Annotated in this window: 55 protein-coding genes and 3 pseudogenes (2 of these 58 only partly in view); 20 read left to right on the top strand and 38 right to left on the bottom strand. The window is 58.9% G+C overall.

Going from position 1 to position 57266, the window contains the following annotated elements:
* Positions 1 to 533 carry the beginning of a type III secretion system export apparatus subunit SctU gene (gene sctU / locus VSR68_RS10260; protein WP_342939727.1) on the bottom strand. It extends 556 nt beyond the left edge of the window, so only the first 533 of its 1089 coding nucleotides appear in the window; it begins with the start codon at positions 531 to 533; its stop codon lies off the left edge, out of view.
* A 344-nt stretch (positions 534 to 877) separates the two neighbouring features.
* Between sctU and VSR68_RS10265 the strand changes: the two genes are divergently transcribed.
* The 10 genes from VSR68_RS10265 to sctC all read left to right on the top strand — a co-directional run bounded on the left by VSR68_RS10265 (position 878) and on the right by sctC (position 10568).
* Positions 878 to 1471, top strand: a complete 594-nt coding sequence (locus VSR68_RS10265; protein ID WP_342939728.1) for an HrpB1 family type III secretion system apparatus protein — start codon at positions 878 to 880, stop codon at positions 1469 to 1471.
* Positions 1472 to 1485: 14 nt separating this feature from the next.
* Entirely contained in the window at positions 1486 to 1878 is a 393-nt protein-coding gene (locus VSR68_RS10270) for a type III secretion protein (RefSeq protein ID WP_342939729.1), read from the top strand.
* Entirely contained in the window at positions 1878 to 2678 is an 801-nt protein-coding gene (gene sctJ, locus VSR68_RS10275) for a type III secretion system inner membrane ring lipoprotein SctJ (protein WP_428983485.1), read from the top strand. Before VSR68_RS10270 ends, sctJ begins: the two co-directional genes overlap by 1 nt.
* Positions 2675 to 3469 (top strand): type III secretion protein HrpB4, encoded by a 795-nt coding sequence (locus tag VSR68_RS10280; RefSeq protein WP_342939730.1) that lies wholly within the window; start codon positions 2675 to 2677, stop codon positions 3467 to 3469. The genes sctJ and VSR68_RS10280 overlap by 4 nt, the downstream gene beginning before the upstream one ends.
* Positions 3454 to 4239, top strand: coding sequence for a type III secretion system stator protein SctL (gene sctL, locus VSR68_RS10285; RefSeq protein WP_342939731.1), 786 nt, complete (start codon positions 3454 to 3456; stop codon positions 4237 to 4239). Before VSR68_RS10280 ends, sctL begins: the two co-directional genes overlap by 16 nt.
* A gap of 32 nt (positions 4240 to 4271) precedes the next feature.
* Positions 4272 to 5633: a type III secretion system ATPase SctN gene (sctN, locus tag VSR68_RS10290; protein WP_342939862.1), complete on the top strand. Its 1362-nt coding sequence runs from the start codon at positions 4272 to 4274 to the stop codon at positions 5631 to 5633.
* A 10-nt stretch (positions 5634 to 5643) separates the two neighbouring features.
* A complete protein-coding gene (locus VSR68_RS10295; RefSeq protein ID WP_342939732.1) occupies positions 5644 to 6141 on the top strand; it encodes a type III secretion protein in 498 nt (165 codons plus the stop codon).
* Complete coding sequence (gene sctT / locus VSR68_RS10300; protein ID WP_342939733.1) at positions 6138 to 6995, top strand: type III secretion system export apparatus subunit SctT; 858 nt, start codon at positions 6138 to 6140, stop codon at positions 6993 to 6995. The genes VSR68_RS10295 and sctT overlap by 4 nt, the downstream gene beginning before the upstream one ends.
* Before the next feature lie 243 nt (positions 6996 to 7238).
* Positions 7239 to 8696, top strand: a complete 1458-nt coding sequence (locus VSR68_RS10305) for a helix-turn-helix transcriptional regulator (protein WP_342939734.1) — start codon at positions 7239 to 7241, stop codon at positions 8694 to 8696.
* Positions 8697 to 8747: 51 nt separating this feature from the next.
* Complete coding sequence (sctC, locus tag VSR68_RS10310; RefSeq protein WP_342939735.1) at positions 8748 to 10568, top strand: type III secretion system outer membrane ring subunit SctC; 1821 nt, start codon at positions 8748 to 8750, stop codon at positions 10566 to 10568.
* Between the two features lie 177 nt (positions 10569 to 10745).
* Here sctC and VSR68_RS10315 read toward each other — a convergent pair whose 3' ends face one another.
* From VSR68_RS10315 to VSR68_RS10325, 3 genes are all read right to left on the bottom strand, one after another.
* Positions 10746 to 11390: a DUF3455 domain-containing protein gene (locus VSR68_RS10315; protein WP_342939736.1), complete on the bottom strand. Its 645-nt coding sequence runs from the start codon at positions 11388 to 11390 to the stop codon at positions 10746 to 10748.
* 20 nt (positions 11391 to 11410) lie between these two features.
* A complete protein-coding gene (locus VSR68_RS10320) occupies positions 11411 to 11869 on the bottom strand; it encodes an HrpB1 family type III secretion system apparatus protein (RefSeq protein ID WP_342939737.1) in 459 nt (152 codons plus the stop codon).
* A gap of 201 nt (positions 11870 to 12070) precedes the next feature.
* The gene (locus VSR68_RS10325; RefSeq protein ID WP_342939738.1) at positions 12071 to 12211 is read right to left on the bottom strand and encodes a hypothetical protein; all 141 of its coding nucleotides are present in this window, start codon (positions 12209 to 12211) and stop codon (positions 12071 to 12073) included.
* On the opposite strand from VSR68_RS10325, the gene VSR68_RS10330 reads away from it, so the two are divergent.
* Positions 12201 to 12869, top strand: a complete 669-nt coding sequence (locus VSR68_RS10330) for a hypothetical protein (RefSeq protein WP_342939739.1) — start codon at positions 12201 to 12203, stop codon at positions 12867 to 12869. The two genes, VSR68_RS10325 and VSR68_RS10330, sit on opposite strands and share 11 nt — an antisense overlap.
* 121 nt (positions 12870 to 12990) lie before the next feature.
* Here VSR68_RS10330 and VSR68_RS42785 read toward each other — a convergent pair whose 3' ends face one another.
* The gene (locus VSR68_RS42785; RefSeq protein WP_428983486.1) at positions 12991 to 13158 is read right to left on the bottom strand and encodes a hypothetical protein; all 168 of its coding nucleotides are present in this window, start codon (positions 13156 to 13158) and stop codon (positions 12991 to 12993) included.
* A 290-nt stretch (positions 13159 to 13448) separates the two neighbouring features.
* Here VSR68_RS42785 and VSR68_RS10340 point away from each other — a divergent pair, with 290 nt between their 5' ends.
* Entirely contained in the window at positions 13449 to 13910 is a 462-nt protein-coding gene (locus VSR68_RS10340; protein ID WP_342939740.1) for a hypothetical protein, read from the top strand.
* Entirely contained in the window at positions 13907 to 14860 is a 954-nt protein-coding gene (locus tag VSR68_RS10345) for a phage tail tip lysozyme (RefSeq protein WP_342939741.1), read from the top strand. Before VSR68_RS10340 ends, VSR68_RS10345 begins: the two co-directional genes overlap by 4 nt.
* Positions 14861 to 15124: 264 nt before the next feature.
* On the opposite strand, the gene VSR68_RS10350 is transcribed toward VSR68_RS10345, so the two are convergent.
* From VSR68_RS10350 to VSR68_RS10360, 3 genes are all read right to left on the bottom strand, one after another.
* Positions 15125 to 15844 carry a response regulator transcription factor gene (locus VSR68_RS10350; protein WP_342939742.1) on the bottom strand — a complete coding sequence of 240 codons (720 nt, stop codon included), beginning with the start codon at positions 15842 to 15844 and terminating at the stop codon, positions 15125 to 15127.
* A gap of 790 nt (positions 15845 to 16634) precedes the next feature.
* The gene (locus VSR68_RS10355) at positions 16635 to 17747 is read right to left on the bottom strand and encodes a lactonase family protein (RefSeq protein WP_342939743.1); all 1113 of its coding nucleotides are present in this window, start codon (positions 17745 to 17747) and stop codon (positions 16635 to 16637) included.
* Positions 17748 to 18155: 408 nt separating this feature from the next.
* Complete coding sequence (locus VSR68_RS10360; protein WP_342939744.1) at positions 18156 to 18659, bottom strand: response regulator transcription factor; 504 nt, start codon at positions 18657 to 18659, stop codon at positions 18156 to 18158.
* Positions 18660 to 19710: 1051 nt separating this feature from the next.
* Here VSR68_RS10360 and VSR68_RS10365 point away from each other — a divergent pair.
* Entirely contained in the window at positions 19711 to 19971 is a 261-nt protein-coding gene (locus VSR68_RS10365; protein WP_342939745.1) for a hypothetical protein, read from the top strand.
* Positions 19972 to 20085: 114 nt separating this feature from the next.
* On the opposite strand, the gene VSR68_RS10370 is transcribed toward VSR68_RS10365, so the two are convergent.
* The 19 genes and pseudogenes from VSR68_RS10370 to VSR68_RS10460 all read right to left on the bottom strand — a co-directional run bounded on the left by VSR68_RS10370 (position 20086) and on the right by VSR68_RS10460 (position 35196).
* On the bottom strand, positions 20086 to 20625 hold the full coding sequence (locus VSR68_RS10370; RefSeq protein WP_342939863.1) for an acyloxyacyl hydrolase: 540 nt from the start codon (positions 20623 to 20625) through the stop codon (positions 20086 to 20088).
* Between the two features lie 484 nt (positions 20626 to 21109).
* Positions 21110 to 21568 (bottom strand): RidA family protein, encoded by a 459-nt coding sequence (locus VSR68_RS10375; protein WP_342939746.1) that lies wholly within the window; start codon positions 21566 to 21568, stop codon positions 21110 to 21112.
* Positions 21569 to 21789: 221 nt separating this feature from the next.
* Positions 21790 to 22329: a carboxymuconolactone decarboxylase family protein gene (locus VSR68_RS10380; RefSeq protein ID WP_342939747.1), complete on the bottom strand. Its 540-nt coding sequence runs from the start codon at positions 22327 to 22329 to the stop codon at positions 21790 to 21792.
* A 181-nt stretch (positions 22330 to 22510) separates the two neighbouring features.
* Complete coding sequence (locus VSR68_RS10385; RefSeq protein WP_342939748.1) at positions 22511 to 22960, bottom strand: GNAT family N-acetyltransferase; 450 nt, start codon at positions 22958 to 22960, stop codon at positions 22511 to 22513.
* Positions 22961 to 23169: 209 nt separating this feature from the next.
* Positions 23170 to 23865, bottom strand: coding sequence for a glutathione S-transferase N-terminal domain-containing protein (locus tag VSR68_RS10390; protein WP_342939749.1), 696 nt, complete (start codon positions 23863 to 23865; stop codon positions 23170 to 23172).
* A gap of 148 nt (positions 23866 to 24013) precedes the next feature.
* Positions 24014 to 24559 (bottom strand): carboxymuconolactone decarboxylase family protein, encoded by a 546-nt coding sequence (locus tag VSR68_RS10395; protein WP_342939750.1) that lies wholly within the window; start codon positions 24557 to 24559, stop codon positions 24014 to 24016.
* Between the two features lie 36 nt (positions 24560 to 24595).
* Positions 24596 to 25213 (bottom strand): nitroreductase family protein, encoded by a 618-nt coding sequence (locus tag VSR68_RS10400; protein WP_342939751.1) that lies wholly within the window; start codon positions 25211 to 25213, stop codon positions 24596 to 24598.
* 445 nt (positions 25214 to 25658) lie between these two features.
* Positions 25659 to 26615 carry an AraC family transcriptional regulator gene (locus VSR68_RS10405; RefSeq protein ID WP_342939752.1) on the bottom strand — a complete coding sequence of 319 codons (957 nt, stop codon included), beginning with the start codon at positions 26613 to 26615 and terminating at the stop codon, positions 25659 to 25661.
* A 196-nt stretch (positions 26616 to 26811) separates the two neighbouring features.
* On the bottom strand, positions 26812 to 27942 hold the full coding sequence (locus VSR68_RS10410) for an NAD(P)-dependent alcohol dehydrogenase (protein ID WP_342939753.1): 1131 nt from the start codon (positions 27940 to 27942) through the stop codon (positions 26812 to 26814).
* A gap of 70 nt (positions 27943 to 28012) precedes the next feature.
* Positions 28013 to 28246: pseudogene (locus tag VSR68_RS10415) on the bottom strand (aldehyde dehydrogenase family protein); the annotation flags it as partial.
* Between the two features lie 25 nt (positions 28247 to 28271).
* Positions 28272 to 28499 carry an aldehyde dehydrogenase family protein gene (locus tag VSR68_RS10420; protein ID WP_342939755.1) on the bottom strand — a complete coding sequence of 76 codons (228 nt, stop codon included), beginning with the start codon at positions 28497 to 28499 and terminating at the stop codon, positions 28272 to 28274.
* Positions 28500 to 28624: 125 nt separating this feature from the next.
* Entirely contained in the window at positions 28625 to 29041 is a 417-nt protein-coding gene (locus VSR68_RS10425) for a cupin domain-containing protein (protein WP_342939756.1), read from the bottom strand.
* Between the two features lie 1049 nt (positions 29042 to 30090).
* Positions 30091 to 30597 carry a carboxymuconolactone decarboxylase family protein gene (locus tag VSR68_RS10430; RefSeq protein WP_342939864.1) on the bottom strand — a complete coding sequence of 169 codons (507 nt, stop codon included), beginning with the start codon at positions 30595 to 30597 and terminating at the stop codon, positions 30091 to 30093.
* A 3-nt stretch (positions 30598 to 30600) separates the two neighbouring features.
* Positions 30601 to 31017: a cupin domain-containing protein gene (locus VSR68_RS10435; RefSeq protein ID WP_342939757.1), complete on the bottom strand. Its 417-nt coding sequence runs from the start codon at positions 31015 to 31017 to the stop codon at positions 30601 to 30603.
* A gap of 333 nt (positions 31018 to 31350) precedes the next feature.
* Positions 31351 to 32062 (bottom strand): annotated as a pseudogene (locus VSR68_RS10440) (SDR family NAD(P)-dependent oxidoreductase).
* Positions 32063 to 32167: 105 nt separating this feature from the next.
* Positions 32168 to 32920, bottom strand: coding sequence for an SDR family oxidoreductase (locus tag VSR68_RS10445; RefSeq protein WP_342939865.1), 753 nt, complete (start codon positions 32918 to 32920; stop codon positions 32168 to 32170).
* Between the two features lie 350 nt (positions 32921 to 33270).
* Positions 33271 to 33816: a carboxymuconolactone decarboxylase family protein gene (locus VSR68_RS10450; RefSeq protein WP_342939758.1), complete on the bottom strand. Its 546-nt coding sequence runs from the start codon at positions 33814 to 33816 to the stop codon at positions 33271 to 33273.
* A 36-nt stretch (positions 33817 to 33852) separates the two neighbouring features.
* On the bottom strand, positions 33853 to 34470 hold the full coding sequence (locus VSR68_RS10455) for a nitroreductase family protein (RefSeq protein ID WP_342939759.1): 618 nt from the start codon (positions 34468 to 34470) through the stop codon (positions 33853 to 33855).
* Positions 34471 to 34755: 285 nt separating this feature from the next.
* Positions 34756 to 35196: an ACT domain-containing protein gene (locus VSR68_RS10460; protein WP_342939760.1), complete on the bottom strand. Its 441-nt coding sequence runs from the start codon at positions 35194 to 35196 to the stop codon at positions 34756 to 34758.
* Between the two features lie 503 nt (positions 35197 to 35699).
* On the opposite strand from VSR68_RS10460, the gene VSR68_RS10465 reads away from it, so the two are divergent.
* Complete coding sequence (locus tag VSR68_RS10465; protein WP_342939761.1) at positions 35700 to 37655, top strand: FAD-dependent oxidoreductase; 1956 nt, start codon at positions 35700 to 35702, stop codon at positions 37653 to 37655.
* A gap of 399 nt (positions 37656 to 38054) precedes the next feature.
* Here the strand turns inward: VSR68_RS10465 and VSR68_RS10470 are convergent, their stop codons facing one another.
* Together VSR68_RS10470 and VSR68_RS10475 are read right to left on the bottom strand one after the other, a co-directional pair.
* Entirely contained in the window at positions 38055 to 38561 is a 507-nt protein-coding gene (locus tag VSR68_RS10470; RefSeq protein WP_342939762.1) for a YkgB family protein, read from the bottom strand.
* A 467-nt stretch (positions 38562 to 39028) separates the two neighbouring features.
* Positions 39029 to 39433 (bottom strand): carboxymuconolactone decarboxylase family protein, encoded by a 405-nt coding sequence (locus VSR68_RS10475; RefSeq protein WP_342939763.1) that lies wholly within the window; start codon positions 39431 to 39433, stop codon positions 39029 to 39031.
* Positions 39434 to 39902: 469 nt separating this feature from the next.
* Between VSR68_RS10475 and VSR68_RS10480 the strand changes: the two genes are divergently transcribed.
* On the top strand, positions 39903 to 45038 hold the full coding sequence (locus tag VSR68_RS10480) for a trifunctional serine/threonine-protein kinase/ATP-binding protein/sensor histidine kinase (protein ID WP_342939764.1): 5136 nt from the start codon (positions 39903 to 39905) through the stop codon (positions 45036 to 45038).
* Here the strand turns inward: VSR68_RS10480 and VSR68_RS10485 are convergent.
* Together VSR68_RS10485 and VSR68_RS10490 are read right to left on the bottom strand one after the other, a co-directional pair.
* Positions 45014 to 45385 carry a response regulator transcription factor gene (locus VSR68_RS10485; protein WP_342939765.1) on the bottom strand — a complete coding sequence of 124 codons (372 nt, stop codon included), beginning with the start codon at positions 45383 to 45385 and terminating at the stop codon, positions 45014 to 45016. The genes VSR68_RS10480 and VSR68_RS10485 overlap by 25 nt on opposite strands.
* A gap of 142 nt (positions 45386 to 45527) precedes the next feature.
* Positions 45528 to 46220 carry a response regulator transcription factor gene (locus VSR68_RS10490; protein ID WP_342939766.1) on the bottom strand — a complete coding sequence of 231 codons (693 nt, stop codon included), beginning with the start codon at positions 46218 to 46220 and terminating at the stop codon, positions 45528 to 45530.
* A 314-nt stretch (positions 46221 to 46534) separates the two neighbouring features.
* Here VSR68_RS10490 and VSR68_RS10495 point away from each other — a divergent pair, with 314 nt between their 5' ends.
* Complete coding sequence (locus tag VSR68_RS10495; protein WP_342939767.1) at positions 46535 to 47113, top strand: TetR/AcrR family transcriptional regulator; 579 nt, start codon at positions 46535 to 46537, stop codon at positions 47111 to 47113.
* A gap of 344 nt (positions 47114 to 47457) precedes the next feature.
* On the opposite strand, the gene VSR68_RS10500 is transcribed toward VSR68_RS10495, so the two are convergent.
* From VSR68_RS10500 to VSR68_RS10510, 4 genes are all read right to left on the bottom strand, one after another.
* A complete protein-coding gene (locus tag VSR68_RS10500) occupies positions 47458 to 48015 on the bottom strand; it encodes a hypothetical protein (protein WP_342939768.1) in 558 nt (185 codons plus the stop codon).
* Positions 48016 to 48209: 194 nt separating this feature from the next.
* The gene (locus tag VSR68_RS42790) at positions 48210 to 48632 is read right to left on the bottom strand and encodes a DUF3331 domain-containing protein (protein ID WP_428983487.1); all 423 of its coding nucleotides are present in this window, start codon (positions 48630 to 48632) and stop codon (positions 48210 to 48212) included.
* Positions 48633 to 49019: 387 nt separating this feature from the next.
* Complete coding sequence (locus tag VSR68_RS10505; protein ID WP_342939769.1) at positions 49020 to 49568, bottom strand: carboxymuconolactone decarboxylase family protein; 549 nt, start codon at positions 49566 to 49568, stop codon at positions 49020 to 49022.
* A gap of 240 nt (positions 49569 to 49808) precedes the next feature.
* Positions 49809 to 50762: a LysR family transcriptional regulator gene (locus VSR68_RS10510; protein ID WP_342939770.1), complete on the bottom strand. Its 954-nt coding sequence runs from the start codon at positions 50760 to 50762 to the stop codon at positions 49809 to 49811.
* Between the two features lie 654 nt (positions 50763 to 51416).
* Here VSR68_RS10510 and VSR68_RS10515 point away from each other — a divergent pair.
* Positions 51417 to 52013, top strand: coding sequence for a carboxymuconolactone decarboxylase family protein (locus VSR68_RS10515; protein WP_342939771.1), 597 nt, complete (start codon positions 51417 to 51419; stop codon positions 52011 to 52013).
* A gap of 37 nt (positions 52014 to 52050) precedes the next feature.
* On the opposite strand, the gene VSR68_RS42795 is transcribed toward VSR68_RS10515, so the two are convergent.
* The 3 genes from VSR68_RS42795 to VSR68_RS10525 form a co-directional block, all read right to left on the bottom strand.
* Positions 52051 to 52560, bottom strand: coding sequence for a cytochrome P460 family protein (locus tag VSR68_RS42795; RefSeq protein ID WP_428983488.1), 510 nt, complete (start codon positions 52558 to 52560; stop codon positions 52051 to 52053).
* A gap of 329 nt (positions 52561 to 52889) precedes the next feature.
* Positions 52890 to 53525 (bottom strand): response regulator transcription factor, encoded by a 636-nt coding sequence (locus VSR68_RS10520; protein ID WP_342939772.1) that lies wholly within the window; start codon positions 53523 to 53525, stop codon positions 52890 to 52892.
* A 65-nt stretch (positions 53526 to 53590) separates the two neighbouring features.
* A complete protein-coding gene (locus tag VSR68_RS10525; RefSeq protein WP_342939773.1) occupies positions 53591 to 55270 on the bottom strand; it encodes an ATP-binding protein in 1680 nt (559 codons plus the stop codon).
* 1164 nt (positions 55271 to 56434) lie between these two features.
* Between VSR68_RS10525 and VSR68_RS10530 the strand changes: the two genes are divergently transcribed.
* Positions 56435 to 56731 carry a carboxymuconolactone decarboxylase family protein gene (locus tag VSR68_RS10530; RefSeq protein WP_342939866.1) on the top strand — a complete coding sequence of 99 codons (297 nt, stop codon included), beginning with the start codon at positions 56435 to 56437 and terminating at the stop codon, positions 56729 to 56731.
* A gap of 326 nt (positions 56732 to 57057) precedes the next feature.
* Positions 57058 to 57266: pseudogene (locus tag VSR68_RS10535) on the top strand (carboxymuconolactone decarboxylase family protein); its annotated part runs 158 nt beyond the window's last position; the annotation flags it as partial.

The raw sequence follows: 57266 nt of genomic DNA on the forward strand, positions 1-57266 counted from the left end.
GACAGATCCGGCAGCGACTGGAATATCGAACCCGTGACGAGCGGCAGCAGACCCGTGATCGTCTTCCACATCACGATCGCGAGCACGATGCCTTTGATGGTCATCTTCGCGAGTTCGAGCAGCGACTTGAGCGAGAAGATGCGCTTGACGCCCGCCATCGGGCTGACGTTCTCGAACTTGAGGCCGACCGCCTTCATCGAAATCACGATGCCCGTCTGTCCCGCCAGCGCGACGACGGACGCGAGAATCGCCGCGCCGGTCATGGGCAGGATGGCGCCCGTCGTGCGCGAGCCGATCTGGCTGACGGCCAGCATCAGTGTCGTCATATCGTGCGGACCGGCGACGAACATCAAAGCAATCGAAATGCACGAGCGCAACGCATCGACGATCTTGTCGCCCGTCGCGATCAGCATGCCGACGCCGACGGCCAGCAACGCGCCGTCGACGAGGTCCGTGCTCTTCGCGACCTCGCCTTCCTCGCGCGCCTTGCGCAGGCGTTTCTCGGTTGGCTGTTCGGTTTTATCGTCGCTCATCGGGCGCTCCTCGTGCGGCACGTCGCGTCAGGCGTGATGCGGGCGCGCGATGCTGGAATGCGGTGCGCTTCACGCGAACCGTGCTGCCGGAGTGTAGGGCGCCCGCTTTTGCGTTCTATTGCGCGAAGCGAAGCCCCGCGCACGCGGGCGAAGCGGGTGGATCGCTGGCGCGGATCGCTGGCGTGGATCGCGCCGCGTTCGCGTTGTAGTTCGCGTTGCATTCACACACCGAGGTTCGCTTTCGCGCGACTCGCTTCGGCTGCGGCGCGGGAAGCGTGCTATCCCCTTGCTACCTTGCTGACGATGACGCTCCGCGTCCCGTTTTCATCAAGAGGGTCCACGCCATGCTCGCGAAACCGTCACAACCTGCTTGCGCCCCGGCCGCGCAGAACTATTTGCAATGCGGCGATGCCACCTTGAATGCGCTGATCGAGATTGCGTCGGCGGGTCTATTCCGGCACTTTCCGAAAGCCTCCGCCGATACGGCCGACATCGAACTGGTGCTCGACGCGCTGCGCGCGTTCCGTCCGAAGGTGGCCGAGATCGACACGCTGGCGGGCGTGCTGCATATCGTCAATGGCCGTTGGGAAGAGGCGTCGCGCACGTTGCGCGACGTGATCGACTCTGTGCCGTCGTTCGCGTATGCGAAGGCGATGTATGCATACTGCCTTGCGTCGCAGAACGACGCCGGCTGGCGTCAATGGGCCGATCAGGCGCTCGAAGGCGAAGCGGGGCCGGAGACGCGCGCGCTGGTCCGCGCGCTCGGCGTGCGTGCCGATCTCGAAGCCGCACGCGCAAATCATCGCGGCGGCGAGTTCGTGATGCCCGAGTCGTATCGCGATTTCGCGCAAGAGCAGGAAAGCGCGCAGTCGAAGACGACACGTCCGCTGTCGGGTGATGCGCCGGCGTTCGCGTCGCACGCGTTTCTGCGCGCCTGATTCGAGGAGCCATCATGTCGATCTCAACCGTTGCCGAAACGGCCATGCACGCCGCCACCGAAGCCGCGCAACCCGAGCAGTTGCCGCAAATGCCGCCGCCCGAATCCGTCAGCCGTTTCGAAGATCTGATGCAGCAACCGTTGGTCGCGCCAGGCGGCGACGCCGCGCAGCACGCGGACAATCATCTCGTCGACGCGATCCGCAAGCAGGACGGCCAGATGGAAGCGGCGCTCGAACAGGTCGCGGCGCTGAACGCGAACTCTGCATCGCTTTCGCCGACGAACCAGATTGCAGCGGCTGCGCAGGTGTCGCTGAACCTGTCGCTCGCACAGTTCGACTTCCAGACCAAGATGGCCGTCGTGTCGGCGTCGAAGTCGTCGGCTGAAACGCTGATGAAGAACCAGTGATGAACACGAGAACCCGGCTTTCTGCCGCAAGACGCGCCGTGATGGGCGGCCTGTTCGTCGCGTGCGTGCTGCTGGCGGGCTGCAAGAAAGAGCTTTACACAGGCCTCGCCGAAGAGGACGTCAACGAAATGACGGTCGCGTTGCTGGAGCGCGGTCTGTCTGCTGAAAAGACCTCGCCCGACGGCGGCAAGACCTATACGTTGCAGGTCGAGGACGGCGACATGGTGCGCGCGATGCAGGTGCTGCGCGAAAAAGGCCTGCCGCACAGCAAGTTCGACGATCTCGGCAGCCTGTTCAAGAAGGACGGTCTCGTGTCGACGCCGACGGAAGAGCGCGTGCGCTTCATCTACGGGTTGTCGCAGGAACTGTCGGGTACGCTGTCGCATATCGACGGTGTGCTGGTGGCGCGCGTGCAGATCGTGATTCCGAACAACGATCCGCTCGCGCAGACGATCAAGCCGTCGTCCGCGGCCGTGTTCATCAAATACCGGCCCGGCCTCGAACTCGATGCGCTCGTGCCGCAGATCAAGAATCTCGTCGTGCATAGCGTCGAAGGGCTTTCATACGATCAGGTCAGCGTGACGGGCGTGCCGGCGGATCAGGTCGATTTCGACAGCCGCCTGCCGTCGCATGCACCCGTCTGGCCGTTCGTGCTGAGCGGGCTGTTCGCGCTGATCGTTGCGGCGGGCGCAGCGGGCTATGTGTTTCGGGCGCGCCTCGGCGGGCTGATCGCGCCGGTGAAGGCGAGCTTCCGTGCGCTCGCGCAACGTCTGCCGGGACGCAGGCAGAAGTCCACATGACTGCGGCGCTTGCAAAGCCCGTCGATGTCGCGCTCGCGCAGGGAACGATGCGCGCGGTCGCTGCAATGCCACGTAAAAGGCCCGCAAGCGAGAGGCCCGCAAGCGAGCCGCCGCTCGCATTCGCCGACGCCGTGCAGATACTGCTCGGCTGGCAACGCAATGCGCGCAGCGCGTTGCAGTGGTTGCATCGTGACTGGCTTGCGCTTGCATTGGGCATCGACGGGACGCTGCGCGCGCAAGTGTGCTTTGAGGAAGCGTTAGCCGAATTGCACATGCGTTGCGACGAAACGTGCGCGCTCGCCGTGTTGCGCGTGCTGCTGCCCGCGCCGCCGACGCTCGATCTTTTCCGCATCGTGCCCGCGTCTCGGCTCGACGCGCTGCCGATCGCAACGGGCTTGCAGACACTGCGAATGCTCGCGCTGCTGGCGCGGCGCGCAGAAGTGCGGCGACTCGTCGATCGCACGACGCGTAGGCGGCTGGCGGAATGGATCGGCTGTTCGCTCGATGATCTGCTCGGCAAGGCTGCGCCGGAAGCGCCGTCGCTCGCGGATGCGAAGCGCGAGCGCGCCGGCACGCGTGCGCTCGGCTCGCTCGATGCGGAGGAACTCGCGCTGGAAGGCCTTGCGTTGCTGCCGCGTGCCGGCGCGCAGCGGATGCTGTTGCGTTTTGCGTTGCCACGCGCGGATGCAATCACCGCATCGCCTTCGGAAGACGAATGCGAAGACGCACTCGCGTTGCTGCGCGAACGTCTTGGACCTCTTATGCCGGAGTACGCATGGTTATCTGGCTGAGCCGGCCGCGCGACGCGCACGCGACTCGCGACTCGACACAAGGCAAGGACGAACCGCGCGTCGGCCTCGTCGGCGACATTGTGCCGCGCGAAACCTTCGGCATGCTCGCGACCATCGACGATGCTTACGGCCGCGTCGAGGCTGAGCGCCAGGCGATTCTCGCCGCCGCGCAGATCGAGCGCGAGCAGACTCTGCAAGCGGCGAGAGAAGAGGCTGCGGCGCTCGTCGCTTCTGCGGCGCGAGAACGGGAGGACGCGGCGCAGCGGGGCTATGCCGAAGGCGTCGCGCGTGGCGAGGCGCAATGGATCGAGCGCATTGCGGCAATGAGCGCCGATGCGCAGCGTCTTCAGCAAAGCATGCGCAGCCGGATGGCCGAACTCGTGATGCTCGCCGTCGAGCAACTGGTGCGCGCCGAAAGTGCGCAAGCCCTGTTCGCGCGCGCGACGGACACGATCGACCGCATCGTCGAAGGCTCGGCGAACTTGCGCGTGAGCGTCCATCCCGCGGATCTCGACGCGGCGCGCGCCGCGTTCGGCGAATTCGAGGCGCGTCTGCGCGTGCTGGGACGGCCCGTGCCGCTAGCCGTCGCGGCGGACCCGCGTCTGGAGCCGGGCGCATGCGTGTGCGAATCGGATCTCGGCATCGTCGACGCGAGCCTGTCGACGCAGCTCGATTCGATGCGCGCGGCCATCGTCCGCGCGCTGAATACGTTGCTGAAAACACAGACACCGGTCGAAGCCAGCCGGGCCGAGTCAGCCGAGACAACCTGATGGACACGACCGCTTCGAATGCACTGCAAGACATGCCGCTGACCGATGTGTTCGGTCAGCACGAACACGGCCTGCGCGAACTCGGCGGCGCGATCGAACGCGAAATCCGTTCGCTGTTGCCCGTGCGCCAGACGGGCAAGATCGCCGAAGTGGTCGGCACGCTGATCAAGGTCGCCGGCATCGACCTGAAGCTCGGTGAACTGTGCGAGCTGCGCACGCCGCAAGGCAAGCTGTTGCAGCATGGCGAAGTGATCGGCTTCACGCGCGAGCATGCCGTCGTGTCACCGTTCGCGCAGTTGTCGGAAGTGTCGCGCGCGACGCACGTGATCGGCTTGCAGCGGCCGTTGTCCGTGCCCGTCGGCGACGGGCTGCTCGGCCGTGTGATCGATGCGCTCGGCCGGCCGATGGACGGCCACGGCCCGATCGAAGCCGAAGACAGTCGGCCGATTTTCGCTGACCCGCCGAACCCGATGACACGCCGCATGATCGAGCATCCGATGGTCACGGGCGTGCGCGTGATCGACGCGATGACAACGCTCGCCGAAGGACAGCGTATGGGCATTTTCGCGCCGGCGGGTGTCGGCAAAAGTACCTTGCTCGGCATGCTCGCGCGCGGCGCGCAATGCGATATCAACGTGATTGCGCTGATCGGCGAACGCGGCCGCGAAGTGCGCGAATTCGTCGAGCTGATTCTGGGCGAGAAAGGCATGGCGCGTTCCGTGATTGTGTGCGCGACGTCGGACCGCTCGTCGAGCGAACGGGCGAAAGCCGCGTATGTGGCGACGGCGATTGCCGAGCACTTCCGCGACGAAGGCAAGCGCGTGCTGCTGATGATGGATTCGCTGACGCGCTTTGCGCGCGCGGGCCGCGAAATCGGTCTCGCGGCGGGCGAGCCGCCCGCGCGGCGCGGCTTTCCGCCGTCCGTGTTCGCCGAGTTGCCGCGCCTGCTGGAACGCGCGGGCATGGGCGAGCGCGGCTCGATCACGGCGCTCTACACGGTGCTCGCCGAAGACGAGTCAGGCAGCGATCCCATCGCGGAAGAAGTGCGCGGCGTGCTCGACGGCCATTTGATCTTGTCGCGCGAAATTGCCGCGCAAAACCGTTATCCGGCCATCGATGTGCTCGGCAGTCTGTCGCGCGTGATGCCGCAGGTGATGCCGCGCGAATTCATGGCGTCGTCTTCGCGGCTGCGCATGCTGCTCGCGAAGCATCGCGAGGTGGACATGCTGCTGCAGATCGGCGAATACCAGCCGGGCACGAACGCGCTCGCCGACGAAGCGATCGCGAAGATCGACGCGCTGAAGGCGTTCCTCTCGCAACCGACCGATTCATACGCGGACCCCGCCGAAACAGAAGCAGCGCTGCACGAACTCGCGCAAGGGGACGCGCAATGAGCACGCCGCGATGAGTACGCCCGAACGCGAGATCGCCGCGTTGTTGCGCGCCGTGTCGCGCCGTCAGCGCTTCGAACAGGACCTGCGTGCGCGGCTTGCGCAACTCGTCGCGGCACGTTTGCCGCTCGTCGAGCGCGAAGGGCAGGCGCGCGATCATGCGGCGGCGCTCGAAGCGCAGGCGCGATCTTACTGGCAGCGCGCCAGCGCGATGATGACGGGCGCGGAGCCGTTTTCGATCGATACGTTGACGGCGATCCGTCTCTACGCCGACGAAGTGGATCGCGCGCATGCCGCCGCGCTCGATGCGCTGATGGCAACGCAACAGGCCGTCGCCGAACACGATGACACGATCGCGAGCACGCGCCGCGAGATTGCGAAACATCGCGGACGTATTGACGTGTGCAAAGCACGCATCGGCAAATTGCAGCGCGTGCTCGATGGCATCGCCGCCGACGCGGAAGACGAAGACATCGAGGAGACGGCGCTCGCGCGCCTTGCGCGCGCATGACCGATCTGTTGCGACTTTACGGCCCGTGGCTTCTCAAGCACCTTGCCGTGCTCGGCGTCTGCTCGCTGCGGCTCTACGCGATCATGACGCTCTTTCCGCCGACGGCCGAAGGCGTGCTGCAGGGGCGCTTGCGCAACGGCGTCGCACTCGGCTTCACGCTGATCGTCGCGCTTGCGCAGCCGCCATCGTTCGCCGATTCCCTGACCGGATTCACATTGATGATGACCGCGCTGCGCGAAACGCTGATCGGCGTCGTCATGGGCTTTGCGGCGGCGACCGTGTTCTGGGTCGCGGAAGGCGCGGGCATCTATCTCGACAATCTGACGGGCTACAACAACGCGCAGATGAGCAACCCGATGCTCTCGCAGCAATCGACGCCGTCCGCCACCTTGCTCGGCCAGATCGCGACCGTCGCGTTCTGGTCGCTGGGCGGCATGCAGTTTCTGCTGGAGGCGCTATACGAGTCGTATCGCTGGTGGCCCGTCGCGTCGGCGAAACCGATGTCGACGGATTTTCTCGGCGTGTTCGCGATGCATCAGACCGACACGTTGATGCAGACCATCGCGAAGCTCGCCGCGCCGATGCTGCTCGTGCTGCTGCTGATCGACCTCGGTGCGAATCTGGCGTCGAAGGCTGCGCAAAAGCTCGATCTGAGCGCGCTCAGCCAGCCGATCAAGGGTGCGGTGACGGTGCTGATGCTCGCGGTGTTCACGGGACTCTTCGTGCATCAGGTGCAGGATCAGCTCGATCTGCGGCTCTTCACGCAGCAGGTGCGCGCGATTGCGCAGACGAGCGATCGCGACACCGATCTGAAGCCAGGCACAAAGCCTCGATCCGACGATGTGACGCCGTGATGTCAACGGCGCGGGAACGCAAAGGAACTGAGATTTGTTGAGGGTTCTTGTCTGCACGGAACGCAGAATCTCAACTTTACTCAAGCCTCAACGCTTTCATCAGATTATTGAGAATTTCACATTCTCTTTTGGCTACAGTGCATTCCGTCGCCGCGACGCAGGCATCGAAAGCGTCGCGATCGTTTCAATGCGCTCAGGCAGCGTCGCCTCTATCGCTGCGCGAGCCTTACGACGGAACCAGCCATGCTCGTTACCTACTACTTCCCGTTCGTGTCGATGCTCAACGCGGCGTCGGCGCCCTCCAGCGTCGTCGAACTGATCCGCAACGGCAATGTGCAGCCTGCGGCCGCGCACGTGCAGCGCCTCGTCGATCAGCACGACGACGCGACGCCCGCCGCGCTGCTGCAATTGCAGGGCGATCTGCAACTGTCGCTCGGCATGGAGGTGGACGCCGACGATTCGTTCCGCGAAGCGCAAAAGCGCATGCGCGACGACAAGGACGGCATGCGCTTCGCGTCTTGCCGCAACGCCGGCTGGCAGGCGCTGTTCCGCTACCGCTACGGTACCGCGATGTCGTGCTTCATGCAGATCGCCGATCATCCGCAGGCGAGCGTTGCGCTGCGACTCGACGCTCTCTTCGGCGCGTTCGGCGTGCTGTTCTGCGTCGGACGTCTGCGCGATGCGGATGCCGTGCTCGATACGCTCGAAGACCTGCTCGACGAGGCCACGTCGAACGATAACGCTTTGCTCGATTCTGCCGGCTGGCAGCGGCTGCTGAGCACCGTGCGTTTCGATGTCGAAGCGCAGAGCGCGCTGCGCTCGCGCGCCGCGCTGTCCGATCACATCTACTGGCAAGTGGGTTTGACGGGCGACGCCGCGCCGCGCGTCGCGCCGCAGCGGCCGGCCGCACGGCGCCTGCTGACGGGCGCGATCGCCGATCCGCTGCTGCGGGGCCGCGTTGCGTTCCTCGATGGACTGGTGCAACTCGCGGACGGCGAGCGCGACGCGCAGCAGCAGATCCTGGCGCACGCCGAATGGGCGGGCAAGCAGGGCATCCAGAACTATCAGAGCGCGGTGCGCATCGAGATCGTGCTCGCCAGTCTCGCGGGCGGCGCGTCGTCGCTGGCCGAGTCGATTCTGGCGCTGCTGACGGCTGAAGTGCGCCTGCCGCAGAGCCATCGGCAGCTCGAGTATCTGTACTGCCTCGCCAAGCTGCGTCACGTGCAGGGGCGCAACGGCGAATCGCTGGAGATGTACACGCGTTATGCGCTCGCCGCCGTCCATTGTATCCGCGACGAAGCGGGCGCGCTCGCGCGCTACGGCCAGCGCATCGCACGCGCGCCGGAACAGCTCGACGACATCGGCACGCGGCTGCCCGCGCGTTACCGGCGCGCGTATCGGTATCTGCTCGATAACCTCGAGCGCAAGGACCTGTCGATCCGCGAAATCGCCGCGCAGATCGGCGTGACCGATCGCGCGCTGCAAAGCGCCTTCAAGGCGAGCCTCGGTGCGACACCGACGGAAATCATCCGCCGGTTGCGCATGGAGCGTATCCGCGCGGACCTCGAAGACGACGACAGCGCGCATGAGCAGGGCATTCTCGCGACGGCCGTCAAATGGGGCGTCAGCAACCGCTCGACGCTCGTCAACAACTATCGCCGCGAGTTCAACGAATCGCCTTCCGACACGCTGAACCGCTGACCCGCAACGCCAGCAGATTTCACCAGAACCATACCTATCCGAGCGTCGAACATGAGACTCACCTTCCGTTGCCGCGCGATCGCGGCCACTCTGCTGATGTTGGGCCTGAACGCAGGCCATGCCGCGCCGATCTCGTGGCGTCCCGGGGAAGTGCATATTTCGGTGGAAAGCCGCGATCTGAAGGACGTGCTGCGCGACTTCGCCGCGAGCCAGGGCATCATCGCGACGATCGCGCCGAACGTGCAGGGCACCGTGTCGGGACGCTTCGATCTGCCGCCGCGCAGGTTCATCGACACGATGGCGGCGACGTTCGGCTTCGTCTGGTTCTACGACGGCAGCGTGCTGTCGATCAGCACCGCCGACGATGTGACCACCAAGGTCATCAAGCTCGACTTCGCGGGCACGCAGAGCCTTCGCGCGACGCTCAAGCAGATCGGGCTCGACACTGACCGCTTTCCGATCGTCTACGACCCCGAGCAGGGCGTCGCGCTGATCACGGGGCCGCACCGGCTGATCCAGCTGGTCGATGAGGTAGCCGCGCGCCTCGATCAGAACGCAAACCGGCGCACGGGCAGCGAAGTGCGAGCGTACCCGCTGCGTTACGGCTGGGCAGCCGATCACACGATCACCGTGAACGGCAACACGCAGGTCATACCGGGCGTCGCGCACGTGCTGGCCAGCCTCTATCACCCGGAACGGGACAGCGACCAGCAGGGCACGTCGCGTGGGTCGGCGGACGGCACGGCGAACCTGCAGCAGGTCAGCCCTTACGCGGACGTGCAAGGCGGCACGAGCGGCGGCTCGCCGTACAACAGCAACGGCGTGAATCCGCCGCTGCCCGACGTGTTCGCGGGCGTCGCGGCAGCGGGCGGCGGGCCGGTCGGCGCATTGCCGGGCGGCGGCTATGGCGGCGCAGCGGGCGGCGCTTCAGGCGGCGGACAGGGCGGCGGTCAGGGCGGCGGTCAGGGCGCCGGCCGCGCCGCGACGGCGGCCGTGCCGGACGGCGCGGGCTCGCTGCCCGTGATCCAGGCCGATGCGCGGACCAATTCCGTGCTGATCCGCGATCTGCCCGATCGCGTCGGCCAGTATCAGCAACTGATCGACCGGCTGGATGTGAAGCGCAGAATGGTCGAGATCGAAGCGCACATCATCGAGATCGACGATGGCGCGCTGAAGCAACTGGGTGTCGACTGGCACGCGCATTCGAGCCACTTCGACTTCCAGACAGGTCGCGGCAGCGCCGACGCGAACAACTTCAACGGCACCGTGAGCCCGACGTTCTCATCGCTCGATACGGCGGGTAATCTGGCCGCGACGGCGACGCCGACGGGCGGCTCGCTGACGGCTGTGGTCGGCGACGCGGGCCGCTATCTGCTGACACGCGTCGACGCGCTTGAGCAGACCAACCTCGCGCGGATCGATGCGAGCCCGAAGGTCGCGACGCTCGACAACGTCGAAGCCGTGATGAACAACAAGACGCAGTTCTTCATCCCCGTGTCGGGCTTTACGTCGAGCAATCTGTTCAGCGTGCAGGTGGGCAATACGCTTCGCGTGCTGCCCATGGTCGTCGATGCGAACGGCGCACAGCAGATCAAGCTGCAAGTGCATGTGGAAGACGGCCAGCCGACGGGCAACACCGTGAAGGATATTCCCGAGATTCGGACGAGCGAGATCAACACGGAGGCCGTTGTGTCGGAAGGGCAGAGTCTGCTGATCGCCGGCTATCGTGTCGACAACGATTCGAATCTGAATACGGGTGTGCCCGTGCTGTCGAAGATTCCCGTGCTCGGCGCGTTGTTCCGCTCACGTACGCATCAGAGCAGCCATATGGAACGGCTCGTGTTGCTCACGCCGCGCGTGATCGAGTTCTGAGCGCGGCGTGCTCCATTCGCGCGCATCGCGAACCGTGTACGGCGATCCGCTTCAGGTCCGTATCCATGACGTGCGTGCTGCCCGCGCGGATGAGTCGTTGTCCGGGGTGCGGATTCGAGTGCAGCTCGGCGGGGGAACGCCGCCGGTTTTTCCCGAGCGGCGCGAACGAAGCGGCGGCTACTGCGCCGTGACGCCGATGCGCGTGTCGATGCCAACGGACGCCGCGCGAGGCGCTGCGGCGCCGGTATGTGCATCGACATGCCGATAGATCAGATACGTGGCGAAATACGGCACCGCGAGACTCGCGCGTTCCTGATCGCACGCACCGCCAGGCGCAAGCCCGCCGATCGTATGCGCGCGCACGATCGCCGCCGTTCGTGCAAAGCGTCCATCTCCGTTCGACGATGCCGCCGTGAAGCGGATCGCTTCGCGCGTCCACGGCAGCGTTTGCGGATCGGGCTGCACGGTGTCTGTCACACGCGCGACGACGTAGCTGCCGTCATACGCGGAGTAATAGCGTTCGGGTGTGACGAGCGCGACGGCATGGCCCTTGTCGTCGAGAAGCCGTGCAAATGTGCCGATGGGTTTCCATGTGTATGCGGCAAAATCGGCGGAAGGCGCGCTCGCGTGGTCCGCTTCCTTGCGCACGCATACATAACGCATGTCGCCTTGAGCGTGCAGCGTGTCGCCCAATACTTCGCCTTGCGCGGGTTCTAGTGCGGGCGGAAAACCCGCCTGACGCGCGGCTTGCGGCACGCTCGCGCAACCCGCGCCCGCCAGCAGCAGCGTTATCGCGCCGGCAGTCGCGGCGGCGCGTTTCATCGAACCGGCGTCCATCGCGATCAGCTGTGCTCGAGCGCGCGGCTCGTCTCGATGGCGGCCAGCACGCGCGTCGACAGATCGGCACCGTGAATGTTCGCGGTATCATCGGCGGGCACGTTCAGGAAGCGCGCGACGATCGCGATGGCCGTGTCGTTGTTCGTATCGACGGCTTCGGTTGCGGCGCGGCGCCACTCGTCGTCGTGCTGCATGAAAAGACACAGCGCGTACAGTGCCGACACCACGGGCAGATTCGCGTGACGGCTCGTCACATGGCGCAACAGGTTCGCCCCTTCGCGCCACGCGGTCTGATTGATCAGCAGGCGCGCTTCGCATACGTCGGCGAGCGGACTGTCCGGCTGCCACGCGCGCAACGCACCAAGCATGTCATGCAGTTCCGGCATGGCGCCGACGCGCATGCCGCCTGAGAACACGGACATCATCGCGTTGAGCACGGATGGACTGCATTGAAGATTCGACATGTCGGCCTCGCATGAACAGTTGAAGAACGATAGCGGGCACACGCCCGACATTGCATTCTGCGCATGGCGGCCCGTTCGAGGTCGTCGATGCGCGAAGCGTCGTGCCGCATGCCGAAGCGTGTCGTTCGGCTATGTCGATTGAAGAGAGCGCTTGAGGTTTTCGCGTACTGCAAGCGACGATTCGCGCCGACATCGCCCCCGTCATTCGCGACGCGTCACGCGGCTTCGCGCCAGGCATCCGACGATTGCGCACATCGCTCTATCTTCGACGTTGAATCGGAATCGGGTGAAGATCTCCGGTTCGTCTTCTTTTTTAACCAGAGAGAATTCGATGAACACCATTACCCAATCCTTTCTCAACCCTGTGAGCTACACGCCCGTCGGCGGCACGACGGACAGCTCGACGCAAGCGTTGCCGGGTCAGGGTGGCGACGTCGGCAAGCTGTTGCAGGACCTGTCGCAACTGATCGACGGCCAGCAGAACAACGCGGGCGGATCGAACAACGTCAGCCAGCTCCTCAAGGATCTGGGGGGCGTGCAGGGCGGGCAGCAGGGCGTGCAGAGTCCGGCGACGTCGCTGGGCGGCCAGCCGGGCGGAATGCCTTCGACGGGTTCGCCGATGGGCTCGCCCGTCAGCGCGTCGGCCGGCAACAACGGTCTCGGCGCGGCTGGCCAGGGCACGCACAACATCAAGATCAACAGCAAGGCAGGCGGCGACGCGCTGCATCTGCAGGAAGACTCGCAGGGCAATCTGTACAACGCGAGCGGCAACAACGTCGGCCATATGGGCGCGGACGGTTCTGTCACCTTGAACTCGGGCGCGACGAAGGAAGCGGCGATTCTCGAAACGGGCCACGCCGACGGCAAGATGAACATCGCGCAGATGTTCGGCGGGGGCGGTTTCACGAAGCCGAAAACGGCCGACGGCGGCAATCAGGTGTTCGATTCGTCGCAGGTTTCGGTGTCTTCGGGCGATCTGAATCAGAAGAACGACGTCTGATCGAAGTTGACGGATGCGGCGCGCCGGATTGATCGGGCGTGCCGCGTTGTGCAATCCGTGTGCGGCGCGGGTAGTCGTCGCGCGGTGCGGGCGTCGACGAATGACAGGCGCCCGCCGCCGTCTATGTGTCGCCATAGCGGACCACCTGTTTGCGCAGATGCCATGCGGGATATAGACGTTCTTGCACGGCATCATCGGCGCATCGCGACGGATGCTGTAGCGCGAGTTCCGGCCAATGGATCGAATCGATCCGCATCACGCTGTAGTCGATCGAGCCGTTCGCAGTCACGTGCATCGCATCGGCGTTGTTGTGCGACTCCCGCTGCGCGATCGCGCACAAGACGAGCGGATTCAGATGTTGTTACGCGGTTGCATCGTCGAGACAGGCGGCGTGCGCTGAAACGCTCGCGAGCGAACCCGACGCGAACAGCAGCGTGTGCGCGACGCGCGACAGGCCGTGGCGTGCGCGACCAGGATTCATGGCGGCGTCGCCTCGATCTTCCGTGATTCGTGCCGGCGCTGAAGCCACGCGTTGTACGCATCGATGCGCGCTTCGCGCCGGGCTTCGACGAGTCGCTCTTGTTCAAGCCGTTCGTCCTCGCGATGTGCTTCTTCACGATGATCGTCGAGGCGTCTTTGTTCAGCGCGGGCCGCTTCGATACGTCGTGCTTCCATCCGGTCGTCGTATGCATTCACGCGCAAGAAGAAGCCGTCGCTGACGTCGCCGTGAGCGTGAGCGCAGACGGCGGAAAGCATGATCGACAACGCAACGATGGCACGTCGGGAGAGGCGCATGAACGGGCTCCTTGTCGAGCAGAAGGCGATGCGAACGAGCATACGGACCATCCGCCGTCGACGCGCGCCAGACGCGAAGCAGCGATACAGGCGTGCGAAGCACACAGCGCATGCCGCACGTTCGCGTTCGCGCATCTGGCTTCGCGCGCGGCGGGATGCAGCGAGCGCGCGGTCCGTATCGTGAGCTATCTGGCGGCGCAATCGACGCCATGCATCGCCGGCCATCTCTTCAGAGGACTCGAATGAACTCTCTTTCTCTTTTCAACGGCGTGGGTGGTGTATCGGGGCTGTCGCCTGTTTCGGGCTTACAGGGCAATGGCTCGTCGCAGGACGCGTCGATCGCGAGTCTGCTGAACGACATTGCGAAGCTGATCGACGGCAACGGGGCAGGGCGAGGCGCCGGGACCTCGGGCGCGGCGGCAGGCAACGGCAACGCGCTGTCGCAGTTCCTCTCCGATCTCGCCGCGATGCTGAACGATCCCGAAGGCACGGGCGCGCAGAGCGGCGCAAGCGGTCAGGCTTCGGGTTCGCCCTTGGGCACACCGTATAGCGGCTACGACAATTTCACCGCGATGCCGGGCAATACGGCGCCCGCTGGTGGATCTCGCGGTACAAGCGGCGCAGCGAACGCGAGCAGCGGCACAACAACACCCGCATCGAAGCCGCCTTCGACGAACAGCACATCCTCAGGCGCGGCACCTGAAGGACTCAGCACCGCGCCGCAAACGCAAGCGCTCTCGTCCGCGCAAAGCAAGCAGGCCGCCGATGCCTACGTCAGCAATCTGCAAAAGGATTTCGGGCTCACAACGGATCAGGCGGCGGGCATTGTCGCGAATCTGTGGCACGAGAGCGGCGGCATGAACTCGGGCATCAACCAGGGCGGCAGGATCGGCGCGCCGAGTTCCAACATGGCCGACGACAACGCCAACGGCTACGGCATCGCGCAATGGGGCGGTGCGCGCAAGCAGGGGCTGGTCGACTATGCGCGTCAACACAATCTCGATCCGTCGAGCGAGGCGGCGAACTACGGCTATCTGAAGCAGGAATTGCAGACGTCGCAAGCGGGCGCGATCGCCGCCGTGAAGGGCACGAACAGCGCGCAGGCCGCGACGCAGGCGTTCTGCAACGCGTTCGAGCAGCCGTCGGATCCGCAGATGGCCTCGCGCCTCGGCTACCTGAACCAGATTCTCGCGTGAGGGCGGGCGGCGTCTGAGGGCCGTTTTCGCATGCCGTTGACGCATGTGCGAATGGCTCGAACGGCGATCCGCATGCGCGAACGGGTGCAAGCGCGGGTGCAAGAGCGAGAGCAAGAACGGGCGCGATGTGGGCATGGCGAACGGACACACGTTGCGGGTGGGTTGCCGCAGCGTCGGGCGCGTGCATCGTGTGCCGCGCGGGCCGCGTTCGTCCACTCCGTGGTCATGTTCCGGACATCGACCTCGCGTACGCGCGCAACCCGTTCACGCGGCGATCGGTTCGCGGCATTCGGCTGCCTCTTGCGCACGCGCGACGAATACATAGCCGAGCGAGTACACCGTTTTCACTTGCGAGCCATCGCGGTTGTCCAGCGCGAGTTTCGAGCGCAGCTTGTAGATGTGCTGTTCGAGCGAGCGGCCCGCGAGGTCCGCGTCCTTGCCCCACACGGCATGCGCCAGTTGCTCGCGGCTCATCAGCGTGCCTGCGTTCATGAACAGCAGCCACGCGAGGCTCAGCTCGCGCGCCGTCAGCGACACGCGTCGATCGCCGAAGCTCACAGTGCGCGTCGTCCGGTCGATCGTGTAGCCCGCGACTGTCAGCCGGTCGACGACGCGCGCGCCACGGCGGCGTGCGAGCACGCGCCGCGCACGCGCCATGATCTCATCGACATTCGCGGTGCCGATCACGACTTCGTCGACGCCTGCATCGAGCGCCTCGATTACGGCCTCGGTGTTCCACGAACGGTCGATCATCATCATGGGCAAATCGGTGCGGAAATGGCAGCTGCGCCACGTGAGCATCGCGAGCGCGGGAATCTGGCTCTGCGTCGCATCGAAGATGACGAGCGCCGCCGAATCGCGTTGCAGGAAGCGGATCAGCGAAAGCTCGTCGGTGAAACGAGCGCACGACGCGTCGTTCTGTTCGAATCCTTCATTGAGCTGCTTGAACAGGACGTCGTCGAAAGTGAATAAGGCAATTCGCATGTGTGCTCCATAACCATCGCGGCGCGGTTGATGCGCGCCGATATCCCCCGTCGTTCTGGTCGTGGGCGCTGTCTCGTTTGCAGCGCTCTCGAACACACAACACCTGATAGCAAAGGACTATTCCATCCGATGCCCAATCAGGCGAAGGCGGTGGATGAGCATGCGAAAGAGCTTGTGGGACAAGGCCTTGCGAAGCGTCATGTATTGACGCTGTCGGAGGTTTGGGTTCGGCGCGGCCTGATGACTGGCGTATCCAGACTAGATGAGCCCTATCGCCGAATGGAGTGAGCATTCCGGCCGTCTCCGCGAGAGAGCGGCTCTGACAAGAATTCCCTATGGGTTTTCGCCGTTGGGATTGGAACATGCAATCAAACACGATCGGTACGTCACTGCGCTGGCGAGCACCAGTGCGCGTGCTCGCTTGTCGTCGCGCAGATACGTCCGGCAGCAGACAGCGGGCATGGCTGAACGCCATCTATGCAAAGAGGGCTGTGTCGCTGCAGCGGGACGCGCTGGAGTACATCAACCACGAACGCGCCGGGACGACAGCCTCTTACCGGGGCGCCAAGGCGATGGCCGCCGATGTCTTGAGGTCGTGATGTCGTGAGAGGCGCGCGACTCGAGTCGTGCGCCTCCTCCGGATTGAATGCGCCTTACGCGTTTTCAGTCTCTCACCGCGCGAGCTTCCGCGTGAATCAGGAGCAAATCATCTGCGATTACATTGTGTCAGGCTGCGGCAACCCGGGAACCGGGGGCCGGCACCATTGGCAGATGCTTTACATCGTCAGACTCAGCGTGCGGCGATTCCTTGTGCACCTGCGGGTACTCCAGTTACGGACCCTATAGGGTTAAGCGCACCGTCGGCGGAAACGCGAAAGCCGCTGACGGCGCCGTTTCCTTCGCGCACATACAAGAATTTGCTGTTTTTGGTAAGCGCGAGGTCAAACGGTGCGCTCAGCACAGCGGCCGTGGCATTGACAAGGCGAGTTGTGCCATCCGCGCCGATTCTCAGGCTGCTAAGCGTTCCGCTGCCGGCGTTTGCCGTATAGGCGTAACGCCCATCGCCAGTGGTAACAAGCCAGCATGGCGCCGTTTGTCCCAAACGGATCGCCGCGCTGATCGAAGTGAGCTGCTGGTTGTCGTCGACTTCATACGAAGACACCGATCCTGAACCTGCTTCGGCTACAACGGCATAGCCTCGATTAGTGACAGAGAACCCGAAGGCTGTCACCCCGTTCGACGGATGCGGGACGGGACCGGTCGTATAACCGAGAGCGCCGACGCGGAACGTATCGATAAGCTGCGTTCCTTTCTCGGTTACGAGTATCTCGTCGCCGTCCGGAGTGAAACTTACCTGGGCGGGTTGCGCGTTAGCTCCGCCCGCTAGTGCTCGCCTGGAGTCCGGCAGCGGTATGAGGCGCTTTCCGAACGCATCGATGATATAGCCATTGATATTCGGCGTGCCGGCGGCATTCAGCACATATGCGCTGAATCCCTTTATGGCGATGCTTACAGGCATTCGCCCGCCCGAGGGCTCGCGGTCGAGGAGCGTCAGCCGCGTGCCGTTTATTGCAAACATCGATACATCGTTGCTTCCGGCATTCACGGCGAAAAGGTAGCCTGAGCCCAGCGTCAGAGAGCCTTGCGAGGCCAGAGGATCGGTTCCGGTGCCCGCCCCCTTGCCTCCCGTCGGGTAAGAAGCTTCGAACCTGAGCGTCCCGTTCGCAGACCGTGAGTAGACCAGAACTGAATTCCCAGAGGGCTGGTTAGATAAAACATATACAGCACCGGGAGGGTCCGTCTCTGAGTCAGCGTTTGCGGCGTTGTCCATTGCCGCAAAGAGAGCGAAGGTGATGAAGGCACCGCGAAACCAAATCAGAGAACTTGACTGACGTCTTTCCATTACAGAATCTCCATGGTGTTCCGGGGAACGGCGGCGAGAAGCGACACTCCGGGACAAAGGTCGGAGATGGCTCACATCCCGTCATCAAAAGTTGAGGCAGGGCGAAATGCTTGAAGCCGCGCTGGTTCTCGCTGCGAGGCTCCGTGCTCGGCGTAGGCCAATGTCGTCCGGAAGTGCGATACATCACCTCCGGCTGGTCACGAGGATTTGTCGTTGATTAATGCGGTAGCGGTGGAGTGGCTGTGCTGCAGGAGGATAGTAGGTGTTACGTCTGGGACATACAAAATTCCACCGGTATATCTTTTCTATCCCTGTGGATGGCGCACGACACTGTATTCACTGTTGGTTCGCCCTGAGGCTTACGGCTTCTTCAACATGATGGCGCGAGCAGCCTCGCATCGGCGGCTCTCATGCGGCAATCGAAGCGAGCGGGTCGCCGTATTCACCAGCAGCAGCACCTGAGTGCGCGATGAAGACATAACCGAGTGAGTAGACGGTTTTCAACCGCGGCCCGCCACGGTCGTCGAGCGCGAGTTTCGTACGCAGCTTGTATATATGCTGTTCGAGGGACCTGCCCGCCAGGTCGGCGTTCTTGCCCCAGACGGCGGCCGCAAGCTGCTCGCGGCTCATCAGCCTCCCCGGGTTCATGAACAGCAGCCATGCGAGGCTCAGTTCGCGCGCGGTCAACGAGACACAGCACTCGCCGAAGCTCACCGTGCGCGCTGTCCGGTCGATCGTATACCCGGCTACCGTCAGCCGGTCGATTGCCTGCGAGCTGCGCCGCCGAACAATGAGGCGCCGTGCGCGCACCATGATCTCGTCGAAGTTCGCAGTGCCGACGACGATTTCATCGACCCCGGCATCCAGTGCCTCGATCACGGCCTCGCAATTCCAGGAGCGGCCGATCAACATTACGGGCAGATCGGCGCGGAAATGGCACGTGCGCCACTTGATCGTCGAGAGAGCCGGCAGTTGGCTTTGCGTCGCATCGAAGATAACGAGCGCCGTCGCGTCGCGTTGCAGAATTCGGATCATCGAACGCTCGTCGGTGAACCGCGTACAGGACATGCCGTTCAGTTCAAAAGCCTGGCTGACCTCGTTGAACAGTACATCCCTGAAAGTGAAAAAGGCAATTCGCACGTGTACTCCGTATCCATCGCGGCGCCCTTTCCTGGGTGCCGATATCCCCCGCCGTTGGTCTTGGGTGCCGTCTGTTCTTGCGGCGATCGTTTCGTTTCGAGAAAGTCGTCGTTCTGCTCCGATGCTGGAGCGACTGCGCGCGCGTCAAAGGCGGACGTAGCTCATCGATCCCGGTCGAATGAAATATCGGAGGCATTCGGATGAGCAGGTCGTATCCACCTATAACGAAGGCGAGCGTTCCAGCCTGTGGACGAATGCACACTTTAAGAGATCTTCGGCGCCGTGTGTCACGGGGGCGGCCTAAGCGAGCCGGGAATGGGCGGCGTAATGAAGCCAGCGGAAGCAGGAGTAAAACGCAGAATCGAACAGGCTTAAGGATGCGGTTTTTTAGTCAGTTTGGCAACTGCGATTTCGCGTTTGCGGGGGTCGTTTTGCCTGCCGCCGAAACGGCATAAGACATAACGCAGTGCGACTTGTTTTTAATCAGGAAGAGGGCACACTTTCCCGTTGTTCGAGACTCGGATGACCATCATCGTTACGCAGTAACAGTTTGTCGTTGAAGCACGTACGCGTGTGGTGAATCAGGTTCTATTGCCGCGAGAGCGCGTTCTTCTTTCGCTCGGACCAGCACATCGATCATTGCGCGCGGTGTTATTGCGTAACGGGGCGCAAGTCGAACCGCAGCGTACATCTAGATACTTCAAGGATGTGCGCAATCAGACAACAATGAATTGCTCTTTTTGTCGTCACTTCCAGGTAGATGTCGCTCTAGACTACAGCCAATGAATCGCGAAAGATCACACACAGAACCGGAGAAAAAGTCATGAAAATCGTTCAGTTTCTCGTCGCTGCCTTTATCGCCTTCTCGGCTGTGTCGTCGTTCGCACAATCAACGCCGCCTACGTTGAACGACGATGTTAGGGCGCAATTAACTCATCAAAAGATGGCATATCGCTACTCCGATTCCGGCAACCAGGCGCAGGCACCGATAACTGATGCAAAACGGACTGCGATGCTGCCACATCAGATAACCGGGGTGAACCTGGGGCGCTACTCCCTATCAGTTGTCCGCCCGGCGTTTTGATATTGTCGATGAAGCGTGTACCGCTGCTGTGCGCGGACGCCAGCATCGGCCAGCGTCGTGCGGTGCTCGCTGATGCCCTGACGGCGGTTGTCAACCGGCAACGGACTTGATCGGTTAGAAATTGTATTGGACGTATAGCTGTTCAAAGTCAATGCCAGGATTCGGTTCCTTTATGCTGGCATTTGATAGATGCTGGAAGCGAAACCCTGCCTCATACTGCTGACGGCTACCGAAGCTGGCACCGACGCCAACCATGTCGGCGAACTGAAAAGCGCTGGACATTGTGTAGTGGCTAGAAATGGAGGGATGCGAAAGCAATCGGACGCCGACTCCAGCCTCAACGTAAGGGCGAATCGCTCCGCTGCTCTTGATGAATCGTAAGACGGGCGTTACCCCAAATTCAAAAATGTTGTCGTGCACATCAGCCGTGCTCGAGTGCCAGTAAGCAACATGCCCTTCGAACACGGCGGTGAAGTGCCAGCCCGCGATTGCCCACCACGACCATTGCGGGTCCCACACACCGCCAAGATCTACCTTGTTCTCGTGAATGTCGTGATTGTTTGCGATGCCGCCCGCGACCTGTACGCCGAACTGATCCGCACAGGCGACGCGAGGTACGGCCAATGAGAGCGTTATCAAAGAGGCAATGCCGATAAGTGAACGGGACGTTAAACCAGAGAAGAATTGAACAATGCGATGCCGAAGAAGTTCTTTTGGAATTTTCACTTGTTCTCGATCTGGTTATAGATTGGCCTCACGCGGAACCGTACGGAATGCTCCGGGATTCCAACGCTCATATCGACGCAACGTAGTTTTTGCCGCTCACTGCGGCGGAACAAGTGTACCCGGGTACGCATAGCCGTGGAGTACTGAAACGACCATACGTGCGTATAGAAAATTCGCCGCGAAGTGGATAGCGAGGCGCAATCGGCAGGCGATTTTCTTCGCGACGCAGCTCTCACCTCCCGTGATGCTGTAAGGGTTGTGTGCGAATTTTTTCGATTACCTGAACTGCGCCGAGGCGCGCGCAATCAGTGAAGATAAGCGGCGCGGTTGTAACAGGCGCACTGGCCCGAACGGCAGGGAAGGTCTTGGAATAAGAGAATGGGCCAGCGCCGCATAGATTATCGGGGTTCACCTATGCTGTAGGCAGCACCGCCTTGAAGACGATTTCGATGAGCTGCTCAGGAAAGGCAAGCCTCGATACGCCAATCAGATTGCTGGCGCACTGAGGGCGCGCATTGGCGTAGGCTTCTTTGCGCACCTTGCCCGCCACCGCGAACGCTTCATCGACATCGAGGACATAGAGCGTCTCTTCCACCACATGGTCGAGGGTGGCTCCGAACTGTGCGAGGATCGTTGCAGCGTTTGCATAGGTCACGCGCATCTGCTCTGCCATCATCGAGAAGTCGGCTGGCTTTCCAGTTTCATCGAGGGCAGCGGGCGCGATCATGACACCCTTGTTGTCGTGGCTGAGCTGGCCGGACACATAGATCATGTTCCCGATCTTGATCGCCTGTGCATAGCCATAGTCATCTTCCGCCGGCACACCGTGATAGGCGGCCTCTTTTCGAATTGCAGCGGTCGTGTTGGTCATATCTAACCTCCTGTTGAATTAGCCGGCCTGTATGTCCGCGCCATTTGTTCACCTCACGACTTCTGAGCGTTGGGCCACGAGCCCTGTACAGACGCCGGAAGGAGAGAAAAGGATGCAGCCAGCAAAACGAGATCCTTAAGACCTGCAATTGGCGCGGAGTACATCTATGATCTGCCGGGCGAATCTGGACGTGTGATGCCATGCTCCGCCGGCAAGTCAGCTTACTCTACGGACGGAAAGTCGACATCGGTGCCGTTGATACGATTGAAGGTATTGGTGAAGATGCCGAGCGCAATGGTCAGCGAGATCTCCGCCAGTTGGGCGTCGGTGTAGCCGGCCGCGCGGATGGCATTGAATTCGTCGTCGCTGATCGTGCCGCTCGTGGTATGCAGGTGGGACACGAAGCGCACCAACGCATCACGCCTGGCGTCACCCGTGGGCTGCCCCGCGCGAATGGCACGCAGCGCATCGGCCGGCAGGCCCACCAGTTTGCCCACGAAGTTGTGTGCGGCCACACAAACGTCGCAACCGGTTTTCTCGCTGACTAACAGCTTGATGGTTTCGTGCTCTTGCCGGCTCAGGCTGCCCGCGTTCAATGTGCCCTGGGCGTCGAGCACCGCAGCCAAAGACGCCGGTACCAGATAGCCCAACGCGGCGTACGTATTGGGGACGCGGCCACCGGAAATCTTCTTCACCCGCGCATAGATATCGGCAGTGGCGCCGGTGGCGGACTCGATGGCGGGAATAGTGATACGGCTCATGGTGCGCCTCTTCTTCAAGTGATAGGAATCTCTACTGTGGGCCTATCCTGCGCCGATTTCGAGACTAGTTTCACTCAATAAAATGCGAGAAAGGATCAAAGCCAACTATCACTACCTCGCGAGGATCACGGAAGATAACGATGCGCCGAAGGAGTCCAGAGGACGGACCCGCACCGGCGTATCAGGCAAATAGTTTTCGGTAGTGGATGAAACTCGATCGATCAGCGATGCGGTCGTAGAGCTTCATGGCGCTATGGTTGGATTCGTGTGTCAACCAGTGAACACGGGACGCTCCACGACGTCTCGCATCCGCATAGACATGCTCGATCAGTGCGCGTCCGATGCCGCCTCCGCGCGCATCGTCCGCGACAAACAGGTCCTGAAGATAGCAGTGGTCGCCCGTCGACCAGGAAGATCGATGGTAGATCGAATGCACCAGCCCCAATGCTTGTTCACCCACCATGGCAAGCGCCGCATACATCGGCTCGACTGGGTCCAGGAAGCGTGCCCAGGTCTTGAGCGTCACGGAATCGGGGATATCTACTTCATAAAATCGCTGATAGCCTTTCCACAGCGGAAGCCAAATATCGAAATCGTTGTTATCGATGGCTTTGATCTCGACTGATTGCATAGAGTGCCCCTGAAATAAAAGATGGTAAGGATCTGAAAATTGGTCTGTCTTCAGGCACTAGCCGTCATTCAAGGCGTTCAATAGTCGCCGCGTAAGTGTGTGCCCGTCTTTGGTCATGAATATGAGTGAATCCCATATCGCCGGCTACAGGCGCCACGCGAGTCCTCGCGGCCCGTAAGGGCCTTCCCTCTCTTACCCTCTGGAGGCTTCTAGGCAGCGGTCACTTGCAGCCCGCGTTGTACCGCCGGACGCGCGAGGCCGCGATCGAGCCACGTCTGCACATGAATAAAGCGGTCAAAGCCAACGAGCTCGCGCGCTTCGTAAAAGCCAATCAGGTTACGTACCCACCCGAGCAGCGAGATATCGGCGATGCTGTAGTCGGCGCCCATCACCCACTCGCGATCCGCGAGCCGTTGGTCGAGGACACCGAGCAGCCGTGCCGATTCGGTCGCATAGCGGTCGCGCGGACGCTTGTCCTCATAGCTTTTGCCGGCGAATTTGTTGAAGAAGCCGACCTGGCCGAACATCGGACCGACACCGCCCATCTGCCACATCAGCCACTGGATCGTTTCATAGCGCGTGTTGGGATCGGTGGAGAGGAGCTGCCCCGTCTTGTCCGCGAGATAGAGCAGGATCGCTCCAGATTCGAACAATGCAAGCGGCCGGCCGCTCGGTCCGTTGGGATCGTAGATCGCTGGAATCTTGCCATTGGGATTGAGCGCGACGAAGGCCGGATCGCTGTTCTCGTTCGCAAGGATGTCGATACGGTGCGCCTCATAAGCGAGGCCTGTCTCCTCCAGCATGATGCCTACCTTCACACCGTTAGGCGTGGGCAGGGAAAAGAGTTGCAGCCGATCGGCGTACTGCGCCGGCCAGCGCGTGAAAATCGAATGATCGAGTGTCACTTTTTTCCTCATAGACTTGTCGGCTAATACGAAGAGCCCAGACGCGTTGCCGAGAATCTTTCCCGGGTGCGTCCAGGCTTTGGCGTTAGGCCTGTATCACATCAAACCTCTTGGGACCCTCGGCGAGGGTCCATGCGACCGATAGAGTTCAGATCGCGCCAGCCGGCGTAACGGCGGGAAAGTCCTTCTCCGGATCGAACACGTTGTTGAAGAAGTTCGTCAGGGAGTACATGGCGACCAGCGCGACGATCTCCATGACGTTCGCATCGGTGTAGCCGGCATCGCGGACGGCTTTCAGATCGGCGTCAGTGACCTGGCCACGGGCCTCGATGACCTTGCGTGCGAACTGGACGGCGGCGTCGCGCTTCGCGTCGCTGGCATGGCCCTTACGGGCGAGAATGATTTCATCGGCCGGCAGCTGGGCCATATGCTTCGCCGTAAAGCTGTGAACCGTCAGGCAGTAGTTGCAGCCATTCACTTCGGAGACAGCGAGGCCGATGCTGTCACGCGTCTTCACGTCGAGTGCCTTGCTCAGGGAGCCGAGCAGCGTGGCCCATGAGTTGAACGCGATCGGGCTCTGCGCGAACGTTGCCATCATGTTCGGGGTGAAGCCGATGTTCTTGCTGAACGCATCGAGAGTCGGCTTCGATTCGGCCGGCACCTGTTCCGGCTTTAGGGCAGTACTTCTTGGCATGTCAGTCATCCTTAAGGTTACGGGTTTTACGAACACTTATACGAGATCCAGCACATCGGCCACCGGACGACGCGGCTTCTGCGCCCAGTTTCCCGGACGCTCCGCCCCGATGGTCAGCAGCATGACGGGCACTTCGTTCTCGGCCAGTCCGAATTCGCGGTGCACCGCTTCGGCATCGAAACCGATCATCGGCGTCGAACCCAGGCCCAGCGAGCGCGCCGCGTAGATCATCGCCGCTGCGCCGAAGGTGCCGGTGCGTACTGCCTCGTCACGCTGGCGCTGCGGGTAGTCCTTGTACAGATCGCGCGCGGGGTTTTCCCACTCCGGCACCATCGCGGCGGGCATCACGCCCGCTTCCACCAGCGGAGCGAGGCGTTCCGGTATGACGCTGGAATCGGCCAACTGGCCGCAGACGATGAAGGTAACGGCCGCATCGGTGATCGCGGGCTGGTTCCACGCGATCGGGCTGAGCCGTGCCTTGGCTTCACGCGTGCGCACGGCAATGAAACGCCAGTTCTGCAGGTGGAAGGATGTCGGCGCAGAGGTGCCGATACGCACGAGCTCGCGGATCTGGTCGTCGCTGAGGGTGGCAGCAGGGTCATAGTACTTGGCGGCGCTGCGGCTCAGGATGCATTCGATGACGGCATTAGTCATGGTGGTTCCTATAGGTGAAGGAATAGGTCGAGGGACAGGAGTGCTTTCGCTCTATGCAGAGCGGTTGTCATTCAAGCTTCTGAACGCTTTCGGCGTTGAGCAGCGCTGCCAAAGACGCCGGCGCGAGGAAATATCAATGGCGTGAATAGCGATACGACTCATCGTGCGACGCTTTCATCAAGTGGTTACGAGCCTTCACTTTAGGCGTACCCGATGCCGATTTCGAGACTGCATATGCTCAATAAAATGCTAGAAAGGATCAAAACAACGAGGCGGTCCATCGCCCAACTGCGGTACGGAACGGCACGACGCAAGTCGTCTCGTCGAGATCGAGATTCAGGTGCCCGCAGGTAAAGACGAGTGTGTCGCTCGCGCGAAAGCACTGGCCGCCTCGCGCCGGCGCGCCTGGCGCCTCATCCAGGCTGCACGCTGAAAGAGAAGCCCATTACTCGTCTGTGCTCGCCAGACGACGCCATTGCCCCGGCGTCATCCCCATCTTGTCGGTGAACACACGCCGGAATGCCGATACCGATTGGTATCCGACCGACTCGGCCACGGCCTCGGTGCTCATCGCCGGCTTCTTCAGCTCGTTGGCGGCCAGGCTCATCCGGATATCGGTCAACAGTTCGATGGCCGAGCGCCCCAGCTTGTCCTGAAAGTGCCGCATGAAAGTAGCGCGTGACATGCCGCACAAATCGGCCAGCTCAGGCAGGTTCCAGGGTCGCGCCGGATCGGTGAACATGGCTGAAATGGCCGGGGCCAGTCGCGGATGGCCAGCCAGTGCCAACAGGCCTGGCGGGGCTTGCTCAGATTCGCTCGCCGCGCGCAGTGCCAGTGTGAACAGCGCCGAGGAAAGCGCATTGAGGATGGCGTATCCGCCCGGTTTGTCGCCGGCGGACTCCATGCGCATCAGCGCCACGAGACTGGCCAGATGGTTCGAAGCAGATGCGAGGCCCTCTTCACTCAGGCCGGCCATGGCGCGCACCACCAGATTCGTCGGAAGGTAATCGCGAATCAGCCGATCATGGGGTGGACCGATGAAAAATCGGCCACACAACATGTCCAGATGCTCGCCCTGGCCATCATTCTCACTGAGCGTCCATCCTGCAGAACCTTGGCGATTGCGGGTAAGACCCGGCGCAGCTCCGCTGCCATCGTGAAGCACGTGCGCCGACCCGTGAGGCAACAGCACGATATCTCCGCCCACCAGTTCCCTGGTCGTCCGCGTCCCGGGATCCTCAATAATGGCCCGACCCTTGAGCACGACGTGGTAGGGAATCTCGTGCGCCGCCGATTGGGGCCAGGCCACACGCCAAGGCGCACCGTACGCGCAGCGGACCTCGAGCTGGCCAGCGATGGTGATCATTTGCAGGAGATTGCTCAGCCAGTCGACTTGGGGCATAGGGCCTCGGGAACTTGAAACGCGCAAGCAGCTTATTGTGGCTGCATACCAGTTGCATGCGCCACACGGCGCATTGCTTCAACTGATCGGACACGTAGCGCGAACGCGTCCGGGGAACCGGTCGGTACATACGAAGAGCCCAGACACTTTCCAAAGGCTCTTTCCTGGCGATGTGGCCATACGTGATTGCACGTGGTCAGTTTTCGGCGATGCGCAGGATGGGCTTGAGTGTGGTGCCTTTTGTGCTGTCCTCGGCGGCTTGGTTGATCTGTTCGAATGGGTAGAACTTGACCAATCGATCGAATGGAAAACGCCCCTGTTGATACAGCTCGACCAGTTGAGGAATGAATACCTGAGGCACACTGTCACCCTCTACGATGCCTCGGACACTGCGCCCGCCCAATATCAGATTGTTAATGTCAAAGCTTGCCTTGGTCCCGAGCTTTGGAGCCCCGACGATACCTAACGTGCCCAGTCCGCCGAGCGCCTCAATGCCGGCTTCAAGTACTTCCGGTCGGCCGGTAGATTCAAGTGCGAAACCGGCACCGCCGCCAGTTAGCTCTCGTACAGCGTTGACGACATCAACCTCTCGGCTGTTTATGGTGTGGGTAGCGCCGAGCTCGTCGGCGAGTTCCAGCCGGGAAGGCACCACATCGACCGCGATGATTGTCGTGGCGCCGGCGATGCGCGCGGCCATCACTGCGCTCAATCCTACTGCGCCGGCGCCATAGGCGACGAAGCTGCCGCCCGGACGTACCTTCAGCGAATTGATGACAGCTCCCGCGCCTGTCTGGATGCCGCAGCCCAACGGGCCCAGCAACGCAAGCGGGGCCTCAGCCGGTACTTTGATCGCGTTTCTCTCGCGGGCAAGCGCATAGGTGGAGAACGAAGATTGTGCAAAAAAATGGTCGTGCAGCGGTTCTCCGTCGCGGCTTTGCAAGGCAATGTCTCCGTCCGGAGCGGCGCCGCCAAAGTTATGCGCATAGAAGTTCTCGCAATACGTTTCATGGCCACTGACGCATGGCGCGCAATGACCGCAGGCACCGTAGGTCAATACGACATGGTCGCCGACTTTCAGGTTCTTGACGTCGGGCCCTTGAGCTTCGATCACGCCCGCGCCCTCGTGGCCGAGCACTGCCGGTAACGGCACCGGATAGTACTGATCGCGCACGATCAAGTCTGTATGGCACATGCCCGTGGCTACCACCTTTACCAATACCTCGTCGTTTCGGGGCGCGCGGATGTATGCCGGTTCAATGGTGAATGGCTGGCACGAGGCTCGGGCCACCGCTACGGTGACTGCGTGTCGATCGGCGGCTATATGCATGATGTCTTCCTCGTCATATGGGGTAGGCAGGTGCTTCGCCCTTGATAGTGAGCCATTGACATTGAGTGAACTATTCCCAGTTCGCTGCGCCTCCAGTACTTGTACCGTTGCCGGAGGTGCCGACGCCGCCGAGCGGATTGATTACTTCGTCGTTGGCCGTCTGATCGTTGATAGGCAGCAGGCCACTTCGCAAGCGTTGGCCAAGCTTGAGTGCTCGCCCGACGTTACTGGAGACGACTGCCATCGACAGCCCGTATTCGGTGTCGTTGGCTAGTGCGATCGCTTCGTCATCTGTGTCGAAAGGCCTGCGAGACATGCGGCTCTACGCATCACTGCGCGCGTTCGTCATAAGGAAGGGCGGCCCACGTCTCCTGGGCGTGGGCTGCTGCCGCCGCCTGTTTGGCGATAAGTGCGGCGTCAGCCACTGCGATCTGGCCCAGTTGTTTGCCGGTCGCGGGTTCCGTGACAGCAACGATGTTGTCGCCCTTGCGCCATTGACCAACGAACAGGCAGCCATTCCAGGTTGTGCCATGCAAGAACGGTTGCGGTTGAGTCATTGGATATCCTATAAAACGAAAGTGCAAGATCACAAGCTAATAATCACAACACTGCGTTAATACAAATCCTGTAGAAGTGGTCAGCGGGCGATCCCTGTGCACATTTCGCGCTTCAAGATGGCGCCTTACCTGACCGGCTTGGTCAGTTCTTTGTCGTTGCTATCGACGACGAATACCGCCAACAGCTTCGCAGGTTTGGTTTTGCTCGCGTTCCGGCTCACGGGATGGCTCGCGCCGGGCGGTTCGAACCAGCTTTCGCCGGCGCGGTACACGTGCACGTCACCATCGTTGACCTTTGATTCGACTGCGCCCGATACCACGTACGCGTAAATGAAGGCGGACTTCGCGTGGACGTGAGGTGCGGAGGCGGCGCCCGGCGGATACTCGACTTCCACAGCGACAAGTGATTTGCCCGGCAGATTGGGAATCGTTCGTTCGAAATTCTGCTTCACAATTTCGCTGTGCGCATGCGCCACGGCGCCAGCGCTGGCAAAGATTGCAATTGTCGCGCAACATCCGGTCAGAATCGGACGAATGATCATGGTCGGATTTCTCCATGTCGGCGTTCAATTTTTCTACCGTCGACGGTACGAATTGAAGCGCCAATAGTGATTAGGTATCTTCTGATACGAACCCTTGCGAAAAGAATCGATGCTGTCCATCTTCGTCAAGCTGACTAAGCACCTCATTCGTTTTCTCGTTGATCAACATCTCAATTGTGCCGGTAATGGTATTGTTGAAATGAAATGCCAACCGCTCCAGACTTCGCTTCGTAGCGATGGATACGAGACAATTGACACGCTCGTGCTTTCCGCCGATGCCAAGTCGCCTCTTCCGATACCGTCTTTGTCGTTCCGAATTAGAAAGTGCCATAGATCGTTTCTTGGTTTTGCCAATAATCGTTCGGCGCCCCACAGTCGAAATCGTCGTCCCAGCTTATTCGTTTACGTCAGAACTTTTTTGTCAGCGTCAAATCGCTCCACTTCGCTCTATTTCGACGCTGTTTTATATCGACGATCGAACCAAGATATTCGCCGAGCGACAGGACGTTCTGAGTTCAATTAAACTTTGAACATCCCGCCAACGCAACGAAATCAAAGTCTCTTTTTGACATACGTGCGTATAGATCCGTTACGTAGAGGTCGCCGTGGATATCGCATGCAACGCTGCAAGATGGTTGACGACTCACCAGGATTTCCTTGAATCAACGTGAAAGCACAATATTTTTGGACCGGCTATTACTGCGCTAACCGAGCAGGCGATACGCGACCTATGATCCAGTTGGTATTTGTTGTAGAAGCGATGGCTAGTTTGAGCAGTCCTATTCTCAATAGGATTGCTCATCCCATCGCGAACTGACCCGCCCGGTGAAAGGGCAGTCATTAAATGAGGCGAATGTATCTTTCGCGAGTCGCGCCTCGGTCAAAGCGACTTTTGCTGCTCGGTGTTTCGATGACCCATTCAGATACATTGCGATATGAATGGGTTTTGCCTGTAAGACTTTTCTCGCCCACCGCACTCTCTCGCACCCGTGGGGGTCGTAAAGCCGCATTTGATGTCTTCTCTGCACATAAAGAGGAAACGCACTTGACTAGCTGCGTTTCTCCATTTTTGCGCTTGAGAGGCGCGACACGCTTTCGCTTTTCGCGGCAAACACTGAGTCCGGGACACGGCGGAAACTGATGGCGAGCCGGTTATAGGCGTTCATCAAGCCAATGGCCATCGTGAGATCCGCAAGCTCTTTCTCACTGAACACTGCGGCGACGGCATTGAAATCATCGTCCGGCACATGGGTGTCGGCCACGAGTGTCACCGATTCCGCCCATGCCAGCGCAGCTCTTTCGCGGTCACTGAACATCGGTTCCGCCTCCCGCCAGGCTTGCACGAGGGCAAGCTTCGCTGGCGTCACGTTTTTCTTGATCAGGTCGCGGGTATGTATGTCCAGGCAGTAGGCGCAGCCGTTGATCTGGCTCACGCGCAGATAGACGAGGTCGATGAGGACGTCTTCAAGACCCGACTGCACGATATAACCGTACACGCCGCCAAACGCCTTCACACCGCCGGGCGATGCATTAATGTAGTCTAGTCTCATTTGAATTTCCTACTTGACGTTGGTCGTCAGCTCCTTGTCGTTCGAATCGACAACGAATACCGCAAGTAGCTTCGCAGGCTTGGTTTTGCTCGCATTGCGGCTCACCGCATGGAGTGAACCGGGTTCCTCGAAGAAGCTCTCTCCCGCCTTGTACACGTGCTCAGGCTCGTCGTTCACCTTGCTGACCACGCTGCCCGATACGACGTAGGCGTAAATGAACGCCGACTTGGCGTGGGTATGAGCGTGTGAGGCGCCGCCGGGGGGATAAAGGACTTCCACGGCGATGAGGGATTTGCCTGGAATGTTCGGGATCGCCCTTGAGAAATTCGGCTTGACCGTGTCGCCGGCATCGTGAGCCGCGGCAACCCCGGCAAAAGCCATACTCGCTGCGGCTACGAGAGACAGAAGAATGCTATGAAGTTTCATGACTAGCTCCTTGGAGGCTAGAATCATGATCTGTTAGAAGTTCATGGAAAAGAACCAAGAACGTACATTTTGAATGTACCATGGCCCATGACTATTCGAAATCTAATGCTCGAGCGCGCGTCCAAAAGGTCGCTATCGAATGGGCAAGACGCGCCGTGCCTGGATCATTGAAGACGATTTCTATTCATCCAGACTTTGCAGTGGCGCTCAAGCGCGCCGATGGCGTGGATGACAAGAGGATTGCGCGGGAGGCCTATTCCTATGGGCTTGCGCCTGGACCTTTGTCGCGATGGGGGATACGAAAGGGCGCCGGCTTGCGGTGCCCAGGTACGGTTAGCGACCGGCGCTCTGACCGCCGTCGACGTGCAGAATCTCTCCCGTGATGAACGGTGCGGAATCAAGGAAGAGAATCGCGTCGGCGATATCGCTCATCTCACCCATGCGTCCCACCGGATGAAAGGCGCCCAGTGCCTCATGGGTTTCCGGCGCATGCACCGGCGACTTGATGATTCCGGGCGCGACGGCGTTCACGCGAATTCCTTTCCTCGCGTACTCGATAGCCAGCGACTTCGTAGCCGCGTTCAGCCCTCCCTTCGTCAGGGCTGCCAGAACCGAATACACACCGCTCTGCGCGGCATCGACGATGCTGGCGGTCACGCTAAACCACATGGCCGCTCGAATGCCTTTCCATTTCGCTGATAGCGAGTTGCGTGATGTGATAGAACCCCGCCATGTTCACGTTCATCACCGCAGCGTAGTCTTCGACGGTGTGTTCAGTGAAGGGTTTGCCGATGTATATGCCGGCGTTGTTCACCAGCGTGTCGATCCGGTCAAATCGTGCGACACCTTCGGCAATGACGCGATGGGCGGTCGCCGGGTCGCCAATATCACCAGCGACGGTCAGAATGTTCGCGTCGTCCGACGGCTTGATCGAACGCGCAGTCGCGACAATGTAATAGTCAAGCTTGCGAAACGCCTTGACGACTTCGCTGCCTATGCCTTGCGAGGCGCCTGTCACAACGACTACTTTTTGTGATGTGCTCATGATGTACCCAGGAATAGTGTTGGCGAGCTTCAATGCCTGCCGGGTCGACAGGTTTGCTCACGCCGGACTTAAACACGTCGATTCAGCTTTCGCATATACCAGCAATCAACCGTTTTGGGCTTGCGCCAGCCACTGGACAAGGCTGATGCGGCCAATCCGGGCGTCGCCGAGCGGTACGAGCGAGTGCTCTTCGACGCGTCCACCGAAGTACCGCGCGTCCTGATCCGTCACCACAGGGCGCGCGTCGCCTACCGATCTCAGATAACGCGTGACGATCTCAGCGAAAAGGGCACGGTCGGGGCCGGAGATATCGACCGTGCCGTTCAGCGGCGCGGCGAGAGCGGTCTGCGCGAGGATCACTGCGACATCGTCGGCAGCGATAGGTTGAAACAGTCCGTCGCCAAGGCGAACAGTACCGCCTACCGTACTGGAATCTGCGATACCTCCGATGAACTCCATGAACTGGGTGGCGCGCACGATGGTGTATGGCACGCCCGCCGCTTCAATCGCCGCTTCCTGTGCGACCTTGGCGACGAAATACGTGTTCTCCGGCATCCGTTCGCAGCCGACGATGGACAGCGCGACGTGATGGCGTACTCCAGCAGCCACCTCCTCTTTGCCGAGGTTGCGTGCCGACGTGCGGAAGAAGTCGAGCACCGCCTGAGGCTCCCATGACGGCGCGTTCGTCACATCCACAACAACGTCCGCACCCACGAGTGCATTGCGCAAGCCTTCGCCCGTCACGGCGTTCACGCCGGTACGCGGCGAAGCGGCGAGTGCCTCATGGCCCGCCTTGCCAAGAAGCGTGACGAGACGCGACCCGATCAGGCCGGAACCACCGATTACGAGGATCTTCATGGCGGATTCTCCAGATGAGAGTGACGTGATGGAGCACGCGAAGCTCATGGCGGTGCTGTATTGCCCGGGGTTCACCGCCGTCGCATCGCGTGAGGCTATGGTGGGAAGACGGTGAGCTATTGAAAAGTGCGCAGAATTATCGATCGGAGCTGGACATCTTGATGCGGCTCCATCCTGGTCGACGAAGGCTATCTCCAGACGCGTGTTCCGACCGACCTCAAAATCCACCCAGACGCGTTCCCGAGAATCTCTCGCGGGTGCGTCGAGGCTTTGGCGTTAGGCTCGTTACGCCCGCATCAGATGACACATCCGGGAACCGTCGGCTATGGCTCGATGCGGGCGGATAGGGTTCAGATCGCGCCAGCCGGCGTAACGGCGGGAAAGTCCTTCTCCGGATCGAACACGTTGTTGAAAAAGTTCGTCAGGGAGTACATGGCGACCAGCGCGACAATCTCCATGACATTCGCATCGGTGTAGCCGGCATCGCGAACGGCTTTTATATCGGCGTCAGTGACCTGGCCACGGGTCTCGATGACCTTGCGCGCGAACTGGACGGCGGCGTCGCGCTTCGCGTCGCTGGCATGGCCCTTACGGGCGAGAATGATTTCATCGGCCGGCAGCTGGGCCATATGCTTCGCCGTAAAGCTGTGAACCGTCAGGCAGTAGTTGCAGCCATTCACTTCGGAGACAGCGAGGCCGATGCTGTCACGCGTCTTCACGTCGAGTGCCTTGCTCAGGGAGCCGAGCAGCGTGGCCCATGAGTTGAACGCGATCGGGCTCTGCGCGAAGGTTGCCATCATGTTCGGGGTGAAGCCGATGTTCTTGCTGAACGCATCGAGAGTCGGCTTCGATTCGGCCGGCACCTGTTCCGGCTTTAGGGCAGTACTTCTTGGCATGTCAGTCATCCTTAAGGTTACGGGTTTTAGGAACATTTATACGAGATCCAGCACATCGGCCACCGGACGACGCGGCTTCTGCGCCCAGTTTCCCGGACGCTCCGCCCCGATGGTCAGCAGCATGACGGGCACTTCGTTCTCGGCCAGTCCGAATTCGCGGTGCACCGCTTCGGCATCGAAACCGATCATCGGCGTCGAACCCAGGCCCAGCGAGCGCGCCGCGTAGATCATCGCCGCTGCGCCGAAGGTGCCGGTGCGTACTGCCTCGTCGCGCTGGCGCTGCGGGTAGTCCTTGTACAGATCGCGTGCGGGGTTTTCCCACTCCGGCACCATCGCGGCGGGCATGACGCCCGCTTCCACCAGCGGAGCGAGGCGTTCCGGTATGACGCTGGAATCGGCCAACTGACCACAGACGATGAAGGTAACGGCAGCATCGGTGACGGCGGGCTGGTTCCAGGCGATCGGGCTGAGCCGGGCCTTGGCTTCACGCGTGCGCACGGCGATAAAACGCCAGTTCTGCAGGTGGAAGGATGTCGGCGCAGAGGTGCCGATACGCACCAGTTCGCGGATCTGGTCGTCGCTCAGGGTGGCGGCAGGGTCGTAGTACTTGGCGGCGCTGCGGCTCAGGATGCATTCGATGACGGCATTATTCACGGTGGTTCCTATAGGTGAAGGAATAGGTCGAGGGACAGGAGTGCTTTCGCACTATGAGTACCCGGATTCGTTCGACGTGTTGGCGCGGAGTTTTCTCCTCTGCTTCAGGAGATTGCCGCACGGATGCGTCTCTTGCAGTCGTGCCGCAGTACTTCACCACGCGTGCGTCGGCGCATAAGCGGATCGGCCGCCGGCCGTGCGATGTCCGCTCGATCATCGGCATTCGATCGCACTGACACTCCCCGGTAGAAATCACGGCCGTTACCGTATGCAGCGCATTGCTGTTCAATGTAGTGTCGTACCATCTTGATTAGCGGCGTCACGCTGAAGTTGCTCAAGGACAGACATTGCATCGTCGGCCGCTTCCAGGGGTACGAAGATGTGATCGTGATAGGTTGCGGCGACCACATTGCAGCTGATACCGACCGCGCCGAGCGCGCCGGAGAATGCGGCCGTGAGGCCGGCAGAAGTCAGGTCCGAGCGAAGCAGCAAGGTGATCCATGCGGCACGAAACGATATCTGTAAATTGAATCGTTCTGCTACGCCGAGTTCTACAAACACAGTCAATCCTTCTTGTTCCCGGAATGTCCCAATAATTGCGCTTCCCGGAATGCCTTCTGGAGCCCGTTCGCCTAAAGCAAGGCTTACGAACGCGACACGCTCCCGATTGAGGACAGGAGACATAGAGGCGATCAGTGTTCTCAGATTCGTAGTTCTCTCGTGCATGCTCTCATATTCCATAAAGGCCAAATCGCACGATTGAGTAGCGGTCTGGCTTATAGCCGCGAAGCGGTGGCTAGACGTATGGCCCTTAAGTCGGATTGTCACTAAATGACTGCAGAGGCGTACTTTTTCTCGATCGGATACTGCCGGTTGTTCCGAAGCTGAGTTGCGCGGAAAAGCTCGCCGGCGTATCTGACAAGTGTACTCAGAGCAAACGTATTGCTGGACCATACCTGAGAATATGAACTTGATACCTTGAGAGCATTGCTGGAGAACGCCACATGCAAGAGACTGAATGAGAACGCGGTCATGTCGGCGGGGGCCATCTTGCCTAATCCAACGATGACCGGCTCAGCTGTAAGTCGATGCTGTCCGGTTAGCTGGGTGTAGCGTGATCGTGAAACACAGTGACGAACTATTCCGAATGTGGACCGGGATAGCTTTCGTGCGTGATTGTCGTTGCAGCTTGATCTATGGGGCGAAAGCTCCGATCAACCAGACGCTCTATGAATTCAGACGAGGAATCCATCTTCGACCCAGAACGTAAGGCTTCGACCGACAGTACCAGTGAACAGTCGCCCGACATTGCACAGGACGGCTACTCTGATGCCCCGCCGGAGTCTGCTATTCCCGTGGGCGGCGTTTCCGCGAACTATGGTCGCTACATCTCGAATGAACCAACAGATCATGTTCCGGCGACATCGCGGAATGTGCGCGCGGGACAGTCTTCTAACTACGCTTCTTATCTGAATCGAAGTCGTGCGCCCGGAGAAGACCAACTGCGCGCGATGCACATGTCGATCGAGCAACGGCGTCCTCAGATGTATCCCCGGCTGCGCGATGCGAGTATCGAACGTATACGTCGATTCGGCACGCCGGAGTCTTGGAAAGCCGGCGAGACGATGTTTCGCACCGGCGAGCCGGGACTCGGACTCCGAGTTATCTTACGTGGCAATGTCTTGCTTACCCGGCGAGATGGACTGGGACAATCACATTTTTTGGCTGAATTGAGCGAAGGGCAGTTCCTTGGGGAGACAGCGCAGCTCACGGGGAAACCATATCTTGTCGACGGATATGCGCTCAAGGATGTCGAGGCGATCCTGATCTCACCCACGCAGGTACGTGCACTCCTGATAGAGGAGGCGCAGCTGGGGGAAATCATCATGCGCGCCCTCATACTGCGCCGTGCCGCGCTCGTACAGGAAGATAGCGGCCCGGTACTCATCGGGACCGTGACGGACCCTAAGACCTTGGCGCTCGAGGGGTTCTTTCGGCGAGTCAATCATCCCTATCGGGTGGTCGATACGGAGAGCGATGCGGAAACCGTCGGCTTCCTCTCAAAGCTTCCGGACTGGCGCGAATCGACGCCAATAGTGGTGCTGGCCAACGGAAATGTTTTACGCCGTCCAGACGAGGCGGCGCTGGCTGCCGGGCTCGGTCTTCTGCCGGAATTGCCTCCAACGAATGTTTATGATGTAGCGATAGTCGGGGCGGGTCCGGCTGGACTGGCGGCCGCGGTATATGCGGCGTCGGAAGGCCTGTCTGTCATCGTCTTCGACGCACACGGAGCTGGCGGGCAAGCCGCGGCCAGCGCACGTATAGAAAACTATCTGGGCTTTCCCACTGGGATTTCGGGTCATGCACTCGCCCATCGGGCATTCATGCAGGCCGTCAAGTTCGGCGCGGAAATTTCGATCCCGTCTGAAATTGCCAGGCTGGAGTGTGGCGTGTCGCCGTTCAGGGTTCATCTCACTGATGGTCGTGTCGTCAGTGCGCATTCAGTCGTGATTGCAAGCGGTGCTTCGTATCGTCGTCCGGATATCGATGGTCTCGATTTGTCCACGGCGAAAGGCGTCTATTATTGGGCGTCTTCCATCGAGGCAAAGCTTTGCCAGGACACGGAGATTGTACTTGTCGGAGGAGGAAATTCGGCTGGTCAAGCCATTGTGTATCTCTCCAATTATGCGAGCCGTGTCAATGTACTCGTGAGGCGTGGGGGGCTGGAAGAGACCATGTCTCGATATCTGATCGATCGTGTAATGGCGCTACGCAACGTGACGATACATGCGCGCACGACAATCGAATCAGCATCTAGCGATGAAGACGGACTTTGCGGTCTGACGGTGAACGCTGACGGACGGAATGCGTCAATCGAGACAAGACACCTGTTTCTGTTCACAGGCGCCGACCCAAATACCCAGTGGCTTCGCGACTGCGAAGTGGAAGTCGATGACAGGGGTTTTGTTTTGACAAACGCGGCAGAGTCTTCCGAGACCTCGAGATGCCCTGCATTCCAGACCAATGTGCCCGGCGTTTTTGCTATAGGCGACGTGCGTTCGTCGTCCATCAAGCGAGTCTCGGCTGCAGTCGGAGAAGGCGCGGCAGTCGTGTCAGAAATTCACTCGATGCTCACGCAGATGCGTACGTGTTCAACATATCATGCCAGGCCATCACACGGATGAGCTTGACGGTCGTTGCGCGTTGTACGTTGCGCGTTGTAGGGCGCTCGTCGCGACAATACGATTTACATGTGCCTCGCCTGGCCGGTTTGGGATGTGTCGAATGGTTCGCTGGCCGGCGCCAGCTGGCGATATCCCTCCGTCTGCCTGAAGTGACTTACACGTGACGTTCCAAGGCTTATGCGCGACGGCGGCCTTTGCGCCCGTCGCACCATGCCGCGCGACAAAGTTATTCGCGCTGCGCTGCCCGGACTCGCGATGCCACTCCCGAATCGGGGACGACGGTTTGTCCCTCGCGAGTCCGCAGGGACCTGGCTTGCAACGCTGATGCGACGTCGTCAATTGCCCTAAATGCAGCGTCCGGGCGCAACGTGCACACAAGGGAGCACGTATTCTAGCGGCCTATCGAGACATTGCTGTCGCCTCAGGCGCGCACCTCGGTGCAACCTGAATCGATTTGATCAACAGGCAGGCGGACGCGGCAAGAAGAACAAGATCTTTAATCAGGAACTGCCCCACGTCGCCTGATAGCCAAGGGAAGCCGCCCAGCGGGGCTGCTGTTACACCGGGAGTGCTGAACATAAACGTTAGCGTGATGAGATACGTCGCGCAGGACATTGCCGCACCAAGAGCCGAAAATAGCGGGACGAATGCGCCCAGGATAAGAGCGGCAGCCGTTGACAGTTCCAGTACGCCGATGACATCGCTCGCACCCTGTACACCGAATAGGGTGTTAAGCCAACCTATAATCGGACTGTGCATGATGAACGAAGAGATCCCATGAGCTTCGTAACTGGTGAACTTCATGCAACCGAACCAGAGAAATATGACTACCAAGGCCCAACGAAGGAATCCGAGCGGCCAAACGGAAGTGTCATGTCTTTCCGCGACGTATACGTTCTTAAGCATATCTTTCTCCAATAGATCTGACTTGATAAACTCGGATGAACGAGCCAACTCCCAGACAGTATTTGCGATGATTTGCCCGTCGCAAGCAAAAGTGAGTGGGTTGTATAGATAAAACGTTCTGACTGAGATGGCCTTGCTAGCTGACCTGTATCCTGAAGTCGCGAATTAGTCCACGTCAAACAAACATCTGTATGCGCGCAGAGCGTCAGATAAAAAATAATATCTGCCAGCGTCGTCATTAACAAACATACGTGAGTATCGGTTGATTTCCACATGGACTCGTATGTGTGTGCTCAAGCTCGCACAATGACGCGCGCATCGCGACGTGCCAGGGCGATGAGTTCGTTTAGAGGAGGGTAAGGCCTCGCATTTATCGCGGACATTAGGACAATTCCACAGCCGGCTAACACGGTTCGAGCGCTCGACCTTCTGACGTGCGTACGGCGCAAACAGAGAGAGAGACGCCATCATTCCTGCATCAGATGCGTGGCGTGGGTAATTGCACCGCCCGCGCAAATCGCGGCCGCCACCACGGCAGTCTCCGCCAATTGGGCGTTTGTGGCACCGGCGTTCCGCGCGGCAGTGGTATGAAGCTCAATGCAGTACGGGCACTGCGTGGTTAGTGCAACAGCAACCGCAATCAATTGTTTGGTTTGAACGGACAAGGCGCCTTCCTCAAAGGCAGCTTTGTCGAAGGCCCAGAACGCCGCAATACCTGCGGGCGCGTGGTCTTCAAGTTTTTGAAGACGATTCAGATTTGACATATCGAACATGTTCAACTCCCGACACAGCGAAACACGCGTGTGATAAGTCTCGCGGCTTCGGATGATGGATTCGTCATCGACAACCGGGATCACGCGGCGCGTGTTCACCGGTGCCTTGTCGCCAACTGGATCATATGTGCATGTGCGCCGGTCAACAAACATACTTTCGTATATCAAAACCGCTACCGAGTACGTTCGAAGTTCGGGGAAGTCCTTCTACAGAAATGCAGGTTCGATGGCGTGAAAGACGGGAGTTCAGGTGTGTGTGTGATGTCGGTCAGGCAGGAAAGCGATGCCATTGCGCTCGCACGAGAAAGGCCGACGGCCACCGAGCCGTTCTACGCTTTCGCCATAACGTAATAAATCGTGGCCACCGCGGGCATTGATCAAAGCGATCGCGCGAGGCAAGTCCGCCCTGAAAAAAGCAAGCGATCCGTTTCTTTCATTTCTGTAATGTTAAAAACATTGAGCCATTTTAGAACGCATCGAATAAAATGGCGGCTGCGTCTGGGAGGACAGGCAATCACATCGAGTACGAACGGTCGATCTGACTGGAATTGATATCTGGCAAGCTAACATGAACGAACCTGCTACCCTCGATATGACTCTGCTTCGCGCAGGTCAGATTGAACTGTATCGTAGGTGGTACGAGGGGAGCGAGTCGGTCCTGCTTGCGACGACGTCTCTCGATACGGCGTCTGGAAAGCCTTGGTTGCTGCAGTCGGAGCACGAGCTGAAGGAGACCTTGGTGGGATCATGGGCGCTGCAGCCTCTGAAGCTCTCACATCGTCTGGATCAGATTCAGCTGACGCTCTCGGACCCCGGTGGGTACGTGCTTCGAGAAAGCTGCGGCGCACCGGTTGCAATTGATCAATTTTTGACGCTCGCTATTGCACTCGCGCGCGCGGTTTCGGCAATGCACGCACAAGGAATTGTGCATCGCGACCTGTCACCGGAAAATATTCTTTTCAACTGGCGCGCAGAGCGGGCTTGGCTGACTGGCCTCGGCAACGCGATGGTCTTGGGCGCGGATCACCGTTCGCTTTCCCCGTTGTCGAGTACGTCGCTGCATTACCTTGCTCCCGAGCTATGTGGCACGATCAATCGGCCAGTCGATGCGCGCGCGGATCTGTACTCCTTGGGCTGTGTCTTATATGAACTGACTACCGGTTCCCCGCCAGTTCCGGTGGACGATTTGCCTAGTGCAGTGCACTCTCACCTCGCGATGCTACCGTCGCCGGCGAGCGCGGTCATGCCTGACTGCCCAAAGGTACTCTCACAAGTCATTGCGACGTTGATGGCCAAGGACCCAAACGACCGATATTCGTCAGCCGATGGTCTGCTCGGAGACCTATTGAGGTGCCATGCAGCGTGGCGAGAGCATTCCCACCTCCAGTGTTTTCCGATTGATCATGCTAACGCTGCGAGGAGGCTCAATGCGTCTGACCGCATATACGGACGTGTCTGTGAACTGAATGCTCTGCGCGATGCATTCGAGGATGTGGCGAGTGATGGCCGGACGCGGTGCGTAGCACTATTCGGTGGGTCTGGAACGGGTAAATCTGCGCTTGTTCGCTGTTTCGAGCGGACGCTCGACGAAAATACTCACAGGTTTGGGGCGGGCAAATGCGGGCAGGTGGAAGACGCCACACCCTACGGCTGTCTCGCGATGGCATTAAGGGATTTGCTTCATAACAAGTTAAGAGAGGAGGGCCGGGAATTCATCGCATGGTCTGAGAAACTTCGGGTAGCGCTCGGGTCTTCGATCGCACTGCTACGTACGCTCTTGCCCGACCTGAGTCTAATCGTTGAAGATTTACCGCACGTGACGAGCAGTGCTGCTGCCGCCAGCGATCAGGACAGATTCTTCGATGCCATATGCAAATTCATCGAGTGCTTTTCAACGGATCAACGTCCGCTGGTTCTTTTCCTGGATGATCTGCAGTGGGCCGATTGCGGCACGCTAAGCGTCGCCCAGCGCCTCCTGCAGGCGAAAGGCATGCGCAATCTGTTATTGATTTTTGCTTCGCGTAGCGAAGCAATGCTGGCTCCACAACAGGTATGGGCCGTACTCGACTGTTCTACTGTTCCAGTTACTGAAATCACCCTCGGCCCGATGGAGTTTGTCGACGTGAACCGCCTGGTCAGTGACATATTGGGTTGCTCGCCGGCTAGATCAATTCCACTATCCGACCTGATTCAGACAAAGACGGGTTCAAATCCGTTCTTCGTCATACGGTTTATGTCGATGCTGCTGGATGAAGGACTCGTATGGTTCGACTCGGGCAGTTCTTCGTGGCAATGGGATTTGTCAAAGGCGCGCTCCAGCAATTACACCTCCAATGTGGCTGAGTTGCTGCTCGATAAACTGGAAACGTTGCCTGTCGCGACGCTGAGCCTGTTGCGATGCATGGCATGCCTCGGAGACAGCAGCACGGTTCAGATTCTAGCTATGGCTGCGGCGATTGAAGAGCACAGCGTTCATACCTTGTTCGACCCGGCGGAGCATGCCGGATTGGTCCGATGGAACGCGTCGGCATATTCATTTTTGCATGACCGGATCCGCGAAGCGACCTACAACTCTCTCGTTCGGGACCATCGGCACAAGGAAATGCACATTACGGTGGGAAGACGGCTTGCAAGAGCGCGGCCCGAACAGCGAGAGTTGCTTTTCGCCGCTGCGAATCAGATCAACCTTGGCGCGGAACTTATCGATGACAGTGACGAAAAGCTGCGCTACGCACGCTTGAATCTCGATGCGGCAATACTTGCGAAAAAATCGGCAGACTATCGCGCGGCGATCGCATATCTTCAGGCGGCCTCGTTCCTCCTGCGGGACGTCGAAGACTTGACGATCGCAGGTCAGATTGAGTTTCACAGAGCTGAATGCGAATTCGTAACCGCGGACTTGACTGCTGCCGAGGCAAGATTGGAGCGTCTGTGGTCATCTGACATCGACATCGTGTTGAAATCCAGTGTCACAAGGCTTCGCGCTGCCCTGTACACGACGCAAGGCAGGCAACGCGTCGCGGTCGACATAGGACTGTCTTACCTGGCACAGCTTGGCATTGTCGTTTCTGGCGAGCCGGGTGACGAGGACGTAGAAAGAGATCGCGCGAAGCTGATTCAATACATTGATCGCGCGCGGCTGGAATCGGTCGCACAGCGGGGAGCGATAGCTAGTCCAATGTGGGCCGGCGCGATGGATGTGTTGGGAGACCTGATTCTGCCCGCGCTCTTTTGCAACAACGAGAATCTGGTTGACAGCCTTGTATTCACGATGGCGCTGATGACCGTGGAGAGGGGATTCTGCAGTGCGTCTAGCTATGCATTCGTTCACGCGGCCGGCATTCTCGCTTACCGTTTCCGCGACGTTGAGCGAAGCCTGTTCCTTGGCGAGAAGGCGCTCCAGTTAAGCTCCGACGAGGGCTTCGACAGACTGGCGGCGCGCGTGCGCATGTGCTTTGGCGTCCTTGTGATTCCATGGACAAGACCAATCAGGTCCGCTCAACGCTACATTAAAGATGCGGTGAAGGCCGCATATGATAGTTGCGACCTGACGTATGCGGTTTATTCCAAGAGAAATCTCGTTTCTAATCTGCTCTTCGTGGGTGCACCCCTTGGAGAAGTTTTGCGTGCGACAGAAGAGGCGGTTGATTTTGCGCGCAGTGCCGGATTCAAGCTTGTCGTCGATACGATACTTGTGCAACTGATGGTTGCTTCAACGTTACGAGGCACATACGCTCAGACATTCGAGTCCAGGGGACTCGAATCGGACTGGAGTGAGAGTCTTACTGATGGAGTTGCCTGCACGAGTACAGGCGCATTCGCGTTCTGGGTGCATCGGCTTCAGCTCTGCGTTCTGTTCCGCGATTGGGGCGGTGCGCTGGAGGCTGAAGGGAAAGCAACAGGACTGCTCGGTGCTTCGCTCGCACACATCGAGACCGCGGACCTTCCTTATTACGGCGCCCTCTGTCGGGCGGCAGCATTCTTCAGTGCGACAGAAGAAGGGGCGCGAGAAGTGCATCTTCGCGCACTCCGAAACCATCACGATTACCTTCAGTCGCTGGCGGAGTCGTGTCCTGATAATTTCGGCGATCGGGCAGCGCTAGCGGCTGCTGAGCTGGCAAGGGTGCAGGGCAGGAATGGCGACGCGCAACTGTTGTACGAAAAAGCGATCGACCTTGCGCGCAAGCAAGATTTTGTTCACAACGAGGCAGTCGCGCTCGAAGCGGCAGCAAATTTTTACTCTGCTCAGCATCTTCCTGTTGTAGCGGAAACATTGCTCCGAAATGCTCGGTATGCATACCTCCATTGGGGCGCGGAAGGGAAGGCGCGAGAGGTCGAGGTTCGCATGACGCGGATTATAGGTCGTCAGCGGTCGGAGCTCAGAAACGATACGGGGGGAGTGCACCTTGATACCAGGGCGGTGGTAACTGCATCACATGCTCTTTCCAGCGAAATTGTCCTGCCTCGACTTCTCGAGGTGCTTATTGGAAACGTTCTGGAGCACGCTGGAGCGGAAAGGTGTGCTGTTGCGCTACATCGGAAGGGCGAATTCCGGATAGAAGCTGAAGCGCGAGCGTCTCTGGACGGTCTCACCTATGTCATCGAATCGCGCCAGCTTCAGGAAGTCGAGTTGCCACTAGGTATATTCATGACCGTCGCAAGGACTCGACAGAAGGTGCTGCTCGATAATGCAACCCGTTCTGATGAGTTCGCACGGGACCGCGACGTTATTCAACGAGGGCTACGGTCAGTGTTGTGCATGCCTTTGCTGAAGCAATCTGAGCTTGTCGGCATCCTGTATGTCGAGAACAACCTCATATCAGGCGCATTCACGGAAGAGAAGACGACGCTGCTTGAGGTATTTGCTTCGCAAGCCGCGATCTCACTCGAAAATGCGCGGCTCTATGCTGACACGGTACGGAGTAACGCGTTGCGCGAAGCCGCTGAACGGGAGCTCCAGGATACGAGGGAAGAGCTCGCGCGGGTAGCGAGCCTTACTACGATGGGGCAGCTAGTCGCGTCTATTGCACATGAAGTTAGTCAGCCGCTAGTTTCAATAGCAACCAGCGCCGGAGCAGCGTTGCGCTTTATGAGGCGTGGTGAACCGGACTTCGTTGAAGTCGAGGATGCGTTAAAGAGAATTCAATTCGACAGTACTCGTGCACATGACGTAGTGCGAAGCCTGCGGGCGCTGGTCAAGCGATCTGCTCCTTCCTTTTCAGCGTTCGACCTGCACGACGCTATCGAGGAAGTGTTGTTGGTTACAAGGAGCCAACTTGAGAAGCACGCCGTCTGGCTCGATTCGAACGCGATCTCCGGTACGAGGTTGGTGTGGGGCGATAGGGTTCAGATACAACAGGTAGTTCTCAATTTGATAGTCAACGCGATTGAGGCAATGCACGAAATCGGCGACCGTGAACGTCGCCTGTTCCTCGGGAGTTCGGCCGCTGACGGGCATGTAAGGCTCGTGATCGAGGACACGGGTGTTGGCATAGAGGAGGGCGCAGCTGACCACATCTTCGCACCCTTCGTCACAACAAAGCCGCATGGCATGGGCATGGGCTTACCGATATGCCGCTCCATAGTGCAAGCGCATGCGGGTCGACTTACTGTTGAACGATTGAATCCTTACGGAACGCGATTCGAAGTATGGCTTCCCGAACCGGGGGCAGCCTCCGTCTACACGTCCGGGCCTAATACCTGATTCAGCGCATTTTCGAACGTCTGCGCATCAAGTGGCTTTTCCAGATAACAACTTGCACCATGCGAAATCGCGACTTTCCGTGCCGAGTCGTTCCAGAGAGCCGTGATGAATATCACCGGGATTGAATAACCGTGCTGCTCTAACAGCAACTGCATGTCGATCCCGCTCAATTGCGGCATCTCGACATCGGACACAATGCATGCGCATTGTTCGAGTACGCCGGACGAAAGGAAATTCTGCACCGACGGGAATGTCCTCGCTTCAGCGCCTAAAGATCGCACGAGGCTCGCGAGGGACAGTCGGACGGACTCGTCATCATCGATGATCGAAATCAGGGTGTTGCGCAACGACAATCCCCATGAAATGGGGGACGGCGCCGAGAACCCGATCGGCAAACCGTTCCGCGATCGAATAGATACATTGGGAAGTTATATTATCGCCACTGCCAACGGAAGCATACCTGCGTATAAGAAAAGCGGCCTGGATCGATCAGTTGCGCTTCGATAAAAAACGCCGCTCCGGCTCGATGCCCAGAATTTCGCCGATGCGAACGAATTCCGCAAGCGTGCGGCTCGCCATTTTCTTCATTGCGTGAGCACGGTGCGTTTTTATTGTGATTTCGCTGAGATTCATTTCTGCCGCGATCTGTTTGTTCATGAGGCCCGCGACTACATAGCCCATAACAGCCCGTTCTTTGGCGTTCATTGAATCGTACCGGTATCGAAGGTCGGCCATCGAGCGTTCGTTCAACAGGCGCTCGGCGTCATGACGCAAGGCCGAGGCGACAGCGTCAAGGATATCCTGGTCACGAAACGGTTTCGCCAGGAAGTCCAATGCACCTGCCTTCATGGCTTGAACCGTCATGGGAATATCACCATGCCCGCTGATAAAGACGATGGAAATAGACAATCCCATCTTCACAAGCTGCTGCTGAAGCTCCAACCCACTCTCGTGTGGCAGTCTCACGTCGAGGATGAGGCAGCTCGGTATCGCCGGCCTCGAAAACGACAGGAATTCACGTGTGGACGCGAATGTCTCCGCGCGCAGGCCCACGGAACGGAAGAGGGCGCTCAAAGACCGCCTGGTCGGCTCGTCATCGTCGACGATATATACGATCGACTCGTGTACGGTCTCAGTTCTGCCTGCTACGTCTCGTTGAGGTGGACGAGAATGGGCGAACATCTTTCCTCCTTTGAAATACAGTCGACTGCGCGGGGACCGTTGCCCGACGCCCGGAATGAAGCATCTATTCTCCTAGAGAAGTATTACACGACGACGAGTCCCATGCTACCTACGGGCGGAGCTAATCTCACCGGACAAAGGCTCAATGTATGCCGCTACGGCGGCGGTTGTGTCAGACTATTGTAGGTATTTGCCCGTGTGCCAGTGTGGCCGGTCGGCGCACTTACGTGACCGGCTGACCGCACCCGCGCTTATAATGGGGTAATGTGGCGACCCACATCGGCCCAGGCAGAAAACACAAGAGGATAGTTTGAATGGCGCGCCCCAGAGAGTTCGATGAGGCAGCCGCACTCGACGCGGCGGTGGATCATTTCTGGCTCCACGGATACCAGTCTACTTCGGTTCGCGAACTGGCTGCTGCGATGGGGATTACAGGCGCCAGTCTTTACAACGCGTTCGGCGATAAGCGTGCCCTTTTCAAGCTGGCCCTTGCCCGCTACATCGAGACAGGTATCGAAGGCCGTGTTATTCGCGAACGTCAGTCTACGGTAAGTGCGATCGACGCATTTTTCAAAGATATCGTCAACTATTCGCTAAGAGATAAAAATCGAAAAGGCTGTCTACTAGTGAATTCAGCTCTTGAGCTTGGCGACGATGATACAGAGCTGAAGGGGGTCGTGTCGGACGTTTTCGTTGAGATCGAGGCCTTTTTCAAACGCGCAATAGCAAGAGGTCAGGAACAAGGTGAAGTATCGACCGGACTTCCCGCGACTGATCTGGCCCGCCTCTTACTAGGTGCCTTACTCGGGATTCGGGTGCTTGCCCGAGTGCGCCCCAATCGTGCTCTGCTCGAAGGTATTGCCCGTTCGGCCCTCCTCGTGCTCAAGGTGTGACCGCCTGGCTGCGCAGCCGCCGTTTCGGGATCGTCGAAGGATGTCACGGTTTGACAGTCGCGGCTGTGCCCGGCAGCGTTGGGGCGCTATGATTGACGCGGCCCGCGTTTGTCCTGGCGGCCCGATCGTTCGGCGGCGGGTTTAGCAAATCCCCGTACATCATCAAACTTTTGTCGATTCCGCGGCCGCCGCTAAAGTTACCCACGGCTTACTGTGTCGGTTACTCGCGCCGCGTCCACCGTGCGAAAAGCTCCAGCAGTGGAAATCCCGTTGTACATGTGCGTAGCGCCGCGGCTGATGACAGGGTGCTGAGGGCGGATGAGCCCCCTCTCTGCGACGCATGGTTAGCCGAACTTTCTCCTCAGTAAGAGCTCTACAGACTTGATGAATCGATCCACCGTCGCATGCTTGCCGTCCGCATGGGCCAGAACCGGCAGGGCGGCAACGGATCCGATTAGCAGCTTCGCGACGTGCTCCGCGGGCTCTCGCGTCATGCTGTCACTCGTCTCCTGGCCCTCTGTCACACATTCGTAGAAAAAGGTCTCGAGCTTTTGCATGGCGTCTGAAACGATGTGCTCGAAAGCCGAGCTACGGGTCGCAAGACTTATCGCGGTGGTGAACACGAGCCTTGCGCTGCTGCCTCCGCAGGTGATCGATCGTTCGCTTACCACCCGGAAGAAGCACAGAATTGCACTGACAGGACAACAAGCTCTTCGCAACTGGCGCAACATCGAATCAAATCCGTTGTCGATATACCAGCTGAGCACGGCGGCAAACAGTTGTGTCTTGTCTCCAAACTCTGCGATCAGCATCGTCGGCGGCACAACTGTGAAGCTAGAGATGTGGTGGATGGTGACCTTTTCGAAATCGTAAGTAGAGAAACAGGTCAAGGCGGCTTCCATAAAGCCAGGATCCATTAGCCTCGCATTCTCAATCATCAAGATGGCCCCGGTCTCGAAAACAATCGAGGTTTATATTGTCCTCAACAGATCGGGTCAACTATTCGTTACTGCGTAACAAGTGCTAGACGTCGAAAGACGCGACGTCGCGGTCCGCCCAGAGCTGGTTGACGGGTTGCTTCAGGCGCGGTTGCCATCTAGCAGTGTTCAAGGGATTCATAGCTGAGACGGCTTTCGACCTCGGTAGCGAGGATCATCGCGGAGGCGTTAAGCGGTGGTGGCTTCGTGATAGGCCTATAGATCCTGTCGCCCGCGTTGATGACCATGGCGCTGAGGGCGCAGACGCCTGATCTGGTAGAGTTGGCTCGACGCCAAAGCTGAAAGCGATAACTGCATCGTGTTGGGTCGTGCCATGAAATTATCGCGGTGGACGCGGAAGTGCGCTCGAGGACATTCACTTTCGCATGGTGCAGATCCATGTTGTCAGACGCTGGAGTCACCGTTGGCGCGGTCAGACGTGCGGATAGAATGCCTTCAGGAGATCGCCAACCCGATCGTGCAAGCGATCGCGCAATGCTCTTCCATGGCGCGTCTTTGCCCCTTGCTGCCGATGCATCCATGTTTCATCTCCGGGGCTTCGGGTTTGCCGCAGATAACGTGAGATTGCTATGGAGTGCAAGCTCCTATCCGCGTTCATAGGGCCGTCGGTCGCAGGGGGTGTTGATTTCGAAGTCTTTCGACGGCGGAGGATTCGTAACGAACGAGTGCGGCATCGATATAGAAATACTACCCCTCGCTAGTGCGAGAAACAAACATGCATCGGTATAGAAGTTCTACGCCGGCGCATACGAAAGCATAGGTTCATCGGGACAGTGGACGAGTACAGGACCGCGGCCGCTCACCGTTTGCTTTCGCTTGCCGTGCGATGACGTGTTGTTTAAGTTTGGAATGTCGGGCCTCAACTGACACTACCGGCTCAGCATCATGCGGAGCATGGTGGTTTTGCTTTACGCTTCGTCGGCAGCGGTCTCCGTCGCCGGGAAGTCGATCTCGGTCTGGAAGACATTGTTCACTAAATTCGTGTACAGGAATTGCACGCTACGCGCGATGATCTCGATGATCTGCGCATCCGTCCAGCCTGCATCGCGGACTGCCTGCAGGTCGGCGTCGCTGATCTTCCCGCGCGTCTCAGTGACCTTCTTCGCGAACTGTACGGCCGCTTCGCTTTTCGGGTCCTTGGATTTGCCGTAACGACTCATCTGCAGTTCGGCAGCTTCGAGCTTCCCGAATCGCGCGCCGATATAGGAATGGGCACGGATGGAATACTCGCAACCATTTACCTCGGAGACGGCAAGCGCAATGCGCTCGCGCATTCCTGTGTCGAGCGTTTTCTCAAGCGGAATCTGCAGACCTTTGAAGCCCGCTAAAGCGTGCGGGCTTTGCGCCATCACAGCAAAAACGTTGGGAACAAAGCCAAGAAGCTGCTCGAAGCCTTCGAGCGTGGCCTGCGAATCGACGGAGATCTGTTCGCGGGACGGGATAGCGAAACGGGTCATTTTCTCTTCAGTTGAATATGCCGTTATTGGCTGGGGGAATCCTATCCCTCTACACCGGCATAGATAAACTGCCTTGTTTGATATGTTCTGTTTCGAAAAACGATAGGGCGAGGAGACCGGACGGTGTTCTCATGCTTTCGGAACATGCATGCCAAGGACACGCAATATCCAAATTTTTCAAAGGTCTTCACGTTTTAGTTGATGTGTTCTAAAATACCATCTTTGTCGCCTGAGGGGAGTTCAGATCTGCGCAGCGTGAGCTTCCATCCCGATCCGAAGTCTATCCTTATCAACTGTTAAGGCCTTACGCAGTCTCGGGACACAGAATTCTATGAATCTACGGATCTTGATTGGTTGCTTCTGTTGTCCAACGCGCACCACGCTTACAGGCATCGGTTCGGGCTCGAAATCTCTGAGGACAAGCGTGAGCGAGCCTTGTTCGACGGCATGCGCGGCCTGGTAGGAAAGCACATGCGTTACACCGACGCCAGCGATGGCCGCATCAATTGCAGCTTCAGCCGTATTAACTGACAGGCAGGGCCGGATGCCTACCTGGCGATCCGGCCGCTGTCCGCGAGTGGAGGCGAAAGTCCACGTTGCGCCCGATGCGAGTGCCTCAAAGCTCACGCAGGCATGGTCTGCGAGATCCTCCGGCTTCTTGGGTCTGCCAGCACCGGCGAAGTAGGCGGGACTGCCGCAAATCACACGGCATACCGTACCGACAGGTGTCGCAACGAGCGAGCTATCCGGTAGATGACCGATACGCAGTGCAATATCGATCCGCTGATCGATCAAGTGCAGGTTTAGATCGGACAGAATCAGCTTGATGTGGATTTCCGGGAAGGCCGCGAGGAAATCGCTAATGACGGGCAACAGATGAAGCCGGCCGAACACAATGGGCGCTGTGACGACCATCTCTCCGCGGGGAGTTGAATATTCGCCCGACGCGTTCCGTTCTGCGTCTCCAACCTGGTTAATGATCGTTCTGCAAGCGCTTAGGTATGCCTCGCCAGTCTCCGTGAGCGTCAGCTTGCGGGTAGAGCGGACAAGTAATCGTGCATTCAGATGGTGCTCAAGCTCTGCGATCTTGCGGCTGACAGTCGGTAAGGGAGTGCCGAGCTTGCGTGCTGCTGCAGAGAAGGTGCCCAGGTCGACGACGGTAACGAAGAACGACATTGCCTCGAAGCGATCCATTTAACCTCTCATTTGCTGAGATCAAACTTATCAAAAGTACAGGATTATCAACGAACGCAGGGCTATGAGCATCCCTGTCATTCAGTAACGAGTGCCCACGTCCTGCTTCATGGAGCGGTGGGAGTTTACGTGTCCACAAGTGGAGCAGTTTGAACTGCCCGTTCGCGTGATTTTCCCGGCAAGCGCTCTAAGAGAGCGGTGCTGACAGGGCGGCAAACAAGGCGTTAAGCGATTTGCGGATTGCCGGCGGGGATACGGCCACTACATTCGAATCCGGCATGACGAGCGCGGACATCGGTGCTGCTAGCAAAAGCGGAAAGACGATGTGTTCGGGGCGCGTTTTAGTGGTTTGATCGACATCATTGTGCCAGGCCTTCAACCGCCCCTGTCCGGACCGTGTACCCGGATTGCAACTATGCGCCAGCTGACATGGCTTGTCAAAACGCCACGGGTATATATCTATGACGACAGGTATCGCTAGCTCATACGCGTGGATACTTACGACGAGATTGCTTACAGTTGCCCATTTCAGTGCTCCCACGAGTTTTCGCTTTTTGAAATTGCGCGTTTCGAAATCACAGACTTATCAGAATGCTGAGGCAAGACTACGATCAACGCCACACCTACACGTGGACGACGTAATCGGAGAAACAAATGTCACGCATTGACATTCCAAGTCATGATGAAACTGCACCGTCCAGTCTACAGCCTTTATTTCATTTCGTTAGCAAGCATTTTGGTTTCGTACCGGATATTTACCGTCTATTGTCTCTCAGTCCCCATTCGTTGACCGGGCTGATAGAGATGCAAGTCGCGCTCTCACGGACGTTGGACGTGCGTACGCGCGAACGCATTGCACTAGCAGTATCGGAAGTCAATGGCTGCCACTATTGCATTTCTGCTCATTCCTATCTTGGACGCTATTTCGCGAAGCTCAAACCAGAAGAAATAGCGCTAAACCGCGTAGGACGGTCGCTGGATCCGAAGGCTGAAGCGGCAGTAAAGTTCGCTCGTGAGGTCTCGATGTCGCGAGGAAAGATCGAGAGATCCGAGCTGAGTATTCTACGGGCGGCGGGCTACACTGGTGCGCAGATCGTCGAGATCATCGCGCTATGCGCCCAGTTCTCCCTGACCAGTCTGCTAGCCAACGTATTCGACATACGGCCGGATTTTCCGAAGATGAGCGATGAAATGGTAGCTGAGCCCGGAGAGTCGACACACGCTAAAAGGTCCGCGCTCTTTCCACGATAACTAGCTGTGCGACCGCGCTGTTGCGGCTTGTTTACGCTTAGAGTTCGAGCCAAAAATCGTCGACCTCAGTCTGATTCAGACGGAAGAATCTCCATCCACGATTCTCCGTGAACTGTAGCCTGTCCTTGATCGCGACATTGGCACATTCTATATCGGACGGTATAAAACGCGGTCTCCAACTTCGATCGGCGAGTCCACAACTTCTAATCGAGGAACATTCAACGATTCTCTTGAAGGCCATGGTGCCGTCAGGAAGGACGTGAGTGGAGAGGAAATGTATATAAGCGGCGGGGGCGATGTACGCATGGGGATAGTTCATCCCTATGCTGAAGTCAAATGGGTTGTGGACCGACTCATCAGTCAACTGCACGTGAATCCAGGCGCGGAAGTCAGTAGGAAGAGCGAGGTCTCCGTAAATTGAATATTCCGGCGCCGGTTCCGTCGACATCGATGGCCTCATCGGTGCAAATAAGTGGGAAGGGCAAACGATGGCCGCCAGTACAACGCAGACAGCAAATACCCCCATCATGTCCGCCGGATCGTACATCACACTCCTCGCGCTGGTTAGGGGATAACGTCAAAAGCTATATAACGCTGTGATTCAACGAAAATCCAGCGCAGTCGTCAATCATCCTTCGGTGTTTCGCGCGATACATCGGTATATCACCATGTTCTCCGGGGGATCGCTGAAGTCGCAAGGATCGCGTGAAGAGAGCCGCGAGCCTCGGAATCCGGTGCAAGCAGTGCGAAAGGCCATATGAAATCGATTCAGGTGGTGGGACATGCGATCTATGCGTGCGTACGTTATATCCTGGCATGCACGGCGGCACAGATAGTATGTTTGTACTATTGACAGCGTCGAAACGACGAAGCGACTCAGAAATCTGACTTTGGCAGGCGGATTTCCATTTTGACGAGCTCAACGAGTGTGTTCGCTTTCATCTTACGCATCAGCTGCCCCCGATGTACCTTTATGGTTATCTCGCTGAGGTTCATCTTTGCCGCAATCTGCTTGTTCATCATACCGCTCGTGACCATGGACAGGAGTTTGCGTTCGTGGGCGGTCAAGGCCTCGTATCGTTCACGTAACTCGCGCCGAACCCGCTCGTTTTCGCGATGCGCGCGGTCATGCACCATTGCAGAGCGTACGGCATCAAGCATGTCCTGGCCACGAAAGGGCTTACTCAGAAAGTTATGGGCACCGGACTTCATCGCCTTCACAGTCATCGCGATATCACCATGCGCCGTCATAAAGACGATCGGTATGTGCAGCTGAAGCTTGGCGAGTCGCTCTTGTGCATCGAGACCTCCTATCCCGGGCATTCGAACGTCCAAAATGAGGCAACTCGGTGGTGCGGTGTATTTATCTGGGGTCTTCTCCAACAGATCGAACATCTCCGTGGCGGAGGTGAAGAGTATCGCCTTCAGACCTACCGTCGCCAAGAGATCGGCGACGGATTCTCTTACAGAAGTATCGTCGTCGACAACATAGATCACAGCATAGGATTCCATATCATTGTGCTCCGTTCGTTGACCCGGACATATACGCCAGGCTAATGTGCGACTAAGCTCGGAATTCATTCATCTGGTGTGTCGTCTATATACGGCAACGTAAATCGGAATACAGTGTGCTGTTCACGCCGTTCCGCTTGAAGTACTCCACCGTGCGCCTCTACGATAGAACGACACACCTTGAGTCCCATGCCCATTCCATTAGGTTTGGTTGTAAAGAGAGCGTCGAAAAGCTCCTCTGGAGAATGTTCGCCGAACCCACAGCCGTTGTCTTGTACAGTCACAATCGCGAACGCGGTGTCGTGCGGCATAGAACTGACGATTAAAGACCTTTGTGTTCCGATGACGGGCAATAGCGCATCCATTGCATTACGCATGAGATTCTCGAGAACCTGTTGAATCTGGGTGCGGTCCCCGAGTACGGGCTTTGGTGCAGCAGTCTGCAGGCGTAGCCGTATGTTTGCGCGGTCGAGTTCACCTTGCAAGAGAAATGCGACTTCTCTGATCGCGTCGTCCAGATCCACTGGAACCTTAACAATCCCAGAGTTGGACGCGACAGCCCGTAGTCCTCTGAACACTTCGGCGGCACGGTGTGCGTCGCGAACTACCCGTCGAGCCGAATCACTGGCGCGCGCTGTTTCCGCGGGAGATTTAGACAGCCATCTCAGGCAAACCTCTGCGTTAGTGATGATTCCAGTGAGTGGCTGGTAGACCTCGTGAACGATTGAAGCCGCCATCTCGCCCATCGTGGAGAGGCGATGGGCGCGAGCGAGTTCCGCGCGCGCCGCCTGGAGCGCGTTCTCCGCGTTACGTCGTTCCGTAACATCAACGACCACTCCAACATACTGCAGACCTTCGATGTCGTCTGTTTGTGGATGTCCTTCGATTTGTACATACTTGATTTCCCCGAAGCCGACCGTAATCCTGAATTCGAGCTTAAAGACGCGACGAGCAGTAACGGCTTTCCCGAGTGCTATTCGTACAGACGTGTAATCATCTGGATGGGTCAGGTTCGCAAATGTTGCACTCGGTACGCGTCGTTCGTGAGGAATATCATATATGCGGAAACATTCTGGCGACGCCTGCATGATGTCTGCAATCGCGTACCATCTCCAACTGCCCGTTTGGCTCATTCGTTGTGCGTGTACCAACTCTTTCTCGTTCGCATGTAGCGCTATTTCGACCTCTTCCCTTGTTCTGTTCTCGATTGCGATGCGTGCGCGAAACCGTACATGTTCGAGTTTCACTGCCGCTTGTGACGAGAGTATGCGCAGGTACGCGATGAGGGATGGTTCGAAAGAGGGGGCGTTGCGTTGCCTATCCAGAAAGAGGATTTCCCTGCTCCGGTCACCGTTGAGCAAAGGAACACATAGCATGGGGTGTTCGAGAGCATAGGCTTTATAACTCGCCCCGACTTCTGCCGGATCGAAGGCAGTCGTCCCGAAGAGAACCGGCATGCCGGTCTCGGAAGCTGTATGAAAAGCGCTTCTGAAAAGTTCCTCAGGCTCATCTAGCGGCCTACGAGAGCTGACGATAATCTCATCGTTCTGCGACCGTTGTGCCTCGCATTCGACGAGGAAGGTCTCACCCTCGTTCCTCACGAGCCGAACACGGTATGCTTCTGCCACGGATATAGCGCCTCGTACGAAAGTGGCGAGGAGTTTCGCTTCATCGGTGCCACGTGAAAGTTGTTGCGAAAGCTGGCCCATTGCCAGTAGCTGTGCGAGATGCCGGTCACCGATCATGCTTGTCGTAATACTTCGATTCGGTCTTTGTGTATCACAGGTTATTCGGTATTTACGCTAATCGCCGGGGGACATTACTACGGAATAGCGACTGATCGTCCCACCGAATGTGTTGCAGAGGCTTCTACAACTTACATGTGCCTCGCACGAAAGCTTGCGCATCGACGCATTCAAAAACTTGTTTGCGCAAAGATAGCTTATGGCTACATCGATGACGTCGAAGTCGTTGAATTGTCCGGCACGGTGCATGATTGCGCGGGAGTTCAAATGTTTAGGAAGCTTGGTTCGGAGTCGAAGAAGAATCACATTGAGAAAAACGTGCTCGATCGAGGCGGATTGGATTCTTCGGGTCTCCGTCGCTTGTTTAGCGCAAATCCTGGTAATCGCGATGTTCCGGGGAGCAGCTATCTTTCGGGACCGTTGGCGAGCTAAGACGTGATTTAGGGAGCCATCGTACGAATGTATGGCTTGCCGCGACCACATGCCCGTTTTAATGACGGAAGGGGCGCCGTAAGTCAGATCCACAGAGCTGCACGTGATATAGCCAAAGTTCGCGTGCAGGCAAGCAATCAGGAGCCTAACGAACGTTCTGTGCGGCTATCTGACACGGTGCGCACTGTTCGAAAACTGCGTCTGCGCGACGCGGTTTTGACAGTGTGGCATACGCTGCATGCGGGGTCGTCCCAGTACTGCGTGGTCAGTTCCTAGGTCGCGGCAAAGATGCTATCGATATTACCAGGTTCGGCACAGTTCGCGCCGACGCGCGCGTATGCCTGGATATACCTTGGTATGTTTGACCGAGATGCACGGCTGATGACGCACTCTGACAGGAGTGGTTCGACAGGTTACCCGAAAGATAGAAGGTAATAGAACTATGCATTCCGCGTCGTAAACAGGCATCCCACACGGCGTCGGGTGCCAAACTATTTGCGACTGTGCGACTGGCTCAGCGCGACTAGCTGACGCTCGCGTCGTCTGCGACTGCGCCTGGACCATGAACGGTCGTCGCCCTGTGGCGGCTTCCGAAGCCGAATCTGGACGGGAAGCTCAAAGATAGCGTGATTAGTCATGGACGAATTCGAACCAAATCGAGACCAAATGGAACGGCCACCTCTCTACTATGAGCATGCAGGCCAACCATTACAGGAGAACCCCGTGTTCGATATGAAGCATCTTAGCCGACTCAAGAGGCTGGACGAAAACGCACCGGAAGCGATGAAAACCTTCTGGGCATTTGACAAGGCGGTCTTTGAAGAAGGCGCGTTGAGTGTGCAACAGAAACAGCTTATTGCCGTCGCCGTCGCATTGACCACACAGTGTCCCTACTGCATTGAACTGCACACCAACGCTGCGCGCGACGCAGGCGCCAGCGAAGCGCAACTGTCGGAAGCCGCGCTCGTGGCGGCGGTCATTCGTGCAGGCGGTGCCGTCACGCACGCTTCACATCTGTTCCGGGGCTAAGCTGGGTCGAGAGTCCGGGTTGGATCGGGCTCTCAAACCTGCATGTTCGGGCGGGCGTTCTTACTTTGTGCCCGGAGCGCAGTCACAACGCAATGGACTAAGGGGAAGCTTCCACATGAACGTTCGAACCGTCCTCGGTGCTGCGCTGCGCGGTAGTTTCCTTTACCATCTCAACGCCTACTTCTGCACACGGGACCGGCGAAACCGTCACACCGAACTTCGAGCATACCAGTCCCAACGTTCATGAAAAGTCGTTTACTGCCGTCGTTGTCGACTATGCCTTTGGTGAAACGTTGTCGTCACACGAGCACGAAAAGTCGGTTTTCATCTATGCCTACGTGGTCACGGGCGCCATCGAGTCACAAGTGGACGACGGCGCGAAGCGAATCTACGGGTACGTTTTGCGGAGCAGCCTTTCGCCTGTTATCGTCGAACTGGCTTAGCTTTGTGTCTCACAGATCAACAACTGCGCCTACTGTCTCGACATCCACACGCGCGACCTGCTGAAGAAATGCGTGACGCTCGAAAAGCTGGC

The organism is Paraburkholderia phymatum, from assembly GCF_038900715.1.
Lineage (GTDB): Bacteria > Pseudomonadota > Gammaproteobacteria > Burkholderiales > Burkholderiaceae > Paraburkholderia > Paraburkholderia phymatum_A.

Coding starts and splice junctions, on each gene's coding strand:
- sctC (WP_342939735.1), top strand. CDS start 8,748: ATGAGACTCACCTTCCGTTGCCGCGCGATCGCGGCCACTCTGCTGATG.
- VSR68_RS42795 (WP_428983488.1), bottom strand. CDS start 52,560: ATGTACGATCCGGCGGACATGATGGGGGTATTTGCTGTCTGCGTTGTA.
- VSR68_RS10490 (WP_342939766.1), bottom strand. CDS start 46,220: ATGTTCGCCCATTCTCGTCCACCTCAACGAGACGTAGCAGGCAGAACT.
- VSR68_RS10320 (WP_342939737.1), bottom strand. CDS start 11,869: ATGTCGAATCTTCAATGCAGTCCATCCGTGCTCAACGCGATGATGTCC.
- VSR68_RS42790 (WP_428983487.1), bottom strand. CDS start 48,632: ATGGATGCATCGGCAGCAAGGGGCAAAGACGCGCCATGGAAGAGCATT.
- VSR68_RS10400 (WP_342939751.1), bottom strand. CDS start 25,213: ATGACTAATGCCGTCATCGAATGCATCCTGAGCCGCAGCGCCGCCAAG.
- VSR68_RS10465 (WP_342939761.1), top strand. CDS start 35,700: ATGAATTCAGACGAGGAATCCATCTTCGACCCAGAACGTAAGGCTTCG.
- VSR68_RS10365 (WP_342939745.1), top strand. CDS start 19,711: ATGAAAATCGTTCAGTTTCTCGTCGCTGCCTTTATCGCCTTCTCGGCT.
- VSR68_RS10305 (WP_342939734.1), top strand. CDS start 7,239: ATGCTCGTTACCTACTACTTCCCGTTCGTGTCGATGCTCAACGCGGCG.
- VSR68_RS10280 (WP_342939730.1), top strand. CDS start 2,675: ATGACTGCGGCGCTTGCAAAGCCCGTCGATGTCGCGCTCGCGCAGGGA.
- VSR68_RS10420 (WP_342939755.1), bottom strand. CDS start 28,499: ATGACTCAACCGCAACCGTTCTTGCATGGCACAACCTGGAATGGCTGC.
- VSR68_RS10445 (WP_342939865.1), bottom strand. CDS start 32,920: ATGAAGATCCTCGTAATCGGTGGTTCCGGCCTGATCGGGTCGCGTCTC.
- VSR68_RS10515 (WP_342939771.1), top strand. CDS start 51,417: ATGTCACGCATTGACATTCCAAGTCATGATGAAACTGCACCGTCCAGT.
- VSR68_RS10375 (WP_342939746.1), bottom strand. CDS start 21,568: ATGACCAACACGACCGCTGCAATTCGAAAAGAGGCCGCCTATCACGGT.
- VSR68_RS10315 (WP_342939736.1), bottom strand. CDS start 11,390: ATGAAACGCGCCGCCGCGACTGCCGGCGCGATAACGCTGCTGCTGGCG.
- sctN (WP_342939862.1), top strand. CDS start 4,272: ATGCCGCTGACCGATGTGTTCGGTCAGCACGAACACGGCCTGCGCGAA.
- VSR68_RS10410 (WP_342939753.1), bottom strand. CDS start 27,942: ATGCATATAGCCGCCGATCGACACGCAGTCACCGTAGCGGTGGCCCGA.
- VSR68_RS10450 (WP_342939758.1), bottom strand. CDS start 33,816: ATGCCAAGAAGTACTGCCCTAAAGCCGGAACAGGTGCCGGCCGAATCG.
- VSR68_RS10395 (WP_342939750.1), bottom strand. CDS start 24,559: ATGCCAAGAAGTACTGCCCTAAAGCCGGAACAGGTGCCGGCCGAATCG.
- VSR68_RS10380 (WP_342939747.1), bottom strand. CDS start 22,329: ATGAGCCGTATCACTATTCCCGCCATCGAGTCCGCCACCGGCGCCACT.
- VSR68_RS10460 (WP_342939760.1), bottom strand. CDS start 35,196: ATGCACGAGAGAACTACGAATCTGAGAACACTGATCGCCTCTATGTCT.
- VSR68_RS10435 (WP_342939757.1), bottom strand. CDS start 31,017: ATGAAACTTCATAGCATTCTTCTGTCTCTCGTAGCCGCAGCGAGTATG.
- VSR68_RS10525 (WP_342939773.1), bottom strand. CDS start 55,270: ATGATCGGTGACCGGCATCTCGCACAGCTACTGGCAATGGGCCAGCTT.
- VSR68_RS10495 (WP_342939767.1), top strand. CDS start 46,535: ATGGCGCGCCCCAGAGAGTTCGATGAGGCAGCCGCACTCGACGCGGCG.
- VSR68_RS10265 (WP_342939728.1), top strand. CDS start 878: ATGCTCGCGAAACCGTCACAACCTGCTTGCGCCCCGGCCGCGCAGAAC.
- VSR68_RS10330 (WP_342939739.1), top strand. CDS start 12,201: ATGAACACCATTACCCAATCCTTTCTCAACCCTGTGAGCTACACGCCC.
- VSR68_RS10350 (WP_342939742.1), bottom strand. CDS start 15,844: ATGCGAATTGCCTTATTCACTTTCGACGACGTCCTGTTCAAGCAGCTC.
- VSR68_RS10270 (WP_342939729.1), top strand. CDS start 1,486: ATGTCGATCTCAACCGTTGCCGAAACGGCCATGCACGCCGCCACCGAA.
- VSR68_RS10505 (WP_342939769.1), bottom strand. CDS start 49,568: ATGACCCGTTTCGCTATCCCGTCCCGCGAACAGATCTCCGTCGATTCG.
- VSR68_RS10480 (WP_342939764.1), top strand. CDS start 39,903: ATGAACGAACCTGCTACCCTCGATATGACTCTGCTTCGCGCAGGTCAG.
- sctL (WP_342939731.1), top strand. CDS start 3,454: ATGGTTATCTGGCTGAGCCGGCCGCGCGACGCGCACGCGACTCGCGAC.
- sctJ (WP_428983485.1), top strand. CDS start 1,878: ATGAACACGAGAACCCGGCTTTCTGCCGCAAGACGCGCCGTGATGGGC.
- VSR68_RS10405 (WP_342939752.1), bottom strand. CDS start 26,615: ATGCCCCAAGTCGACTGGCTGAGCAATCTCCTGCAAATGATCACCATC.
- VSR68_RS10295 (WP_342939732.1), top strand. CDS start 5,644: ATGAGTACGCCCGAACGCGAGATCGCCGCGTTGTTGCGCGCCGTGTCG.
- VSR68_RS10425 (WP_342939756.1), bottom strand. CDS start 29,041: ATGATCATTCGTCCGATTCTGACCGGATGTTGCGCGACAATTGCAATC.
- VSR68_RS10510 (WP_342939770.1), bottom strand. CDS start 50,762: ATGGATCGCTTCGAGGCAATGTCGTTCTTCGTTACCGTCGTCGACCTG.
- VSR68_RS10500 (WP_342939768.1), bottom strand. CDS start 48,015: ATGGAAGCCGCCTTGACCTGTTTCTCTACTTACGATTTCGAAAAGGTC.
- sctT (WP_342939733.1), top strand. CDS start 6,138: ATGACCGATCTGTTGCGACTTTACGGCCCGTGGCTTCTCAAGCACCTT.
- VSR68_RS10325 (WP_342939738.1), bottom strand. CDS start 12,211: ATGGTGTTCATCGAATTCTCTCTGGTTAAAAAAGAAGACGAACCGGAG.
- VSR68_RS10470 (WP_342939762.1), bottom strand. CDS start 38,561: ATGCTTAAGAACGTATACGTCGCGGAAAGACATGACACTTCCGTTTGG.
- VSR68_RS10355 (WP_342939743.1), bottom strand. CDS start 17,747: ATGGAAAGACGTCAGTCAAGTTCTCTGATTTGGTTTCGCGGTGCCTTC.
- VSR68_RS10360 (WP_342939744.1), bottom strand. CDS start 18,659: ATGTTGATCGGCCGCTCCTGGAATTGCGAGGCCGTGATCGAGGCACTG.
- VSR68_RS10345 (WP_342939741.1), top strand. CDS start 13,907: ATGAACTCTCTTTCTCTTTTCAACGGCGTGGGTGGTGTATCGGGGCTG.
- VSR68_RS10520 (WP_342939772.1), bottom strand. CDS start 53,525: ATGGAATCCTATGCTGTGATCTATGTTGTCGACGACGATACTTCTGTA.
- VSR68_RS10530 (WP_342939866.1), top strand. CDS start 56,435: ATGAAGCATCTTAGCCGACTCAAGAGGCTGGACGAAAACGCACCGGAA.
- VSR68_RS10385 (WP_342939748.1), bottom strand. CDS start 22,960: ATGCAATCAGTCGAGATCAAAGCCATCGATAACAACGATTTCGATATT.